The following is a 55,883-nucleotide window of genomic DNA, read 5'->3' as shown; positions in this document are numbered from 1 at the left end:
ACCTTCAGCGACGAAATTCGCGAGCTGGCCAACAACCTGCTCAAAGACCCACAAAGCATCCAAGTCACGCCCAGCAACACCACAGTACAACGCATCACGCAAGTGGTTCACCCCGTGGGCCGTGGTAAGAAAAAGGCTTTGCTCGCCCACATCATCAATGAGCACAACTGGAGCCAGGTGCTGGTGTTCACACGCACCAAATTTGGCGCCAACAACGTGGCCGAGTTCTTGACCAAGAACGGCATCAGCGCCATGGCGCTGCATGGCAACAAGAGCCAAACGGCTCGTACCCAAGCCTTGTCGGGCTTCAAGACCGGCGAAATCCGTGCCTTGGTGGCCACTGACATTGCGGCACGCGGTATTGACATTGACGAGTTGCCACACGTGGTCAACTACGAAATCCCCAACATCAGCGAAGACTATGTGCACCGCATTGGCCGTACAGGCCGCGCTGGTTCAAGCGGCGAAGCTGTGAGCTTGGTGTCGTTGGACGAACAAGGTTTCATGCGCGACATCGAAATCTTCACCAAACAACAAGTGCCTGTGGTCGCCGTTGAAGGCTTTGGCCCAGACGCTGACGAAAAAGCCGAACCCATCGCCATGGGCCGTCAAACCCTGTGGGGTGGTTTGGGCAAGCCCCCAGGCCGTGACGTGATGGCTGCTGCAGCCAAAGCCGCACGCGGTGAAATGATGCAACGCATTCGCGACACCAAAGCCACTGGCGGCGGTCGCAATGGCGGAGGCGGTCGTGGTGGCCAAGGTGGTAACGCCGAAGGCCGCGCACCTCGCCCCAGTGGCCATGTGAGCCGTGACCGTGTGGGTGATCGCCCTGCACGCGATGGCGAACGCGCCCAGTTGGGTGACCGTCCCCCACGCAGCGGCGAGCGTCCAGCCCGTGACGGCAATCGCCCACAAAACCAAGGCGCTCGTCCACCCCGCCAGTTCGACAACCGCGGCCCCCGCAACGATGCACCACGCCCACCGCGTGATTTCGATGCGCCCCGCGCCCCACGTCGCGACGACGACGAGTTCCAACCACGTGCCAACGCGCACTTGGGCACCCAAAGCGGCGTGAACGCCTTTGGCCACAAAACACAAGGTAGCGGTCAACGCCAGCCTGACCCTACACGCACCAGCGTGGACCTCATGACCGAACGCAAACGCGGCGGTGGTGGTGGCGGTGGCTACGGCCGCCGTTCAGGTGGTGGTGGCGGTGGTGGCAATCGCTCTGGCGGTGGTGGCCGTTCAGGCGGTGGCTTTGGTGGTGGTGGCGGCGGTTACGCACGCTAAGCGCACATGGCCCCTCTCGCCTTAGATGGCGAGAAGCACAAAAAAGCCCGCTCATCAGCGGGCTTTTTTGTGGTCATTGAATGGCATCAACCTTGACACTCGGGCACAGGCGTTGGCAAAGCCTTCTTCTCGTAAAAGGCACGCAAGTTGTCCATCGTCAAGGCGGCCATGGCGCGGCGCGTCTCCTCGGTTGAGCTAGCCATGTGCGGGGTAAGCACCACGTTGTGCATGCGGCGCAACTCAGGGTCTACCACCGGCTCGTCCCAAAACACATCCAAAGCGGCTCCTGCCAAATTTTTCTCTTTCAAAGCCTGCACCAACGCGGGTTGATCGACCACCGAGCCGCGCGCAATGTTGATCAAATAACCTTTGGCGCCCAAGGCTTGCAGTACCGCTGCGCTGATCAAATTTTTGGTTTTGTCGCCACCGGGCACCGCCACCACCAAATAGTCCACCTCAGCGGCCAAGGCCGTCACGGTTTTGTAAAAGGTGTAGGGCACATCGGCTTTGGCTTCACGGCCGGTGTACGAGATGCGCATGTCAAACCCAGCAGCACGCTTGGCAATGGCACGGCCAATACGCCCCATGCCCACGATCCCTAAGCGCGCGCCCGTCACTTTGCGGGTCAGGGGAAAGGTGTCGCTCACCCAATCGCCATTGCGCACAAAGCGATCCGCCTGCGGAATGCGACGACCAATTGACAGCATCAAGCCCAGCGCCAAATCCGCCACGTCGTCAGTTAACACCCCCGGTGTGTGCGTGACCATGATGCCTTTTTCTTTCGCAGCGGCCACATCCACCCCGTCGTAGCCCACGCCACAAATGGCAATCAGCTTCACATTGGGCAACATGGCCAACAGCTTTTTGTCCACCATCGCAGCACCCGTGCCCACCAATGCAGTCACCTTGCTCAAAGCACCTGGGTCTTTGATGTGGGTGTGGTCGTGCACGATGTAATTTTCTTCTTGCAACGCGTTCATCATGAACGGCGGCAAGGGTGACACTTGCATGATTTCTTGAGCCATGGCGGGATCCTCCAGCTTGTTCTTTGTTATCAACCGTACTCTACTCGCTGATTGGCTAACATGACAGGCTATGACTGAAGGCTCCCCCACACTCACGATCGAAGGCGCAACCGCCACCCTCACCCTGCGCCGTCCCTCGTTACGCAACAGCTTGACCGACGACGACCTCAAGGCGTTGCTGGCCCACGTTGAAACACTCAACCGCAACATGGCCGTGCAAGTGGTGGTCTTGCGCGCAGAGACCACAGGGCAAAAACAAGCGGTGTTCAGCGCGGGCTACAACGTGGGCGGGTTTGACAACGACCCCATGGCCCCTTTGTTCTTTGAAAAAATCCCTGAGGCTTTGGAACGTCTGCGCCCAGTGACGATTTGCGCGTTAAATGGCAGCGTTTACGGCGGCGCGACAGACTTGGTGTTGGCCTGTGATTTCATTGTGGCGCAACGCGGTTTGTCTTGGCGCATGCCGGCTTGCGCGCTGGGCTTGCACTACTACCCCAGCGGCCTGCGACGCTATGTGAGCCGCTTGGGTCTACAAGCCACCAAGCGGGCTTTCTTGCTGGGGCAATCTATGGCGTTTGAAGACTTAGAAACGCTAGGGCTGTTTGAAGCACTTGTTGAAGCCGAGGCGTTTGAGGCCTCACTTGAAACAACGGTGCGCACTTTGTGTGGCATGGCACCTTTGGCGCTACAGGCCACAAAAAAAAGCTTGAACGACATTGCAGCTGGTTTGTACAACGAACCCGCGCTCAAAGAACGCTCACGCCAATCGGTGTACAGCCAAGACTTTGCAGAAGGCCGCGCTGCGTTTGCTGAGCGACGTGCCCCCAAGTTCACGGGCATTTAAAAGTTGGTACCAGGCATGAAAAAAGGGAGCCCAAAGGCTCCCATTTTGTTTTGGCCCCTGACAAGGAGCCCAGGCTGAAATTAAGCCTTCTTGGCGTAAGCCGAGCACCAGCCCTTGCCAGCGACTTGCTTGCCTGCAAACAAGGGGCAGCCACCTGCGGCGTCTGCGGCTTTACCTTGGAACAACGCGCAGTTGCTGCACTGTTGACCCGCGGCGTATTTGGGTTGCTTGGCTTTGTCCACTTTGGTGGCGTCGGCTTTGTAGCCCAAGCCAGCAGCTTGTGGGTCTTTCTCATCCACCATCGCTGCTTGTGCAGCAGTTGTTGCAAAGGCGGCAACGCCAGCAACAGAAATGGTTTGCATCATGAATACGCGACGGTTGGTAGGTTTGGTCATCAATGTCCCCTTGGGAAAGTTTGAAATTGGGCCAGAAGATACTGGCAGCGCATATCTTAACGAGTGTTGCCCAAGTTCAATTGACAGACATCAATGCCCACCTACATACATGCGTTTTTCTTGGAGACGCAGTTCAGCAAGCACCAAGACATCCACCGTATCCACATCCAGCACGCAGCCGTCGTCATCCACCGCGACGCGATAAACCTCATGGTGCGCCAGAACCGAACGCGCACCTTGGTCACCCCTCAGTTGTGACAAAGCAGCTCTGCAACCAAGTCCAAAGCCGACTGGATGGCCTTGCTGTCCTTGGTAACAAGGTGTCACGACCTCATGTTCTGACAGTGCCATCGCGACCTTCAACAAAGTGCTGACTTGAATCAACGGTAGATCCGCGGGCAAGATGAGCCAGCCTTGGGCATCAGGCGTTGCAGCCACACCGCAGGCGATGCTGTCCCCCATGCCCGGGTTTGTTAGATGCGCCGTGTGTGTTCGCTCCACCAAATGCCACGGTAAGCCGCTGGCGCGCACCGCTGCCAACACGTGTTCGCGCACAGGTTGGCCACACAACAAAGATTGGAGTTTGTCTTGCGTCCCACCCGAAGCCTTGAACCGTTCGCCCTTGCCAGCCGCTAAGACGATGACCGTCGGCAGCGCTGTCACGCTTTGACGCAGGAAGATTCGGTCGCCACGGGCGCAGCCGCTGCCGCGTTTTTGACTTGCACGATTTGCGCAATGATGGACACAGCGATTTCTGCAGGCGTTTTGGCACCAATGTTCAAGCCTACGGGTCCATGCAGCCGCTCCAAGGCTTCAACGCTCAAATCAAAGTGTTCCATCAAACGTTGCTTGCGCGTGGCTTGGTTGCGGCGAGAACCCAAAGCGCCCACATAGAACGCATCTGAATTCAAGGCCTCCATCAAAGCCATGTCGTCCAATTTGGAATCATGCGTCAAGGCCACGATGGCGGTGTGCGCGTCGGGCTTGAGTTCGAGCACCACATCATCAGGCATGCCCATGACACGGGTCACGCCATCGAGTCCAAGCATGGCTGCGTATTCTTCGCGTGGGTCGCACACCAACACTTCAAAATCCAACAGCTTGGCCATGTGCGCTACGGCTTGGCTGAGTTGGCCAGCGCCAATCAACAACAAGCGCCAGCGCGGGCCGAACAAAGTGGTGAGCGTGATGCCATCAAACTGCAAGGCATCGGTACGTGCAGCTTCGCGCAAGGTCACCTCACCCGTTGACAGCTTGACCGTACGCGCCACCAATTGATGTGACGAGGTGCGTTGCAACACCTCTTCAATCCAAGTCACATCTTTGACTGGCTCTTGCACCAAACGCAAGGTACCGCCGCAAGGCAAGCCAAAGCGTGCGGCCTCTTCTTTGCTCACGCCATAGGCCACCATGGATGGGTGCGCGAGCGCGTCGTATTCGCCAGCTTTGATGCGGGCAATCAAGTCGTCTTCGACACAACCACCCGACACCGAGCCACTGACCACGCCGTCTTCACGCACAGCGAGCAAAGCCCCGGGTGGGCGTGGCGCACTGCCCCACGTTTCCACCACCGTGACCAAGGTGACGCGCCGTCCCGCTTGACGCCAAGCCAGCACATCGCCCAACACACGCAGGTCTAAGCTCTCCATGTCGTACCTTTAAGCAACGGCAGTTTGCTTGAGCGCCTCAGCCGTGATGGGCAAGCGACGCACGCGTTTGCCTGTCAGCTTAGCCACCGCGTTGGCAATGGCGGGTGCCACCACCGCCGTGGCTGGCTCGCCAATGCCACCAGGCTTCTCGGTGCTCTTGACCAACACGATGTCAATCTTGGGCGTCTCGTTCATGCGCACAGGCTGGAAGTTGTGATAGTTGGTCTCTTGCACGCGGCCAGCGGTCATGGTGATTTGGTGCTTGAGCGCCGCGCCCATGCCAAAGATGATGCTGGATTGCAACTGCGCTTCCACCGTATCGGGGTTGACCATGTGACCCATATCTGCCGCCACCGTCACGCGATGCACTTGCACCTCGCCGCTGTCGTTCAAGCTCACCTCAGCCACTTGGGCCATGTAGGTGTCATAGCCCTCCATCAGCGCGATACCCAAGGCACGGCCTTTGGCCAATGGCTTGCCCCAGCCGGCTTTGTCAGCCGCGAGTTTGAGCACATGGGCAAAGCGTGGTTTACCCGCGAGCAGGCTCATGCGGTACTCGTAAGGGTCTTTGCCTGCGGCTTTGGCCAGCTCGTCCATGAAGCTTTCGTTCGCAAACGCATTCATGTTGTGGCTCACGGCACGCCAGTAGCCCACGCGAACGCCAGTGTCGTGAATCACCAAGTCGTGCTGGGTATTGGCAATGTTGTAACCCGCCACAGCGGCTTCGGCCATGAACGGGTCCATCGTGTCTTTGGGCAAGCCAAAGGCGCGTTGCGTGACCGACTGCGACGCCACTTTGAAATGCAAAGCCACGGGCTTGCCTGACGCATCCAAACCGGCTTTGAGTTGGTTCACACCCACAGGGCGATAGAAGTCATGCGTCATGTCGTCTTCGCGGGTCCACAGCAATTTGACGGGCTTGTTCACGGCCTTTGAAATTTGCGCAGCTTGCACGATGAAGTCGAGTTCCAGGCGACGGCCAAAGCCACCACCCAAGAAGGTGGTTTGCAGCGTGACGTCTTCAGGCTTCAAGCCCAAAGCGCCCGCCACGGCACCTTGCGCACCTTGTTGGAACTGCGTGGGGCCAATCAGCAACGCCTTGTTGCCTTGCACATGGGCCGTGAAGTTCATCGGCTCCAATGGCGCGTGCGCCTGCATAGGGATGACGTACTCGGCTTCCACCACTTTGGCAGCCCCTTTGAGGGCGGCAGCCACATCGCCTTGCGGCTTGGTGATTTCCAACACCTTGCCAGTTTTCAAGGCTTGACGTGTGCCGTCAATCACGCTGGCATCGCTCAAGGCGGCACCTGCGCCCTCGTCCCATTGGATAGTCAGCAAGTCGCGGGCCTTTTTGGCTTGCCACCAGCTGTTGGCGACCACCGCCACGCCGTCGTTGATTTGCACCACGTCGATCACGCCAGCCGAAGCTTTGGCCTTTGCGCCATCAAAGCTCTTGACCTTGCCGCCAATCACGGGGCATTGCGCCAGCGAGGCGTACACCATGCCGGGCAACTTGACGTCAATGCCGAACTCTGCCGTGCCATTGACCTTAGCCGGTGTGTCCACACGCTTGGTGCGCTTGCCCACGATTTTGAAATCTTTGGGGTCTTTCATCGGTGGCTTCTCGGGCACGGGCATGCGCGCTGCAGCTTCGGCCAATTCACCATAAGTGGACTTCAAGCCCTTCGGGCCATAAACCATACCTTTGTCGGCACGGATCAAATCGCGGTCCACCGCCCAACGTGCAGCAGCTGCGGTGATCAGCATTTCGCGCACTTGCGCGCCTGCGACGCGGAGCTTGAGCCAGCCATCGCGCACCGAAGTGGAACCGCCTGTGATTTGCGCACCCAACAAGGCATTGACATACACCGCATCAGGCGGTGCTGCAGCCACTTTGATTTGGCTGATGTCCACATGCAGCTCTTCGGCAATCAACATGGGCATGGACGTGTACACGCCTTGGCCCATTTCAGAGCGGGCAGACAGCAAGGTGATGACGTTGTTGTCGGCAATGTGTACCCACGCATTGGGCGTGTGCACCGTGCCTGCGGCCATGGCTTGGCCAAGTGTGCCGGGCAAGTTAAAGCCGAGCATCAAACCGCCCGTGACGGCAGCAGATGTTTTGAGGAATGAACGGCGAGAGGTTGGTGTGTGTGTCATGGTGTGTCTCCGGCGGTTCAGGCTTTGCGCATCATGGCGGCGGCATCTTTGATGGCGGCACGCACACGGGTGTAGGTGCCACAGCGGCAGAGATTGGCGCTCATGGCTTGGTCAATTTCGGCGTCACTGGGGTTCTTGTTTTTGGCAAGCAACGCAGCCGCACTCATCAGCTGGCCCGATTGGCAGTAACCGCACTGAGGCACGTCGTGCTTGATCCACGCCACTTGCAGTGGGTGGCTGTTGTCTTTGGAGAGGCTCTCAACGGTGGCGACTTTTTTACCAGAGACGCTGGAGAGTGGGGTTTGGCAAGAGCGTACAGGCTGGCCATCCACATGCACGGTACAAGCGCCGCACAAGGCTGCACCACAACCAAACTTGGTACCCGTCAGGCCCAGCTCATCGCGAATCACCCACAACAAGGGTGTATCTGTCTCGGCGTTGGCCTTGGCGGCTTTGCCGTTGATTTGGAAATCGACACTCATCAACGTCTCCTCAATAAAAGTACAGTCGAGTATCAATGAAAAGTATTTACGATGTGTGAACCCGCTTCTCGGGTTTTCCCTTTATTTGTCACAGACGACACACAAAACCACCATGAGTCATATTTCCAACCTTCGCAAAAGTTACGAACGCGCCGAACTCAACGAGTCGGCCTCTGCGGCCAACCCCATGCAGCAGTTCGACCAATGGCTCAAAGAAGCGATTGATTCAGAAGTGCCCGAGCCCAATGCCATGACCGTGGCCACCGTCAGCAGCGACTTACGTCCCAGCACGCGCGTGGTGCTTATCAAGGGTTATGACGCGCGCGGCATTGTGTGGTTCACCAACTACAACAGCCGCAAGGGGCAGCAATTGGCGGGCAACCCGTTTGCGGCATTGCAATTCCATTGGGTCGAACTCGAGCGCGTGGTGCGCATCGAGGGACGCGTAGAAAAAGTGAGCGACGCGGAAAGTGACGAGTATTTCAACAGCCGTCCCCTCGACTCACGCATAGGCGCATGGGCCAGCCCACAAAGCCAAGTGATTGAGGGACGCGGCACGCTGGTGGCCAATGCGGCCAAATACGGCGCGCAGTTTTTGTTGCAACCACCACGCCCGCCGCACTGGGGCGGTTACCGTTTGGTACCCGAGCAGTGGGAGTTTTGGCAAGGCCGCAAGAGCCGTTTGCATGACCGCTTGCGCTACCGCCTTGATGGTGAAGCAGCTTGGGTCCGAGAGCGACTGGCGCCTTAGAAGCTCACTTGCGCACCAACCTTCAAACTACGCCCTGCCAAGGGCGGCGCATTGCTGCCCATGGTTTGCGTGAGCACTGATGTAGACGAATAAGCCAACTTGTTGGTGATGTTGTCTAACTTCGCAAACAGCAGCCAATGTGTGGGGCCGCTGTGCGTGTGAAAGTTCAACGCCGCGTTCCATAGGGTGTTGGCTGCCGTGGTGACGCCAGGGCTCGCGCCGTTGTCTGGCACTCTGTTTTGTGCGGCGGCGTGCATGAAGCCCAAACGAGCGCCCCATGCATTGCGCGACCACACCGCATCTGCGCCTAGGCGCATGGGCGCGATGCGTGGCAAGGGGCTGTTGTGCGTCAAGTCTTGGGCGTGCACCACATCGGCACGCAGCTCAAGATCCATGTTTCCGTGCGCAGCGTTGCGTGTTAGCACAGCGTCTTGCCCCCCCGCCATGCGTACTTTGGCGGTGGACTCGATGCCGTAGAAGCGAGCACGCACGCCTTCAAAGTTGTAGACGGGTAAGTCTGCCGTCGTGCCTGGACTGCCATCGGCCAAGCGATATGCACCTGTGGGCTGCTGCGAAATGTAGTTGGCAAAGTGCGAGCTGAAAGCGGTCACACCAAATTTATGCCCGCCTTGTTGCCACTCGCCGCCCACATCGAATTGGGTGGCTTTTTCTAAACCGATGCTGGCATTACCCACCTCATACGCAGCCGTGGCCACATGAGGGCCGTGGGCAAACAGCTCGTAATCCTTGGGCGCACGCTGGTTGGCGCTGAAGTGGCTGCTGATTTGCCAACCGTTTTGCGATTCACCTCCGCGCAAATTGCGCATCACACCCAAGCCCACGCTGAAGGGGTTGAACTTTTGGGTTTGCGCCACGTTGCCACCGAAATCTTCACGCAGCGCCACGCTGACCGCTTCGGTGCGCGCACCGGCACTGAACTGACCCCAACTGGTTTTGAGCGCTTGGTAGGTAAACAACGCGGCACTTTGCGTGCGACTTGGGCCTACAAACTTCTCGGCACCTTCGGCCTGCAAGTCATTGCTTTCACGCTGAAGGCCAATCGTGCCGTCCAGTTGCATGCCATTGGTCAAGCGCAACGCCTGTTGGCGGCCTTCTAAGCGAAAGTCCCGCCCTTGGTTGTCAAAGCGCGTACCAGCCGCTGCGCCTTCGTATTCGGTGTGTGTGTAGTTGGTGTGGCCCAGCTGAAACTTCAGGTTTTCAAATGCACCCACGTCGCGTAGCAGGCCTTCCATCACCTGATGGCGGCGCAACATGCCAATGCTCACCGTGGGCTCAGCCACCGTGCCATACGTGCTGCGGTACTCGCTGGCCGACAGGCCGAGGTAACCACGGTCAAACAGCAAGGTGCCGCCCACCGCACCGCCTTGGCTGTCACTGGCCGAGTTACACACGCGGCGGCCATTGGGTGTGGTCGCCATGCCACTGATGCAGCTCATGTCCTTGGGCACACGCAGGTGTTGGGTGCTACGGTCAAACGCATCCACATGCAAGGCCAGTTGGTCGTTGCCGGCTTCCACCATCGCGCCGGTGCTGCGTTCGTTCGCTGCACCGCCCGCACGCACCTCGGCTTTGCCCATCACACCGCCTGGCGCATCAAACGCGCGTTCACGTGCAATGCGGTTGTCAATCACATTCACCACACCGCCCATCGCACCGCCGCTGTATAACAAGGCTGCAGGGCCGCGCAGCACTTCAATGCGCTCGGTGGTGAGCGGGTCAATCGGCACGGCGTGGTCTGAACTCAAACCCGACACATCTAGGTTGGCCCCGCTGTTTTGCAGGATGCGCACACGGTCGCCCTCCATGCCGCGAATCACCGGGCGGCCCACATTGGGTCCAAACGAGCTGTTGGCAATGCCGGGCAAGTTGTCGAGTGTTTCGCCCAAGGTACTGCCTTGGCGCTGTGTGAGTGCCGCGCCCGAGAGCTGTTGTGCGGGCACTAGAAGCGCGGCATTGCCTAAGGCTCGCGAGGTGATGGTGACGTCGTCAAGCTGCGTAGATGCTTGCGCATGGGCCTGGGAAACGTGGTGACCGAACAGAGTAAAAACTGCAGCGGCTGCAGCGCTGCGCGTGAAGAAATGGGGCATAAAAACCTGCTCACAAAGAAATGACAGCGTCTTGGCATTCAGCACAAGACGCGAGAAGGGGTCAGTTCAAAGCAAAGCAGGCGGGCCGCGGGCCGCATAAAAGCGCTCGAACAGCGCGAAGCGTTCTTGCAAGGCGACGACGCACCACACCTGCGGTGTGGCCACGGTCACGGCGTCCAGCACCACGTGATGCAACACATCGGGGCAGGCTTGGTCAAACAGTTGGCAATCGACCCAGCTGCTGTGCTCACCCCACAAACGGGTCAACACGTTGGTTTTGTCCGTGGGGGATGCGGCCTCGTGCGGCACCTCCACCGCCATGGACAGCAGGCTATGTGCGCTGCCCGTGGCATGTGCCACGCGGTGCAACATGCCCACGGTTTGCACCAACACCAGCGTGGTGAGCAGCGCCAGCAAAGCCCAACGCAACGTGCGCAGGCTCAAAGCAATGGGCGTCCAGCGCAGCATTTCAGCCATGCTTCACCTTGTCGGCAAAGGTTTGCACAAACTTCTGCACCTTGGGGGCCACCACAAAGGCGCAATACCCTTGGTGTGGGTTGTGTTCGAAATAATCTTGGTGATAAGCCTCGGCCGCCCAGTAATTGCGCAAAGGTTGCAGCTCAGTCACCACGCGACCAGACAAAGCAGCATTGACTTCGTCCAACACCTGCTGCGCAACCGTTCGGTCCGCCTCGTCACTCAGGTAAATACCGCTGCGGTATTGCGTGCCTGCGTCATTGCCTTGGCGGTTCAACGTGGTGGGGTCGTGGATGACAAAGAAAACTTCCAACAGCTCACGCAAGCTGATGGCTTTTGGGTCGTACACCAAGCGCACCACCTCGTTGTGGCCAGTGTCGCCCTCGCACACTTGTGCGTAGGTGGGATTGTTTGTGCGGCCATTGCAATAACCGGACTCAACGTCCAGCACGCCATGGACGCGCACAAACACCGCTTCTGTGCACCAAAAACAGCCACCACCCAAGGTGATGACCTTGGTTTGAGTGGATGGCGTCAGCGGGGTTGTCATAGGGCTTGATTCTATGATTGCGAACCACCGCGCGAAAAGTCAGCGCCTGCGCGAGTAGCTTGGCCTTTTGATTGTTGAAGTGCACCAAAAGGATTGAGCTGGTACATTAATAACCAATCAGTCATTAACAACACATCGTGCCCTTCATTGCCCCCTCCTCCGCAGAAACCTCGCCCAAAAGAGAGCGTCGCAAAGAAGCGCGCCCGGGTGAGCTGGTCAAGGCTGCGCTGGACTTGTTTGTGGAAAAAGGCTTTGCGGCCACGCGTGTCGACGAAGTGGCGGCACGCGCAGGTGTGTCCAAGGGCACTTTGTTTTTGTATTTCGAAAGCAAAGAAGACCTGTTCAAAGCGGTGATTCGCGACAACATCGCCAACTTGTTTCCGGCTTGGAACGAAGAATTCAAAACGTTTGGAGGCAGCAGCGCAGAAATGCTGCACTACGCCATGGACTTGTGGTGGCTCAATGTGGGCAACACGCCTGCGAGCGGCATTGTCAAACTGGTCATCAGCGAGGCGCAAAACTTTCCTGAAATTGCAGCGTTCTATCAAAAAGAAGTGGTCGAGCCAGGCACGGGTTTGCTGCAAAGCATCTTGCAACGTGGCGTAGAGCGCGGCGAGTTTCAGCACATGGACACGAGCAAAAGTGTGTTCAGCATCATCGCGCCCATGATCTTTTTGATGATGTGGAAACACTCCATGGGTGCTTGCGCAGCATCAGCCAACATCATCGACCCCAAAGAATTCATCCACATGCACGTGGATCTATTGCTCAATGGCATGAGCGCAAAGAAGACCCAATGAAAAACATCAAACCCCGTTGGATCGTGATCGGCATCATCGTTTTGGCCCTGGTGGCTGGCGTGTGGCGTGCCATGAGCGACAAGAGTGCACAACAGGCCGCAGCTTCTGCGCCTGTGGCCGTGCAAACACAAGTTGAATTGGCCAGTAGCGATGTGATGAAAGCCGAGCTGCGTGACATCACCCAGGGCTTAGCGGTGTCTGGCACGGTCAAGGCCGTGAACTATGCCGTCATCAAAGCCCGCGTGGCGGGTGAACTGAAAGAAGTTGTGGCGCGTGAAGGCGATGCTGTCAAAGCGGGCGACGTGTTGGCTCGCATTGACCCCACCGAATACCAACGCCGTTGGCAACAAGCCGCAGAAACTGCCAGCGCCGCCAAATCGCAAATGGAGATCGCGCAGCGTCAATGGGGCATCAACAAATCCTTGGTTGACCGCGGCTTCATCTCCAAAATGGCCATGGACAACTCAGACGCGTCCTACCAAGGTGCCGTGGCAAGCCACAAAGCCGCCATCGCGGGTGCCGACGTGGCTCGCAAAGCTTTGGACGACGCCACCTTGCGAGCGCCTTTTGCAGGCATCGTCTCAGGCCGTGCCGCCCAAGTGGGCGAACGTGTCGCCATTGACGCCAAGATCATGGAGTTGGTCGACCTAAGCCAACTCGAAGTGGAAGTGCCCTTGAGCCCCAACGAATCGATGGACGTGCGCGTGGGTCAGTTGGCCTCGCTGCAAGTCGAAGACCGCAAAGAAACCGTAGGCGCCAAGGTCAAACGCATCAGCCCCAGCGCCCAAACCGGCAGCCGCAGCGTGCTGATTTATTTGGCACTCGACAAAGCCGAAGGTTTGCGCCACGGCTTGTTTGCCAAAGGCATTTTGGGCATGGGCAAGAGTCAAGTGTTGGCTGTTCCTTTGTCTGCCGTACGCACCGACCGCGCGCAACCTTATGTGCAAGTGGTGGAGCCATTGGGCGACCAACTGCAAGTGGTTCACAAAACTGTCACCCTTGGCGTGCGCGGTATGGACTTGGCGCAGCCCGAATCTGAAACCATGGTGGGCGTGACGGGCTTGACCGAGGGCAGCACCCTGCTCAAAGGTCAAGTGGGTGCTTTGCGTGAGGGCATGGTGGTGAAGTACACCGCCAAAGCCGCCAATGCTGCGGCTTCTGCGGCCAGCGCTGCGAATTAAGGCGACACACCCAGCATGTGGTTCACCAAAGTCAGTTTAAAAAATCCGGTCTTCGCGACCATGGTGATGCTCGCCTTTGTGGTGCTGGGCTTGTTCTCGTACCAGCGCCTGAAGATTGACCAGTTCCCCAACATCGACTTTCCGGTGGTGGTGATCACCACCGAATACCCAGGCGCCTCGCCTGAGATTGTGGAGAGCGAAGTCAGCAAGAAGATTGAAGAAGGCGTCAACTCGATTGCCGGCATCAGCGCCCTGACCTCACGCAGCTACGAAGGCATGTCGGTGGTGGTCATCGAGTTTCAGCTGCACATTGATGGCCGCAAAGGCGCTGACGACGTGCGCGAAAAAGTGGCCGCCCTGCGCCCCACACTGCGCGATGACGTGAAAGAGCCCAAGGTCTTGCGCTTTGATCCATCGAGCCGTGCCATTTGGTCACTGGCCGTGGTGCCTGAAACACCACAAGGTGGCAAATCGCTCTCAGCCGTAGAGATGACCAACTGGGCTGATCAAGTTCTGAAGAAACGTCTTGAGAACGTGCGCGGCGTGGGCTCGGTGTCGTTGGTGGGCGGCACCAAACGCGAAATCAATTTGTACCTCAACCCGCAAGCCATGGAGTCGCTGGGTATCAGCGCCGACCAAGTGGTCAACGCCGTCAAAACCGAAACCCAAGACTTGCCCGTGGGCAGCTTGCGCTCATTGCAGCAAGACCGCGTGATTCAAATTCAAGGCCGCATGTTGCGCCCCGAAGACTTTGGCCAAATCATCGTGGCGCGCAAAAACACCACGCCGATTCGACTCAACCAAGTGGCCTCCGTGAATGACGGCGCCCAAGAAGTGGAGAGCTTGGCGCTGTACAACGGCCAGCGCACCTTGCTGATGACGGTGCAAAAAGCACAAGACGAAAACACCATCGACGTGATTGACGGTCTCAACAAAACCGTGGCCGAAATGAAAGCCCAGTTGCCCGCAGGCGTGCGCCTGGAGCAAGTGCAAGACGGTTCGCGCCCCATTCGCGTGGGCGTGGCCAACGTGCGCCAAACCTTGATTGAAGGCGCGCTGCTGACCGTGCTCATCGTGTTCTTGTTTTTGAACTCGTGGCGCTCCACCGTCATCACCGGACTCACACTGCCCATTGCCATCATCGGCACGTTTTTGTTCATGTACATGTTTGGCTTCACCATCAACATGATCACGCTCATGGCTTTGTCTCTGTGTGTGGGTTTGTTGATTGACGACGCCATCGTGGTGCGCGAAAACATCGTGCGCCATGTGCAAATGGGCAAAGCGCCTTACCAAGCGGCGATGGATGGCACGCAAGAAATTGGCTTGGCCGTGCTGGCCACCACGCTGTCGATCGTGGCGGTTTTTTTGCCCATTGGCTTCATGGGCGGCATCATCGGCAAGTTCTTCCATGAGTTCGGCATCACCATCGTGGCGGCGGTGATGATTTCGATGTTTGTCAGCTTCACGCTGGACCCCATGCTGTCGTCCATCTGGCACGACCCCACCATCCATGCGCACGGCGAACACGGCCACTCGAATGCGTTTTACGACCGCACCATCGGCCCCATCACCACTTGGTTTGAGACCACCACCGACAAGTTAGTGGCCTTGTACCAACGCATCTTGAAATGGGCCTTGGCGCACAAACGCGCCACGGTGGGCTTGGCCATCGGCACCTTTGTGTTGAGCATCTTCATGGTGCCGCTGCTGGGCACCGAGTTTGTGCCCAAGGCAGATTTTTCTGAAACCACGGTCAACTTCTACACCCCCGTGGGTTCATCACTTGAAGTGACTGAAGCCAAAGCCCAACAGGTTGAAGCCATCATCCGCGAGTTCCCCGAGGTGCGCTACACCTTGTCGACCATCAACACGGGTGCTGCGAACGGAAAAATTTACGCCAGCATTTACATCCGCTTGGTCGATCGCAAAGACCGCAAACGCAATGTGGACCAAATGTCGGCCACTCTGCGCGAGCGCCTGCGCCAAGTGCCGGGCATCACCGTCACGCACGCGGGTTTGCTGGACACGGTGGGCGGCAACAAACAAGTGGAGTTTTCGCTGCAAGGCAGCGACTTGCGTGAGCTGGAACGACTGACCACGCAAGCCATGGACAAGCTGCGCACCATTCCAGGCTTGGTCGATTTGGACTCCAGCGTCAAACCCAACAAACCCACCATCGAAGTCAATGTGCAGCGCGAAGCCGCCAACGACCTCGGCTTGTCGCTTGGCGCCATCGGCAACCAGCTGCGCATTTTGATCGCTGGCAACACGGTCACCAACTGGCGCGCCGCCGATGACCAAACCTACGACGTCAATGTGCGCTTGGCCCCCAACGCACGCAACGCCATGCAAGACCTAGAGCGCTTGCCTTTCACCATTGGCACCAACGCCGACGGCAGCCCACGCGTAGCCCGCTTGAACCAAGTGGCCCAAGTTATTGAGGGCACAGGCCCCAACCAAATCAACCGCCGCGACCTGATGCGCGAAGTGGCCATCAACGCCAACGTGTACAACCGCTCTGCAGGCGAAGTGTCTGCCGACATTCGCAAGGTGATGGACGGCATTCAAATGCCACCCGGCTACCGCTACCAATTTGGCGGCTCGACCAAAAACATGGCCGAATCGTTTGGCTACGCCATCTCGGCACTCTTGTTGGCCGTGGTGTTCATCTACATGATTTTGGCAAGCCAGTTCAAGAGCTTTTTGCAGCCCATGGCCCTGATGACCGCCCTGCCCCTCACCCTGATTGGTGTGGTGCTGGCTTTGCTGTTGTTTGGCTCTAGCTTGTCGATGTTCTCCGTCATTGGTGTCATCATGCTGATGGGTTTGGTCACCAAAAATGCGATCTTGTTGGTCGATTTCGCCATCCGCGCCCGAGAACCCCAAGAACTCGCCGATGGCACGATCAAACCGGGCCTGAGCCGCCATGACGCCCTGTTGCTGGCCGCCGAAGTGCGTTTGCGCCCTATTTTGATGACCACCTTGGCCATGATTTTTGGCATGGTGCCGCTGGCTTTTGCCATGTCTGAGGGCTCAGAACAACGCGCCCCGATGGGTCAAGCCGTGATTGGCGGGGTGATTACCTCGTCTCTGCTTACTTTGGTAGTCGTCCCCGTGGTGTACTGCTATTTGGACGATTTAGCCCAATGGATGAAACGCAAATGGTCGTCAGGCTCTGACAGCCCCGCCCGTTAAAATTTTGCCTAGCTATAACTGAACGCAACTGAACAATTCCGGAGTTTTGAGATGAATACCCAACAAGCCCGCTTCAACATGGTCGAACAACAAATCCGCCCTTGGCAGGTACTCGACCCCCAAGTGCTGACCGTGTTGTCTAACGTGCCACGCGAATTGTTTGTGCCACAGGCCTATCAAGCCTTGGCCTACGCCGACACCGAAATCCCTTTGGGCCATGGCGAAACCATGGTGCCTCCACGCGTCGATGCACGCTTGATGCACGACCTGCAACTCACAGGCACTGAGAAAGTTTTGGAAATCGGCACTGGCAGCGGCTACTTGGCTGCCCTCTTGGCTGGCCGCGCCCAACGCGTGGTGAGCTTGGAAATCAACCCCGAATTGGCCAGCAACGCCCGCAACAACCTGCAACGCGCTGGCATCACCAATGTGGATGTGCGCGTGGCCGACGGCAGCACCGGCGCTTCGGGCGATGCCCCATTTGACGCCATCGTGCTCGGCGGCTCGGTGGCCGAAGTGCCGCAAGCCCTGTTGCAACAACTCAAAGTCGGTGGTCACCTGTTGGCCATCGTGGGACAAGAACCGATGATGGTTGCCACCTTGTACACACGCACCGCTGACGCCGCGTGGAGCAGCAAAGCTTTGTGGGACCACACTGCGCCACGTTTACAAGGCTTTACAGAGCCCACTCGCTTCAAGTTCTAAAAGCGCGGCATGATTGACCAAGTCCAACCCGCCCAGTTGCAAGACTGGATTGCATCGCAAGCCCCCAACGGCACCACCGTGGTGCTGGATGTCCGCGAACCTTGGGAAGTGCAAACCGCCAGCGTCCAACCACAAGGGTTTGAGCTGGTCGCAATGGTGATGCACACCATCCCCGCCCGTTTGCAAGACCTGAACCGCGACCAACCCATTGCCTGCTTGTGCCACCATGGTGCGCGCAGCATGCAAGTGGCGGCGTTTTTGGCACAACAAGGCTTTAGCCATGTGGCCAACATCACGGGCGGCATTCACGCTTGGTCGTCGCAAGTAGACGCATCTGTACCCACGTATTGATTTTTGAAAGAACTGCATGTCGCTCTCTCGCTCACTGTTTCGTACCCTGCCCTTGACTGCTGCGCTGGCATTGGCTTTTGCATCTGGCGCACAGGCCCAAAGCTTGGTGGAGATGTACGACGCAGCGCGCGGTTACGACGCTGGTTTCATTTCAGCCAAAGCCCAGTTTGAAGCGAACTTGGCCAAAGCCAATCAAACGCTGGGCGGCATCTTGCCGAACATTGCGTTGTCGGCGAGTGCGACGCGAACTTACGCTGACGTCCGCTATGACAACCCGGCACAACAACCCAACCCTTTTGTCAATCCTCGCCTTTATGGCACAGGCTCTGGTGCGGTCACTCTGAGTCAACCCATTTACCGCCCTGCGGCTTGGGCGGCGTACCGTCAAGGCGGGCATTTGTTGCAACAAGCAGCAGCTCAGTATGAGGCGGCTGAACAAGACTTATTGGTTCGCGTGTCACAAGCCTACTTTGATGTACTCACCAGCGAAGACAACTTTCAGTTGTTACAAGCCCAAAAGAAGGCTGTGGATGAGCAGTTGGCCTCTGCCAAACGTAACTTCGAAGTCGGCACAGCCACCATCACGGGTGTGCGTGATGCACAAGCGCGTTTTGACTTGGCCAATGCTCAAGAAATTGCAGCTGAAAACGATTTACGTATCAAACGCCTTGCCCTCAATTTGGCCGTGGGTTTGAACAATGCTCAACCCAAGCGCTTAGCAACGAACACCAAACTCATTGCGCCCCCTACTGACGATGTGATGACATGGGTGACACAGTCGGAAACCACCAGCCCTGCCGTGCGTCAAGCTCAACTCGGGTTAGAAATTGCATCACTTGAGGTCAACAAAGCCAACGCGGGCCATAAACCAACGATTGATGCGCAGGTGTCTTACGCTGGCGTACGAAATGATGGCGGCAACTCGGTATCTGGAACCAGCACACATGTGTTCGCACCATCTGCTGCCGTCGTTTTAAACGTGCCACTCTTCGCCGGCTTCAGCACGATGTACCGAGTGAAAGAAACCGTAGCGTTAGAAGACAAAGCCCGCTCCGACTACGAAAATGCACGTCGTGCTACAGCACAGGCCACACGCACAGCCTACTTTGGCTTGGTCGCAGGTCTTAGCCAAGTCAAAGCCTACGAAGCCGCTGAAGCCTCCAGCCAAAGCGCCTTGGATGCCAACAAGCTGGGTTACTCGGTGGGCGTGAACATCAACATCGACGTGCTGAACTCGCAAAGCCAGCTCTACCAAACCAAGCGTGATTTAGCCAAAGCGCGTTACGACGTGTTGGTGACCAATCTGAAATTGCGCCAAGCGGCGGGTACGTTGACACCTGCAGACTTGCAGCCCATCAACGATTTGCTCACGCCTTAATTCGTTGTCAAGTACGGCAGCAATGCCTGCGCGGTGCGTTGCGCCGCGCCACGGTGGGCTTGTGAAAACACCATGCACGCTTGCACGTGTGCATTCTCATCAGGACCAAATCTGACCATTTGCAAAGCCGTGGTCACGGCTTGCGCCATGTCTTCGACGCGCAAAGCGGCTCCTGCCTCTTCGGCCAACTGCGCAGCTTCGGCAAAGTTGAAGGTGTGCGGGCCCATCACCACAGGGCAACCGCAAGCAGTGGCCTCAATCAAGTTTTGGCCGCCCAAGGGTGCAAAACTACCGCCCAACAAAGCAGCGTCTGATAGGCCGTAATACAAAGCCATTTCGCCCAGCGAGTCGCCCAGCCAAATGGCGTCAGCATCGTCTTGGGCATCCAGGTTGGGGCCATCCGTCCATTGGCTGCGGCGAGACACTTTCCAGCCTCGCTCGGCAATCAAAGCGGCCACTTCATCAAAACGTTGTGGGTGACGTGGCACGACCAGCCAGTGCACGGCATGGATGTGGTCTTGGTGGTCCAGCGGGGCATCTTTCAGGGCTTGCAGCGTGTCAAGCCACATGACTTCTTCGCCTTCCCGCGAACTGGTGAACAGCAGCACAGGACGTTTGAATTTTTCTTTCCAAACCAAAGCTTGCGCAAGTTGCAAGGCATCAGGCTTGGCATCGAATTTCAAGTTGCCCAGCACCGCGTCGACCTTGGCGCCCAAGTTTTGCAAGCGCTCGGCATCGGCTTGCGTTTGTGCCAGCACGGCTGACAAGCCTTGGTAAGCGGGACGCGACAGCCACGCTAGGCGCTGCGCTTGGTGCATGCTTTTCTCGCTCATGCGTGCATTCACCAGTACCAGCGGCACATGGGCCTTGTTGCATTCCGCCACCCAGTTGGGCCACAGCTCGGTTTCTAAGATGATGCCCACACACGGTTTGAAGTGCGTCAAAAAACGTTGCACGGCGGCAGGCGTGTCCCAGGGCTGCCACACTTGCACATCGCCTTCTTGTAGCAGGCTCACGCCTTGCGCACGCCCCGTGGCGGTGCCATGGGTGAGCAAGATGCGAATGCCGGGCTGCGCGGCGCGCAAGGCTTGCAGTAATACAGCGGCTGCGCGTGTTTCGCCCAAAGACACGGCATGCACCCACACGTAGCCACCATCAGTGGGGGCTTGCGTGTAGTAGCCAAAGCGTTCTTCGATGGCCTGCAAATAGCCCGCCTCTTCACGCCCACGGCGTTGCAGCTTGCGGCGCAACAAAGGCTGCAAAGCCCACATAGCCGCGCTGTAAATTTGCAGCATCACGGTGCTGAGCCCTCGGCGTTCAAGCAGGCTTGCCACGCATGCCACACGGCATCGACGCTGGGCGTGGGGCAATCGACCACACTGCGTTGACGCGTCAAACCTTCGGGGCCGGTGCGCCATGCGGTGTCGAAGTTGTAAATCTGAACATGGGGCAAATCCAGCGCCACAGCGATGTGGCTCAAACCGCTGTCCACCCCAATCACGCCCGTGCATTGCGCCATCTCGGTGGTGAGCTGGTCCAGCGACAAGCGAGGCCAGACCACAGCACCAGGCAGCATCTCGGCCATGGCGACGCTACGCAAGCGTTCAGCCTCACTGCCATGAGGCAAGGCCACATCGAAGCCTTGTTGTTTCAAACGCGTGCCAATTTCAAACCAATGAGACAAGGGCCATTCTTTGTCGGCACGCGAGGTGCCATGCACCAAAGCCACCACGGGCTTGCGCTGCGCTGCCGCAAGGCCCAAGCCATAGTTCAAATGTGCGGGCACGTCATAGCCCAAAGCTTTGGCGCACAACACGCGGCCACGCGCAACGGCGTGGATGTGCGGCGTGATGGGCACCGCCACATCGGCCACCCAACGTGTGGGGCGTTCGTAGCCCGAACCATCGGTGCGATTGGCCAAGGCATAGCGTTTGCCGCCTTTGGCTTTGCGCGCCAGCCAAGCGACCCAAGCCGACTTGGTCAGACCTTGCAAATCGAGGATGACGTCATACGCCTCTTGCTGCAAATCGGCTTTGAAGGCATGCCACTCGGCACGCGTTTGCGCACGGGTATCGGCTTTGAAAAACCCTTTGCGCCAGCGGCGTAGGTCGCACGGAATCACACGGTGCACCGCCGCGCAACGCGCAGCCAAGGGTGCAAAGCCACGTTCCACCACCCAATCAATTTGGGCATTGGGAAACGCGGCTTGAATGTCCATCACCGCGGGCATGGCATGCACCACATCGCCCAGTGACGAAAGCTTGACGATGAGCACCTTCAAGGGTGCTTGTCGATCGCGCAACACTGGCACGCTCAATGCGCGGCCTCTTGAAATTTCGCATCGGGCTTGACGCGACGCAACAACGCCAGCATGTCGTGTTCAATGCGGTCTAGCGCGGCTTGGGTTTGGCCTTCAAAGCGCAACACCAAAACGGGCGTGGTGTTAGACGCGCGAATCAAACCAAAGCCATCGGCCCAGTCGATGCGCAGGCCGTCAATCACACACGCATCGGGTTTGAACTCGGGCGAAGGCAGTTCGCCCGACGACACCAACTGCTGCAACTCTGCGCTCAAACGGTGTGGCTCGCCTTCGGCGCAACCCACGTTCAATTCAGGCGTGGAGAAGCTGGTGGGCAAGGCATTCAGCACGGCGTTGGCATCGGGGCTGCGGCTGACAATTTCGAGCAAGCGGCAACCGGCATAAGTGCCGTCGTCAAAACCAAACCAACGCTCTTTGAAGAAGATGTGGCCGCTCATCTCGCCACCCAAAGGTGAATCGACTTCTTTCATCTTGGCTTTGATGAGGGAGTGGCCTGTTTTGAACATCAACGCTTGGCCGCCCGCTTCGCGAATGGCGGGCGCCAAACGCTGCGAGCACTTCACGTCAAACACAATCACGCCACCAGGCACGCGTGACAACACGTCTTGTGCAAACAAGGTCATTTGGCGGTCAGGGTAAATGGTTTCACCGTCTTTGGTGACGATGCCTAAGCGGTCGCCATCGCCGTCAAACGCCAAGCCCAGTTCAGCGCCTGTGGTCTTCAACGCAGCAATGACGTCTTTCAAATTCTCTGGTTTGCTGGGGTCTGGGTGATGGTTAGGGAAGTTGCCGTCCACCTCGCTGAACAGCTCAATCACCTCGCAGCCCAAGGCGCGGAAGATGCCGGGAGCGGTGGCACCTGCAATGCCGTTGCCGCAATCAACCACCACTTTCATAGGACGGCTCAAGCGCACATCGCCCACGATGCGGGCCACATAGTCATCGGTCACATCAAGCTGCTTGACGCTGCCGCCCGCTTTGAGCGTCCAACTTTCGGCTTCCATGATGTGGCGCAGGCCTTGAATTTCGTCGCCATAAATGGCACGGCCACCGAGGACCATCTTGAAACCGTTGTAGTCCTTAGGGTTGTGGCTGCCCGTGACTTGAATGCCGCTCTTGCACAGCGTGCTGGCCGCGAAGTACAGCATCGGTGTCGTCACCGCGCCCACATCAATCACCTGCACACCCGCAGCCACCAAGCCGCGAATCAGTGCTTCCACCAAAGAAGGGCCACTCAAACGACCATCGCGCCCCACTGCCACCGTGCTTTCGCCAGAGGCTGCGGCGTGTGTGCCAAAGGCACGGCCCAAGGCTTCGGCCACGTCGACATTGAGGGTGGAGGGAACGACACCGCGGATGTCGTAGGCTTTGAAGATGGAGGCGTTAACTTGCATAGTGATGAGATTGTAGAGAGCCAAGCGCCTCCTTTGACTGGCCCACTATGATCGGTAAAACCTAGCCTCACCGCCGATTTCAACGTGTCCTCCAAGCCCGCAAGCCCCATTTATCAAAGCCATGTCAACTCACCTTTGGGTGATGTGATGCTGGCAGCGACTGAACAGGGCTTGGCAGGTGTGTGGTTTGTGCACCAACAAGAGCATCTGCCTGACTGCAGCCGATGGGTCACTGATGACACGCACGCTACTTTGCTGGCTGCAGCACTGCAACTGAGCGAGTACTTTCAAGGCCAACGTCAAACCTTTGAAATTCAGCTTCACCCCGCTTGGGGCACACCATTTCAACGTGCCGTGTGGCAGGCCTTGCAACGCATCCCCTACGGCCACACCAGCACTTATGGCGACATTGCCCGCGACATTGCGAATCCAAAAGCAGTTCGCGCTGTGGGCGCCGCGATTGGCCAGAACCCACACAGCATCATCGTGCCGTGCCACCGGGTGTTGGGCACGAACGGTTCACTCACAGGTTTTGCGGGCGGCTTAGACCGCAAAAAATATTTGCTCGCACTTGAGGCCGCGCACGCATGACCGAAACGCACCTGCCTTGGCGTGAATGGGTGCCTGAGTTTGTGCTGCTGGCACTGCTATGGGGCTCTTCGTTTTTGTTCATGCGTGAAGGTGCGCATGCCTTTGGCGCATTCCCGACAGCTTGGGTGCGCATCACGCTGGCGGCTCTCATGCTCACGCCGGTACTGATATGGCGCCGAGAAGTCACCGTGCTGCAACAGCATTGGCGCCCCACGTTGTCATCGGGCTTGCTCAATGCGGGCATTCCCTTTGCGTGCTACGCCTATGCGTTGATGCACATCAACACGGGCCTGACCTCCATCTTGAACGCCACCACCCCGCTGTTTGGCGCGCTCATCGCGTGGGTTTGGCTAGGCGACACACTCAACGCCACGCGCGCTGCAGGTTTGGCTTTGGGTTTCACGGGGGTGGTGTTACTGGCCAGCGATGTGCCGGGTGGCATTTCATTCAAATCTGGCGGCTCGGGGCTGGCTGTGGTGGCGTGCTTGGTTGCCACGTTTTGCTACGGTATTGCAGGCAGCTTCACCAAGCGCTATTTGCAGAATGTGCCTTCGCTCGTCACCACCACAGGCAGTCTGTGGGGTGCAAGCATTGGCCTGACCATTCCAGCCTTACTGACGTGGCCCAGCGAAGCGCCGTCGCTGCATGCGTGGGGGGCGCTGGGGATTGCAGGTCTGCTGTGCACGGCCTTGGCCTACGTGCTGTATTTCCGCTTGATGACGCGCACCGGCCCTGCGCGCGCCATGACCGTCACGTATTTGATTCCGGTGTTCGCCAACCTGTTTGGTGTGATGTTTTTAGACGAAGTGGTCACGCACTGGATGATGGGCTGCGCTTTGGTGATCGTGTTGGGCACTGCACTGGCCTCGGGCTTGGTGGGGCGTCGACACACCGGCTAAACCCTAGTCATACAGATGACAGGTGGCGCTTCTCAAGCGCCGCCTCACGCCTTAGCATGCGCCCCAGATTCAACATTCATCTGGGAGCTCTCTGTGCGCATTGCCACTTACCGCCATCACAACCAACGTCACGTCGGCCAAGTGTCTGCCGATGGCCTGCACATCACCGCATTTGATGTGACACCTGATGTGGCCCACCACGGCGCACTGCGCCTAATTGAAGCCGTCATGGCTGGTGGCACATTGCCCGCCTTGAGCAGCCACACCGTCGCCGTGGCAGATGTGCATTTAGAAGCCCCTATTCCAGTACCTCGTCGCAACATTTGGTGCGTGGGTCGCAACTACCATGAACACGCCAAAGAGCTGTCAACTTCAGTGTTCAAAGACAGCAATACCAACACGCAAGCGTGGCCCATCGTTTTCACCAAAGTGCCCGAATGTGTGGTCGGCCCGTTTGACGATGTGCAATTGCCGGGTGCTGCCATCTCCGATCAAATCGATTACGAATCAGAGTTGGCCGTCATCATTGGCCACGGTGGCAAAAACATCAAAGCCGCAGATGCCATGAAACACATTTATGGCTACACCATCGTCAACGATGTGACCGCCCGCGATGTGCAAATGCGCCACCAGCAATGGGACATGGGTAAATCGTTCGACACCTTCTGCCCCATGGGTCCATGGCTGGTGACTGCAGATGAGATGGATGGCACACACACCCGTGTGCGCGGTGTCGTCAACGGCGAACAACGCCAAGACGGCCCCACTGAGAACATGATTTTTGATATTCCCACGCTGATCGAAACCATCTCACGCGGCATCACGCTGTACCCAGGCGACATCATCGCCACTGGAACGCCCGCGGGTGTTGGCATGGGGCTGAAGCCACCTCGCTATTTGCAAAAAGGCGATGTGGTGCGTGTCGAGATTGATGGCATTGGCCACATCGAAAACAAGTTCGTTTAAGTTTTCACCAAGGGGTTTTTATGACACGACGCATCGCCCTCCTCAAAACATGGGCCTTGGTGGCTGCAACCTCCGCACTCACCGCATTTGCACAAGAGGACTACCCCACACGCCCCATCACCATGCTGGTGCCGTTTCCACCGGGCGGTGTGGCCGATGCGGTCGGTCGCCCTGTGGCAGAGGCCATGGGCCGCTACCTCAAGCAATCTGTGGTGGTAGAAAACAAAGGCGGTGCGGGCGGAGGCATTGGTATGGCACAAGTGGCCAAATCCAAACCTGATGGCTACACGATGCTCATGGCGTTGTCGTCCCTGGTGGTGCTACCAGAAGCGGACAAAGTGCTCAAACGTGCGCCCATGTTTCAGCTAGACCAACTCAAACCCATTGCCCGCTTCAGCGCAGACCCTACGGTGCTCGTGGTCAACGCGGACAGCCCATGGAAAACCTACGCCGAATTCATGGCGTATGTGAAAAGCAATCCAGCCAAAGTGTCATTTGGTTCGTCCGGCAACTACGGCACCATGCACGTGCCCATGGAGCAGCTCAAGGTTGCCACCTCGAGTCACATGCTGCATGTGCCCTACACGGGCGCAGGGCCCGCGGTCATGGCCTTGCTCTCAGGACAAATTGAAGCGCTCTCTACAGGCCCAGCCAGTGTGGCGCAGCAAATCAAAGCGGGAAAACTACGCGCATTGGCACATTGGGGAGAAGGCCGTTTAGCGGCATTGCCAGATGTTCCGAGTTTGAAAGAGCTGGGCGTGTCCATCACTTACGCACAATGGTCTGGCTTGTTTGTACCGGCCAACACGCCCACCGCAGTGGTTGACAAGTTACGCCAAGCCGCCAAATTTGCCGCATCGGATGCACGTGCCAACCAAGCCATGGTTGCAGCAGGCACCTCGTTTATGTTCCAAGACATGCCCGAGTTCGAACGCTATGTACAAACCGATGCCAAAGACATGGCGGGGCTGGTACAGCGCATTGGCAAAGTCGACTAAATACTGGTGTTCAGCACGAAAGTGCTAAACCTGTTACATTCACGTATCGCTTTAGTCGACTTCTAGCACGCACCTCTACATTGCCGTGCAGCCCCTCAGCAGAGGGGCGTTTAAGTAAATTCCCACTTCTTCGCGTATTTCAACAAGCCCTTTCAGGGCTCTGTTTTGTCGTTTTATTTTTCTAAGATTTTTCATGATTCCCGCTATTCATATTCAAGACAATGCCATCACCCTTGGCAAATACCGCATTGCCGCCTGCCCACGCGCACTGCCCAGCGGCCGCTTTGCAGCACACGTTTCTGTGGCCAGTGGTCGTGGCAGCGCAAGCACCGCCCGAGTGATGAGCTTTATCGACGACTTCGCCACCCACGATGACGCCGCCAACTACGCCCTCGCGCAAGGCCTAGACTGGGTACACGAAGCTACGCAAGCTCAGTAAACCGCGCTTACTTATCAAAAAATAACCATAGTCTTTACAGAACTTCATCGAAAAATCACACACTGAAAATGTGTGAGACTTAAAATTTTTCGAACTTGAAATTTAATCAAGTCGAAAGATATGCCAATGCGCAACTTCCACGCAGGCCAGCCGTTGATCACCGATGAGGAGCTCAATGCCCTCATGGGTCAAGATGTGCCTGCAAACAATGACACCGATGTGTGGTTCAAATACCGCAACTTGTTTTTGTTGGCGGTGGTCATTTCGCAAGTGGTCAAGCTCTTATTTTTCTCACATTTGGCCATTGGAAACTTTGAACTTGGTGCGCTAGACCCTCAAGCTTTTGAGCGTTATCTCGTATTTCGCGCTTGCTTTGTGATCGCAATCAGCGCGTTCTATCTCTTCAGTTATTTGAAAAACTGGTACTTCGAAAAAGTTTCTTTGCTCTATGTGGGCATCGCCATGACCGCTTTGGTGATGGATTATTTCAACGCTTACGTTTACCTTAGTGAAAATCCACTCCAATGGATGACTGGCTTAATTGTGTTGAGATTTCTCGCTGTCTGTTGCCTGCTCATCAATGCGCTGTCGGCACACCGAGCACCTGCGATGCCACGTAGCTTGCTGTCTTAAATTAATAAATAGTATTAATTTCCACCAAAAAGTAAACCAAAACAAATCATCAAGCGTTTCTTTCTTTCTAGTCACTTTAGAAAGAAAGCACACCATGCAGTTCAAGGCTAAGCAGCCCCTGATGATTTTGGGTTTCGTCTCCGTCCTATCTTTAGCTTGTGTCGCCCAGGCGGCCAACCCGCTTGAGCAAATCAACCAAGAAATTGACAAGCATCAGCAACGCGGCAAAGAGCATGCAAATGAGCATCGCAACCGCCATGAACAAGGCCATAAAACCGAGCATCACGGTGAATCAAACGGCTCAAGCACATGCAATGACGAACGCAACCTGCGCTCCTTACAGGGCAATGTGCACACCAGCATGAAGTTCTTGAACAACAGCAACCAAGAAGTTCGCACCTATTGGTTAGATTACAGCGGTCGACGAGTTTTCTATAAAGCCATTCCGCCACACGGCCAATACACACAACCGACCTTCCAGACCCATCCTTGGGTCGTGACGGACCAACGCGATAAATGTCTCAACATTTATGTCTCGAATCAACCATCAGGCATTGCTGAGATTCGTTAATGAAAATATGAAAAAGGGGACCTAGCGTCCCCTTTTTTGATTTAAACGAACTCGCAAAAATTGAATTAAAAGCAGAAAAGAAAAAAGCCTAAGTAGCGAACTACTTAGGCTTTTTATTTGGCGGAGTGGACGGGACTCGAACCCGCGACCCCCGGCGTGACAGGCCGGTATTCTAACCAACTGAACTACCACTCCTGGTAGCTGTAACTTTTGCTTAATTGCCTGAGCAATCAAAGCCAAGTGCTACAAAACTTGGCGACCCTACGGGGATTCGAACCCCGGTACTCACCGTGAAAGGGTGATGTCCTAGGCCTCTAGACGATAGGGTCATAACCTGGACTGGCTCTTTCGAACCTTCTCGACATTTTTGGTGGAGGTAAGCGGGATCGAACCGCTGACCTCTTGCATGCCATGCAAGCGCTCTCCCAGCTGAGCTATACCCCCGTTGGGTGTCGAGAGCGATAGTATAGCAAGCTTTTCAGCGTTTGGTCAAACGAGCCAAAACTTTTTCTTTGCCGCAAAGGAAAAGAACAGCATCGACCGATGGCGTTTGAGGCGTCCCCATCACCAGCACGCGAACGGGCATGGCCAGTTGGGGCATCTTCAGGCCTTGTTCAGTCAACACTTCTTTGAATGCTGCGCTGACGTTAGCTGTACTCCACTCAACGATGGCATTGAGCTTGGCAGCCAAGGCGTCCAAAGCTGGCAACACAGCAGGTGTGATGTGCTTGGCCACATCATCGGCTTGCGGGGTGACGTCGTTGTAAAACGCAGCAGACCAATCGGCCAAAACCAACAAGGTGTCGCAGCGGTCTTTGAACAAACCGCAAATGGCGGGCAAGCGGTCATCAGCCACAATGCCGCGCTTGGCCAACTCGGCACTGATCAAGGGTGCCAGCGCATCATCGGCCATTGCTTTCAAGTGCTGTGCGTTCACCCACTTAAGTTTGGCTTCGTCAAACTGTGCAGCGCTGCGGCCCAAATGGTCGAGGTTGAACCATTCTAAAAACTGAGCGCGGCTGAAAATCTCATCATCGCCGTGGCTCCAGCCCAAACGGGCCAAATAGTTCACCATCGCATCAGGCAAATAGCCTTCGTCGCGGTATTGCGTGACGGCCTTCGCACCATTGCGCTTGCTCATCTTCTCGCCTTGCTCGTTGAGCACGGTGGGCAAGTGGGCGTAAACCGGAATCTCCTTGCCCAGGGCTTTGAAGATGTTGATTTGGCGCGGTGTGTTGTTCACATGGTCGTCACCACGGATGACGTGGGTGATGGCCATGTCGATGTCGTCCACCACCACGCAGAAGTTGTAAGTGGGTGTGCCGTCGGGACGCGCTATGACCAAATCGTCCAACTCGTCGTTGCTGATTTCGATGCGACCTTTGACTTTGTCTTCCCACACGACCGAACCGCCTTGTGGGTTTTTAAAGCGCAACACAGGCTTCACGCCTTCAGGAATGGCTGGCAAGGTCTTGCCTGGCTCGGGGCGCCATGTGCCGTTGTAGCGTGGCTTTTCTTTGTTCGCCATTTGCTGTTCGCGCAGGGCATCGAGCTCTTCCATGCTCATGTAGCAGGGGTACACATGGCCACCGGCTTTGAGCACTTCCAACACGGCCTTGTAGCGGTCCATACGCTGCATTTGGTAGAACGGGCCTTCGTCGTGGTCGAGGCCCAACCACTTCATGCCCTCAATGATGACGTCCACCGAGGCTTGGTTCGAACGCTCAAGGTCGGTGTCTTCAATGCGCAGAATAAAGTCGCCCCCCGTGGCGCGTGCAAACGCCCATGGGTACAAGGCCGAACGGATGTTGCCGAGGTGGATAAAGCCAGTGGGAGATGGCGCGAAACGGGTACGAATTTTGGTCATGCGGAAAGAAAAATCAAAGGGTGTCGAGGCCGCGCAATAGATCGACCTTCATGTCGTCTAAGTGCTCAAGACCCGCGGCCAAGCGAATCATGCCTTGGCCAATGCCTGCGGCTTGGCGTTGGTCTTCCGACAGCTTGCCGTGTGACGTGCTGGCGGGGTGTGTGAGCAAAGTTTTGGTGTCGCCCAAGTTGGTGCAAAGGGACAGGACGCGCAAGCTATCGAGCACATGAAAGGCGCGTGTGCGAGCTTGCTGCGGGTCAGCCGCCTTCACATCAAACGACAACACCGCACCGCCCATGCCCGACATTTGTTTCATCGACAAGGCATGCTGCGGGTGCGATGCCAAGCCTGGGTAGTACACGCGCGACACCGCAGGATGCTGCTCCAACCACTGGGCCAACTCGTGTGCGCGTGCGCTTTGCGCGCGCATGCGAATGTCGAGTGTCTCCAAACCTTTGAGCACCACCCATGCATTGAAGGGCGACAACACCATGCCGCTGTTTTTCATGACAGGCAGCAATTTTTCTTTGATGAGCTTTTCGCTGGCACACAAAGCGCCCGCCATCACGCGGCCTTGGCCATCCAAATACTTGGTGCCCGAGTGCATGACGATGTCTGCGCCCATGCCCATGGGGCGCTGCAACACAGGCGTGGCAAAACAGTTGTCGACCGCCAGCAAAGCGCCCGCGTTGTGCGCCATGTCGGCCAAGGCAGCGATGTCGCACACCTCGGTCAAGGGGTTGGTGGGCGTCTCGGCAAACAAAATTTTCGTATTGGGACGAATGGCGGCTTTCCAAGCGGCCAAATCGGTTTGCGGCACCACGGTCGACTCCACGCCAAAGCGTGCGAACTCGGAGCCAATCAGCTTCAAGGTCGAGCCAAACATCGACTGCGAATACACCACATGGTCACCCGCTTTGAGCAAGCTGAACAACATCAGCATCACGGCAGACATGCCGGACGACGTGGCCAAGCAAGCCTCGCTGCCTTCCAAGGCAGCCAAGCGCATTTCAAAACTGCTCACCGTGGGGTTGCCCGAGCGGCCATAGGTGTAACCGTCTTCGTCGCCCGCAAAGCGGCGAGCCGAGGCTTCGGCCGAGGGCTGCACATAACCGCTGGTCAGGTACAGGGCTTCTGAGTTTTCACCATACTGGCTGCGATCAGCGGCCAAACGCACGGCCAAAGTTTCCAAATGCAGGTCATGGGGCAAAGGATGCTGGCTCATACCGAAGTCACTCCGATGGGTTGGGCAAAGCGAGGCGCGAGTTGTCTTCGGCGCCCTCTTCTGTGCCCACACGTTTTTCATTCAAGCGCACGATGTCGCCCGCAGACACATCGCCGGTCACATACACGCCGTCAAAGCACGACGCATCAAAGCCGTCAAGCGCAGGCGCATCGCTGGCCATGGCCGCACGCACGGCTTGCTTCATGGCGTCGACGTCTTGGTAAATCAAGGCGTCGCAGCCAATGAGGTCACGCACTTCGTCGATGGTGCGGTTGTGCGCCACCAACTCTTCGGGCGTGGGCATGTCGATGCCGTAGACGTTAGGAAAGCGCACAGGCGGCGCCGCACTGGCCAAGTACACCTTACGTGCACCGGCATCACGGGCCATTTGCACAATCTCTTTGCTGGTGGTGCCGCGCACGATGGAGTCATCCACCAACAGCACGTTGCGGCCTTTGAATTCGCTGGCAATCACGTTGAGCTTTTGGCGCACGGACTTTTTACGCACGCCTTGGCCCGGCATGATGAAGGTGCGGCCCACGTAACGGTTTTTCACAAACCCTTCGCGGTAAGGCACACCCAACAAATGCGCCAGCTGTGTGGCGCTGGGGCGGCTGGATTCAGGGATCGGAATGATCACGTCAATGTCGGTTGGCGGCACCATGGACACCACGCGCTTGGCCAAGGTCTCACCCAAGTTCAAACGCGCTTGGTAGACAGAGATGCCATCCATCGTGGAGTCAGGACGGGCCAAGTACACGTATTCAAAAATACAGGGCTTGAGCTGTGGTGCATCGGCACATTGCATGAAATGCGCTTTGCCTGCCAAGTCAATGAACACCGCTTCGCCCGGCGCGATGTCGCGCTCAAACACATGACCCGTGCCATCCAAAGCCACCGATTCGCTGGCCACCATGTAAGTGCCATCCGCGCCACGGCCAATGCACAAAGGGCGAATGCCAAAGGGGTCGCGGAAAGCCAACAAGCCGTGGCCTGCAATCATCGAAATGACCGCATACGAACCTTGGATGCGGCGGTGCACACGGCGCACCGACTCAAACACATCGTCAGGCTTGAGCGGCAAGCCACGCGTGGCTTTGTCAATCTCGTGGGCGAGCACGTTGAGCAAGACTTCAGAGTCGCTCTCGGTGTTGATGTGGCGGTGGTCTTCAGAGAACAACTCCGCCTTCAGCGCATGCGCGTTGGTCAAGTTGCCGTTGTGCACCAACACCAAACCAAACGGTGCGTTCACATAAAAAGGCTGGGCCTCTTCTTCGCTGAACGCATTGCCTGCGGTGGGGTAACGCACTTGGCCCAAACCGTTGTTGCCAGGCAAGGCGCGCATGTTGCGGGTGCGAAACACATCACGCACCATGCCTTTGGCTTTGTGCATGAAGAATTTACGGTCCAGCTGGGTGACGATGCCAGCGGCATCTTGGCCTCGGTGCTGCAAGAGCAACAAGGCGTCATAAATCAACTGGTTCACAGGTGCGTTGCTTGCAACGCCGACGATGCCACACATTAGGGGAGGTACTTTCCAAAATCAGCCGGTAACACCGGCTTCAACACATGCAAAAACTGTTGCAACCATTGCGTGCCCTGCGCTTGCTTCCAAGCTTCGGTGTCACGCATGGGCGTCATGCCCACCAGCACGGTCACGGCCAACAAAATGACCACACCGCGCATCAATCCAAACAAGCTGCCAAGCAATCGGTCTAAAGGCCCAAGGCCCACCGCTGACACCAGCTTTTTCACAACCCAGCTGACCAACACCGTGGCCACCAATACTGCAATGAACACCACCACAAAGCCCGCGGCATAGCGCAACATCTGGCTGCTGCCCGCCATGGGTAGCCAAGCGGCGGCAAGTGGTGCGTACATCTGCGACACATAAAACGCGGCCACCCAACCCAGCAGTGACAACACCTCTTGCACAATGCCACGCCAAAGGCCAAGCAGAAACGACAGGCCCAAAACGGCCAGCAGAATCCAATCTACGGCCGAAAACGTCTGCATCTGGGGCTTAGAGTGTCAAGACTTGCGGTTGCAATTGCAACTGCTTGATCTTGCGAGCCACTTTGTCGGCTTCATCGCGGCTGGTGAATGGTCCGACGCGCACGCGCACCCGACGACCTTCTTTGCTCTCAATGACTTGGGTGTAAGTGCTGATGCCTGCTTTTTCAAGCTTACTGCGCACTTCGCGCAACTTGTTCTCGTCTGAAAACGTACCCGCTTGCACCACAAAGCGAGACCCTGCGTCCTTGCTATCGCTGGGCTTGGCGTCTGGTTTAACTTCCGGCTTGGCAGCTGGCTTTGTGTCGACCTTGGCAGGCTCGGGCTTGGTTTCAGCTTTGGGCACCACAGCAGCCACCGCAGCGGCAGCCGCCACAGCTGCTTCTGGCTTCGGCTTTGCTTCTGCCTTGGGTTCGGGTTTGGTGTCAGGCACCACTTCCTCTTTGGCATCTAAACCCGCCGCAGCCGACAAAGGTTTGGGCGTCGATGTATCCACCAAAGGCTTGGCGGTCGCGCGGTCTGGAATATCGACCGCAATGTCCACCGACACAGGGCGCGGCTGGGTGTCAAACAGCAAGGGGAAACCGACTACACCCAACACGACCAACACCGAAGCGCCAATCAAACGGTGGCGGGCGCGGCGACGCATGGCATCTACGCTCTCGGCGGGAGAATTGCTGGTGTTGCCTTGGGGCTCACTGGTAGCTTGACCAGGCAATCGAAACTTGAAAAAAGCCATGTGAATGGGGTCTCAGGAGCTCAAATGTGGGGCGTCTAAACGGGGGATGCCATTCGCCAAAATCCCCCCGACCGTGAAGAACGATCCGAAGACCACGATTCTATCAGCGGGGTCTGCCGCAGCCACGGCCGCGTCCAGCGCGGCTTGGGGGTTGGCGTGGGTGCTGGATTGAACATCTTTGCGTGCGTTGCCCGCTTGCCAAACGTCTTGCAACTGAGTGGCTTTGGCAGCACGCTCAGTGGGCAAATCGCAAAAGTACCAACGGTCCACCAAGGGGCCCACACGCGCCAGCATGGGTGCCACGTCTTTGTCTGCCATCGCACCAAATACGACGTGGGTGGTGGGATAAAAGCCCATGGCATCGAGGTTTTCAGTGAGTGCCGCCACGGCGTGGGCGTTGTGCGCCACGTCAAACACCAAGGCCGGCTGGCCCGGCACGATTTGAAAACGTCCAGGCAGCTCGACCATGGCCAAACCATTGCGAATCGCTTGCGCCGTCACGGGCATCTCGCTACGCAAGGCCTCGAGTGCGGCCAACACACCGCTGGCATTGACCAACTGGTTGGCACCACGCAGCGCGGGATACGCCAAGCCGCTGTAACGACGGCCACGCCCTGCCCAGCCCCACTGCTGCTTATCGCCCGTGAAGTTGAAGTCACGGCCAAACAGCCACAGGTCTGCGCCAATTTCGGTGGCGTGGTCAATCACGCTTTGCGGCGGCACGGGGTCGCTCACGATGACGGGGCGGCCCGTGCGCATGATGCCCGCCTTCTCGCGGCCAATGGTTTCGCGGTCATGACCCAAAAAATCCATGTGGTCCAAGTCGACGCTGGTGATGATGGAACATGTGGGCTCAATCACATTGACTGCGTCTAAACGACCACCCAAGCCCACTTCGAGGATGGCCACGTCAATGGGTGATGAGGCCATCAAACTCAAAATCGCCAAGGTGGTGAACTCGAAGTAAGTGAGCGACACCTCACCGCCTTGGGTGCGAGCGGCTTCTACTTTTTCAAAATGTGGCAGCAAGTCGTCAGGCTGCACGGTTTCGCCATGCACGCGGCAGCGTTCTTGGAAATGCACCAAATGCGGCGAGGTGTACACGCTGGGGCGATAACCCGCTTCAAGCAAACAGGCTTCCAACATCGCACAGGTCGAGCCCTTGCCGTTGGTGCCCGCCACGGTGATGACGGGGCAATCAAACTTGAGCGCCATGCGCTCGGCCACAGTGCGCACGCGCTCTAGGCCCATGTCGATGTTTTTGGGGTGCAAACGCTCGCAATGCGCGAGCCAGCTATCGAGTGAATTCATCGTTCGATTGTCGCCCACCGCTGCAGGCCATTGGGTTTGCGGCATGATTCACCCTATGAGCAAAACAACCATCACCGTTTATGGCATTCCCAACTGCGACAGTGTCAAAAAAGCCCGTGTGTGGCTGACCGACCATGGCGTGGACTATGTGTTTCACGATTTCAAAAAACAAGGCGTACCGCCCGAAGCCGTAGACCTGTGGCTCCAACACGTGAGCTGGGACGTGTTGGTCAACCGCAAAGGCACGACTTGGCGCAAGCTGGACCCTGCACTCCAAGCCAGCGTGGTGGACAACGCATCAGCCCGCGCCTTGATGCTGGAACACGCCAGCGTCATCAAGCGCCCCGTGGTGGTCAAAGGTGCAACCGTCATCGTGGGCGTCAACCCTGAGGCTTGGGCGCGCGTTGTAGGCTAAGTCCATTCAGCGCAGGTTTTACCCACGCTTTACAGATAAAAACAAACCAAGCACTACACTTCTGCCAAGTTAAAAAAGGGATTTCCCATGAAAAAGATCACGATTCAAACCACATTGCTCGCCGGGCTGATGGCTGTGTTGGCCTCTGCCTCTGTGCAAGCCCAAGAAGTTGGCAAAGTTATCTCCAGCACGCCCATCATTCAACAAGTAGCTGTGCCACGCCAAGTGTGTAACAACCAACAAGTGGTCACCGGTGGTCAAAAGTCTGGCGCAGGTGCTGCGATGGGTGCCATCGCCGGTGGCGCAATTGGTAACCAAATCGGCAACGGCTCTGGCCGCGCTTTGGCCACCATGGCGGGCCTCTTTGGCGGCGCTATTTTGGGTGACAACATCGAAGGCCCAGGTACACCTGAAGTGAAAAACGTTCAAAACTGCAGCCAGCAAATGTTTTACGAGAACCGCACCATGGCTTACAACGTGATTTATGAGTTTGCCGGCAAACAATACACCGTGCAAATGCCACAAGACCCAGGCCCTACCGTGCGCTTGCAAATCACCCCGATGGCCCCCACAACGCCCGCCAACACTAGCTATGGTGTGCCACCAGCAGGCTCTGCACCTCGCTACTAAACCCGTCCATGCGTCACTTCGGGCGCTGATTGCAAGCAAAAGCCGCGCTCCGCGGCTTTTGTCGTTTTGGGTCACCTAAAATCTATGGTTTTGCAATTCCTACTGATACGCACACCATGACCACAGAAAAAATCGACAGCGCCAGCGTCACCACCAAAGCGAATGTTTACTTTGACGGCAAATGCGTCAGCCACGGCCTGACGTTGGCTGATGGCACCAAGCTGTCGGTGGGCGTCATCCTGCCCGCCACGTTGACCTTCAACACCGGCGCCCCTGAGATCATGGAATGTGTCGGCGGCTTTTGTGAATACAAACTCGACGGCAGCCAAGACTGGGTCAAGTCCAGCGCAGGCGAAAAGTTCAACGTGCCCGGCAACTCGAAGTTCGACATTCGCGTGACCGAGCCCTACCACTACATCTGCCACTTCGGTTAATCCACGGCTGACACACCACACCATGAGCACCATCCTCCAACACCTCCCCAAAGGCCAAAAAGTCGGCATCGCCTTCTCCGGCGGCCTCGACACCTCTGCGGCCCTCTTGTGGATGAAGCAAAAGGGCGCCGTGCCCTACGCTTACACCGCCAACCTCGGCCAACCCGACGAGTCGGACTACAACGAAATCCCACGCAAAGCGATGGAGTACGGCGCTGAAAAAGCCCGCCTCATCGACTGCCGCAAACAACTCGCTCACGAAGGCATTGCAGCCATTCAGTGCGGTGCGTTCCACATCAGCACCGGTGGCATCACTTACTTCAACACCACGCCTTTGGGCCGTGCCGTCACCGGCACCATGCTAGTGGCCGCGATGAAAGAAGACGACGTCAACATCTGGGGCGATGGCTCAACCTTCAAAGGCAACGACATCGAGCGCTTCTACCGCTACGGTTTGTTGACCAACCCCAGCTTGAAAATCTACAAGCCTTGGTTGGACCAACTGTTCATCGACGAACTCGGTGGCCGCGCTGAAATGTCGGCCTTCATGACCGCCAACGGCTTTGGCTACAAGATGAGCGCCGAAAAAGCCTACAGCACCGACAGCAACATGCTGGGCGCCACCCACGAAGCCAAAGACCTCGAGAGCTTGGCCAGCGGCATGAAGATCGTCAACCCCATCATGGGTGTGCCCTTCTGGCGCGACGACTGCGTGGTGAAAACCGAAGAAATCAGCATCCGTTTTGAAGAAGGCCAACCCGTCGCCTTGAACGGTGTGGAATACGCTGACCCCGTTGAACTGTTCCTTAAAGCCAACGAAATCGGTGGCCGCCACGGTTTGGGCATGAGCGACCAGATCGAAAACCGCATCATCGAAGCCAAGAGCCGCGGCATCTACGAAGCCCCGGGCATGGCGCTGTTGCACATCGCTTACGAGCGTTTGGTGACGGGCATTCACAACGAAGACACCATCGAGCAGTACCGCATCAACGGCCTGCGCTTGGGCCGCTTGTTGTACCAAGGCCGCTGGTTTGACCCACAGTCCATCATGTTGCGCGAAACCGCCCAACGCTGGGTGGCACGCGCCATCACCGGCACCGTGACCTTAGAGCTGCGCCGTGGCAACGACTACAGCATCTTGAACACCGAAAGCCCCAACCTGACCTACGCCCCCGAGCGTTTGAGCATGGAAAAGGTGGAGGACGCACCATTCAGCCCACTCGACCGCATTGGCCAATTGACCATGCGCAACTTGGACATCGTGGACACACGCGCCAAGCTGGGCATCTACGCACACACCGGCTTGCTGTCGTTGGGTGAAGGTGCGGACATGATCAAGTTGGAAGGCGGGTCTAAGAAGTAAAGCCTTCTTTGCGCCAATAAAAAAGCGACCTTCGGGTCGCTTTTTTATTGCACTTCTCTCGCTGAAGGCACATGACGGCATACGCTGCGCCTTCGGTTGGTATTTTTGTGACTTAAACCACGACGGGTTCTGGTTCTAGGCGAATGCCAAAACGCTCGTACACGCTGGTTTGAATGGCTTTTGCCAAGGTCATTACCTCGCCGCCTGTACAGGGGTGCTCTTTGCCACCGACGTTGACCAACACCAAGGCTTGTTTGTCGTACACGCCGGCATTGCCCACGGTTTTGCCTTTCCACCCGCAAGCGTCGATCAGCCAGCCTGCCGCCAGTTTGATCCGGCCATCGTCTAACAGGTAGTGAACCACCTTGGGCTCGCGCGCGATGATGTCGTCGCACTGGTCCTGCGTGACGGTGGGGTTTTTGAAGAAGCTGCCGGCGTTGCCAATGATCGCTGGGTCTGGCAGCTTGGCTTGGCGAATGGCACAGACCCATTCAAAGATTTGCTGGGCCGTGGGTTGGCTGATGCCGGTCTCGGCCATTTTGCGTTCGAGGTCGAGGTAGCCCAGCACGGGCTTCCAATCTTTGCGCAGCAAAAAACGCACGCGGGTGATGAGCGCTTTGCCTGCCAAGCCCAGGCCATTCTGTCCACTGCTCTCGTGCTTGAACACCGAGTCACGGTAGCCAAACGCGCATTGCGCAGCATCAAGGCTGAAAGTTTGGCCGGTGGTCAGGTCAATGGCGTCCAACGAATGAAACCGGTCTTGCAGCTCTACGCCATACGCGCCAATGTTTTGCACGGGTGATGCGCCCACGCTGCCGGGGATGAGCGCCATGTTTTCTAGACCGGGCCAGCCGTTGTCCAGTGTCCAAGCCACCAAGTCATGCCACTTTTCGCCAGCGGCGGCTTCGACCACCCAAGCCTTGTCGGTCTCTTCGACCAAGCGCATGCCTTTGATTTCCACCTTCAGCACCAAGGGCTTCACATCGCCCGTCAGCACAATGTTGCTGCCGCCGCCCAGCACAAACTTAGGCACATCGCGCAAGGCTGCATCGGCCAGCACGGCTTGCACATCGGCCTCGGTGCGCACGCGCACCAGTTGCAGGGCTTTGGCTGAAATGCCAAAGCTGTTGTGCGCTTGAAGGGGGGTGTTGGGTTCCACTAACATAGGACAATTGTCTCATTCTGAATTTGAAAGCCGACTGCCATGCCTTCTTTTGACACCGTCCTCGAACCCAATTTGGTCGAAGTTAAAAACGCCGTTGAAAACACGGCCAAAGAAATCGCCACACGCTTTGACTTCAAAGGCACGTCTGCTGCCGTTGAACTCAAAGACAAAGAGATCACCATGTTTGGCGATGCCGACTTTCAGTTGGTGCAAGTCGAAGACGTGTTGCGCAACAAACTGACCAAGCGCGAAGTGGACGTGCGCTTCCTCGACAAAGGCGATGTGCAAAAAGTGGGCGGCGACAAGGTCAAGCAAGTCATCAAAATCCGCAACGGCATCGAAACCGAAGTGTCCAAGAAAATTCAGCGCTTGCTCAAAGACAGCAAGATCAAGGTGCAAGCCGCCATTCAGGGCGACGCCGTGCGCGTCAGCGGCACCAAGCGCGACGACCTGCAAGCCGCCATGGCCTTGATTCGCAAAGACATGACCGACTTGCCTTTGTCGTTCAACAACTTCCGCGACTAAGACGCGTCTTTTTTCGCGCCAATCTTGGTCTCTTGACCAGACACCAAGCGAGCGATGTTGTCTTTGTGACGCATCAGTAGCAAAGCGCTCATCACCGCCACGGCCAACAACTCTGCGTCGCTGGTCTGCCATGCAATTTGATTGCCAAACAAATAGTAGGCCGGTGCAAACAGCGATGCCGCCAAAGCGGCCAGTGACGAGTAACGAAAGAAAAACGCCACGATCAGCCATGTGCCCATCACCGCAGCGCCGAGCAAGGGCTCTACACCAAACAAAATACCAGCGGCTGTGGCCACGCCCTTGCCACCTTTGAAGGCAAAGAACACAGGCCACAAGTGGCCAATGAATGCCGAGATGGCCACCAAAGCCACCGCCCGGTCGTCCAAGCCAAAAGTTGGGCCATACAACTTGACCAGCAACACAGGGAAGTAGCCCTTGAGCGCATCAAACAACAAAGTGGCCACGGCCGCTTGTTTGTTGCCCGAACGCAGCACGTTGGTGGCGCCTGGGTTTTGACTGCCATAGGTGCGTGGATCGTCCAAGCCCATCAGGCGGCTCACGATGACCGCGAAGGACAAGGAGCCCACCAAATACGCGCCCAAGGTGAGCAACACCACCACAGAAGAATCAGCAAACATCTATCTTTCCTTTTATTGCGCAGGGTCGCGCATTTCCCAACGAATCGCATCGATCGCGGCCAACACTTCGGGCGACAAAGTGGTGCCCCATGCGTCCAAATCGGCATCGAGTTGCGCGAGCGACGTCACACCAATGATGGTGCTGGCCACTTGCCACTTGGTGTAACAAAACGCCAGCGCCATTTGCGTGGGCGTCATGCCATTTTCTTGCGCCAATGCGTTGTAGCGGCGTGCCGCCACCAACGACTCAGGACGACCCCAGCGTTGCTTGCGCACGCTTTCATAGCCAGAGATGCGTGCGCCTTTGGGTGCGTCTGGGCCAGTGATGCCGCTGGCGTCGTACTTGCCAGTCAGCAAACCAAAGCCCAGCGGCGAATAGGCCAGCAACGACACATTCAAGCGGTGGCAGGTTTCATCCAAACCGTTTTCATACGTGCGGTTGATCAGGCAATACGGATTTTGTGTGGTGGCCACGCGTGGCAAGCCGTGCTGCTCGGCCAAGCGCACAAACTCATGCACGCCATACGGCGTTTCGTTGGACAAGCCCACGTGGCGCACTTTGCCCGCCTTCACCAACTGCGCCAGCGCTTCGAGCTGGGCATGAATGGACGTCTCAGACGTTTCTTTTTGGGGGTCGTAATACACACCGCCAAAAGCAGGCACATGGCGCTCGGGCCAGTGAATTTGGTAGAGGTCAATCACATCGGTTTGCAAGCGGCGCAAGCTGCCTTCGCACGAAGTGACGAAATCTTTCACGGTCAAACCCATGTGGTCGCGAATCCAAGGCATCCCGCGTGACGGGCCTGCCACTTTGGTGGCCACCACCAGTTTTTGACGCGCGCCTGGGTTCTTGGCAAACCAGTTGCCAATGATGGTTTCGGTGTGGCCACAGGTCTCGGCCTTAGGCGGCACCGAATACATCTCGGCGGTGTCGATGAAATTCACACCACGCGCCAGCGAGTGGTCGAGGATGGCATGTGAATCGGCTTCGTTGACTTGCTCACCAAAGGTCATGGTGCCCAAGCAAATGGGTGTGACGTGCAAATCGCTGGTGCCCAGCTGAACGAGAGGAAAAGTCATCCGAATTACTCCAGCCGTCAAGGCTTGTCAAAACCTGACAAGTCTAAAGCCTCCCCAGCCGTCGTTTAACTTTGCCGTGTCACGCCTCCTTATGATCCAAGCCATGTACCCCATCCAACACCCTTCGCGCAGCGAATTTATCCCCATCCGCCACCTGCGTTATCACGTGCGGCAGTGGGGCACGCCATCACCCGACAAAACGCCACTGGTCATGCTGCACGGTTGGATGGATGTGGCCGCCTCATTTCAGTTTGTCATCGACGCACTGCAAGACGATCACTGGGTCATCGCCCCCGACTGGCGTGGTTTTGGCCTGACCGAAACACCCCACACCGACAACTTCTGGTTCCCCGACTATCTGGCTGACTTGGACCAACTGCTTGACCATTACGTGGGAGAACGCCCAATCCACCTGCTGGGCCACAGCATGGGTGGTCATGTAGCGACGATGTATGCGGGCATTCGCCCTGAACGCATCCACAAGCTCATCAACCTCGAAGGCTTTGGCATGCCCGCCACTCGCCCAGCCCAAGCACCAAGCCGCTTGGCCAAGTGGATGGACGAGCTCAAAGCTTTGCAACGCGACGAGATGGCCCTTAAACCTTACGCCAGCCTTGAAGCCGTGGCGCAGCGCCTCATCAAAACCAACCCGCGCTTGGGCTCAGACAAAGCCCATTGGCTGGCTCAGCATTGGGCGCGCGCCAACGACCAAGGTGAATGGCGCATCCTGGGTCATGCGGCACACAAGGTCGTCAACGCCCAGTTGTTCAAAACCGATGAGACCCAAGCCATTTACGAACGCATCACCGCGCCCATGCTCTGCGTGGTGGCCAGCACCGACAGCATGGGCCAGTGGTGGAAAGACAGCTATACCTTGGCCGAATTCATGCAACGCATTGCCGCCGTGCCCAACATCACCCACGCCGTCATCGACAATGCGGGCCACATGCTGCACCACGACCAACCCGAACAACTGGCGCAATTCATAGAAGATTTTTTGAAAACGTGATGGTTTGCTAAAGAAGATAAAATTCGATTTTTAGAAATTAAGCCAAACGAATGCATTTTCCATATAACTTACGCGCCCTGCTGCTCTCCACTGTGTTGGCAGGCGCTTTGGGAGCCACGTCGGCCCAAGCCGCAGACAACGATCTCTACGACTGGCAGCCTTGCCCCGACAGCTTGGCAGTTGAGGGCGGCGCACAGCCCACCAAAAAATGGGACCTCACCATTTCCCCTTACACCCACCACTGGTCCAACAACCCAGAGCACAAGCAAGTCATTCTGGTAGCGCTTGACAGCCACGTCAGCGGTGGCCGTTTCTGCGGCTTGGCCTTGTTCACCAACTCCTTTGGCCAGGGCTCGGCTTACGCTTATGTGGGCAAACAGTGGGATGGCATTTTGGGCAACCCCAAGCTGTTCACCAAAGTCTCTGCGGGTTTGCTCTACGGCTACCGCGGCGCATACAAAGAAAAAATCCCATTCAACAACTACGGCATTGCGCCGGCCATCATTCCCTCGCTGGGCTACGCCTTCACACCTAAAGACTCAGCGCAGGTCTTTTTGCTCGGCAACGCTGGCGTTTTGTTTGCCTACGCTCGCAGCTTCTAAGAACCGGTCTGAACGTGAGAAAATCTGCGGTTTCCCCCAGACACATAAAGAAGACCGCATCATGGAAGCAGAACGCATCAACCTCATTGGATCCACACTTGCCGGCCTGAGCGTCCGCACGGTGGATCTCCGGAGGTATCTTTGACTACGATGCCAAATCTGAACGCCTGCGCACCGTCAACGCCTCGCTAGAAGACCCCACCATTTGGAACGACCCCAAAAAAGCGCAAGAGCTGGGTCGTGAAAAGAAAGCCCTTGACGGCGTGGTCGTCACCCTCACCCGCTTGACCCAAGAGTTGGCAGACAACGCCGAGTTGTTTGAAATGAGCAAAGCCGACAACGACGAAGACGGCTTGCTCACCATCGAAGCCGACACCCAAGGCTTGGTCAAAACCATCGAAGAGCTCGAATTCCGCCGCATGTTCAGCAACGAAGCGGACCCGCTCAATTGCTTCCTCGACATCCAAGCCGGTGCCGGTGGCACCGAAGCCTGCGATTGGGCCAGCATGTTGCTGCGCCAGTACCTCAAGTACGCCGAACGCAAAGGCTTCAAAACCACGGTGGAAGACGAATCTGCGGGCGACGTGGCTGGCATCAAAGGCGCCACCATCAAGATCGAAGGCGAATATGCCTTTGGCTTGTTGCGCACCGAAACTGGCGTGCACCGCTTGGTGCGCAAGTCACCGTTCGACAGCTCGGGCGGCCGCCACACCTCGTTCGCCTCGGTGTTTGTGTACCCCGAAATTGACGATTCGATCGAAATCGACATCAACCCCTCGGACGTGCGCACCGACACCTACCGCGCCTCGGGCGCGGGTGGTCAGCACATCAACAAAACCGACTCTGCCGTGCGCTTGACCCACATGCCCACCGGCATCGTGGTGCAGTGTCAAGACGGCCGTAGCCAGCACAGCAACCGTGACGTGGCTTGGAAACGCCTGCGCTCGCGCTTGTATGACCACGAGATGCGCAAGCGCCAAGAAGAACAGCAAAAGCTCGAAGACACCAAAACCGATGTGGGCTGGGGTCACCAAATTCGCAGCTACGTGTTGGACAACAGCCGCATCAAAGATTTGCGTACCAACGTTGAGATCTCGGCCACACAAAAAGTCTTGGATGGCGACCTCGATGCTTTCATCGAAGCGTCACTCAAGCAAGGTATTTAAGGAACATCATGTACCGTGAAGGCACAGCCCAACTAATCCAACGCGCCGACTACACAGCGCCCGCGTTTTGGATTGACACCGTCGATCTGACGTTTGACTTGGACCCCGCCAAGACCCGCGTGCTCAACCAAATGCGCGTGCGCCGCAACCCCGACGTGGCGGCTCAGCCTTTGCGTTTGGACGGCGACGAGCTCAACCTCGCGCGTGTGTTGGTCAACGGCCAAGGCACCTCGTTCAAGATGGACGGCAGCCAGTTGGTGCTGGAGAACTTGCCTGAAGGCCACGAGGCTTTTGACCTGGAAATCTTCACCACCTGCAACCCTGCGAAGAACACCAAGCTCATGGGCTTGTATGTGAGCAACGACTCGTTCTTCACGCAGTGCGAGGCTGAAGGCTTTCGCCGCATCACCTATTTCTTAGACCGCCCCGATGTGATGTCGAACTACAGCGTCACGCTGCGCGCCGACAAAAAGGCCTTCCCCGTGCTGCTGAGCAACGGCAATTTGGTGGACGAAGGCACGCTGGAAGACGGTCGTCACTTCGCCCGTTGGGTCGACCCACACAAAAAGCCTTGCTACTTGTTTGCCTTGGTGGCGGGCCAATTTGTATGCCGCGAACAGCGCGTCAAGGCACCGTCGGGCAAAGAGCATTTGCTGCAGGTGTTTGTGCGCTCCGGCGATTTGGACAAAACCGAACACGCCATGAACTCACTCATGGCCAGCATCAAGTGGGACGAGCAGCGTTTCAACTTGAGCCTCGACTTAGAGCGCTTCATGATCGTCGCCACCAGCGACTTCAACATGGGCGCGATGGAGAACAAGGGCCTCAACATCTTCAACACCAAGTTTGTGTTGGCCAACTCCGCCACCGCCACCGACATGGACTACGCCAACATCGAAAGCGTGGTCGGCCATGAATACTTCCACAACTGGACGGGCAACCGCGTGACTTGCCGCGACTGGTTCCAACTCTCACTCAAAGAAGGCCTGACGGTTTTCCGCGACCAAGAGTTCAGCCAAGACTTGGCTGCTGAAGCGTTGAAAGACAACCCAACAGCTGCCGCCTCAGCCAAAGCCGTCAAGCGCATCGAAGACGTGCGCTTGTTGCGCACCGCGCAGTTCCCAGAAGACGCAGGCCCCATGGCCCACCCAGTGCGTCCTGACAGCTATGTAGAGATCAACAACTTCTACACCGTCACGATTTACGAAAAAGGCTCTGAGGTCGTGCGCATGATGCAGACCCTGGCGGCAACGCCAGCTTCCAATATTTCAGGTCGTGAAGGCTTCGCCAAAGGCATGTCGCTCTACTTCGAGCGCCACGATGGCCAAGCGGTGACGTGTGACGATTTCGCACAAGCCATTGCTGATGCCAACCCAGGCTCAGCACTCGCCACACACTTGACGCAGTTCAAGCGCTGGTACGCACAGGCGGGCACACCCCGCGTGCAAGCCTCTGGCAGCTACAACGCCGACACTCGCACGTACACACTGAGCATGAGCCAAAGCTGCCCACCCAGCCCCGGCCAAGACCACAAAGAACCGTTTGTCATTCCGGTGCAATTTGGTTTGCTGGGTGCCGATGGCCGCGAGGTGCTGTCCACGCAACTCTTGGTATTGACCGAAGCCACGCAAAGCTTCGAGTTCAAGGACTTGTCACTGCAAGCAGGCGAAGAGCCTGTACCTTCTATCCTCCGAGGCTTCAGCGCCCCTGTGGTGCTGGAAAAAGACTTCACAGCCACCCAACTGCTCACGCTGTTGGCGCACGACACCGACCCGTTCAACCAATGGGAAGCAGCGCAACGCCTGTGCCTGAACGCCGCACTCACCGCCGTGGCGGCCAGCGACGCACCCACGCACGTGTTGGATGCCGCCTTGGTGCAAGCCCTGCGCACCGTGCTGCGCAACCCTGCTTTAGATGCCGCGTTCAAAGACTTGGTGCTCACCTTGCCTTCTGAAACCTACATCGCTGAACAGCTCGAAGTGGTGGACCCTCAGCGCATCCACGCCGTGCGTGAATCTATGCGTGCGCAACTGGCTCGCGAGTTGCACGACGATTGGGCTTGGGCTTTTGAAGCTCACAGCGAAAACGGCGCTTTCAGCCCCGACCCCGTGTCGAGTGGCCGCCGCGCATTGAGCGGCATGGCCCTCACCATGTTGTGTCTGGATGCACGCACCACGGGCGATGAAGTTTGGCCAGGCCGCACCTACCAGTGTTTCAAAGACGCGCACAACATGACCGACCGCTTCAATGCTTTGAGCGCTTTGGTGGGCTCGGGTCTTGAATTGGCAGGCGATGCGCTGCAACGCTTCTACAACCTGTTCCACAACGAAGCCTTGGTGATGGACAAATGGTTTGCCTTGCAAGCCGGCAGCACCGACCGTGGTGGCAACATCTTGTCGCTGGTGCGCAACCTCATGCTGCACCCCGATTTCCACATCAAAAATCCCAACCGCGCACGCAGCCTGATCTTCAGTTTCTGCAGTGCCAACCCCGGCGCATTCCACCGCAGCGATGCGGCGGGCTATGTGTTCTGGAGCGAACGCGTGTTGGAGCTCGACGCCATCAACCCCCAAGTCGCCGCCCGTTTGGCACGCGCCTTGGACCGTTGGAGCAAACTGGCCGAGCCCTACCGCACCGCTGCGCACGAAGCCATCAAACGCATCGCTGCCAAAACTGATTTAAGCAACGACGTGCGTGAGGTGGTCTCACGCGCGCTCTCCAACTAAGGACTCGCCATGTCTGTATCTCTTACCCGCTATCTGGTCGAACAACAACGCGCCAAAGGCCTCATCCCTTCTGAACTGCGCTTGTTGCTCGAAGTCGTGGCACGTGCTTGTAAAAGCATCAGCCATGCTGTGAACAAAGGCGCCTTGGGCAGCGAACTGGGCGATGTCATGGGTTCCGCCGGCAGCGAAAACGTGCAAGGCGAAGTGCAAAAGAAACTCGACATCATCGCCAACGATGTGTTGATTGAAGCCAACGAATGGGGCGGCCATTTGGCTGCCATGGCGTCCGAAGAAATGGACAGCATCCACGTCGTGCCCAACCGTTACCCCCAAGGCGAATACCTGTTGATGTTTGACCCACTCGATGGCTCGAGCAACATCGAAGTCAACGTGAGCATTGGCACCATCTTCAGCGTGCTCAAAAAAGTAGACCCCAGCAAAGGCGTGAGCGAAGACGACTTCTTGCAACCCGGCACCCAACAAGTGGCCGCTGGCTACTGCGTGTACGGCCCACAAACCACCTTGGTGCTGACCGTGGGTGATGGCGTGGCCATGTTCACCTTGGACCGCGAGCAAGGCTCGTTTGTGTTGACCCAAGAGAACGTGCGCATCCCTGCCGACACCAAAGAGTTCGCCATCAACATGAGCAACATGCGCCACTGGGACGAGCCCGTGAAGCGCTACATCGACGAGTGCTTGCAAGGTGAAGAAGGCCCACGCGGCAAGAACTTCAACATGCGTTGGATTGCCTCCATGGTGGCCGACGTGCACCGTATCTTGACCCGTGGCGGCGTGTTCATGTACCCCTGGGACAAGCGCGAGCCAGGCAAAGCCGGCAAGCTACGCCTGATGTACGAAGCCAACCCCATGAGCTGGTTGGTCGAGCAAGCCGGTGGCGCCGCCACCAACGGTCAGCAACGCATCTTGGACATCCAGCCCACACAACTACACCAACGTGTGAGCGTGGTCTTGGGTTCTAAGAACGAAGTGGAACGTGTGACGAGCTATCACGCACAAAAGTAATCTTTTACGATTCACAAACAAAGGCCCGCCTCTTGAATTCAAGGGGCGGGCCTTTGTCGTTTCAGCTGCTTGTGTAATCTACGGAAATAAAACACACAGAGGCAGCCATTGAAGAGACCTAGCACAAGCTTGGCGACTGAGCCATTTATTCAAAAACTCGCACAATTTGAAATTACAACTTGTAGCGCTATACACTACACAGTACAATAATTCGGAATGATCAAAAGTTTCCGACACAAAGGTTTGCAACGGTTTTTTGAAACAGGCAGCAAAGCTGGAATTCAAGCAACCCATGCCACCAAGCTTCGCCTTCAGTTAGCAGCACTTGATCAGGCAACAAGTCCAGAAGACCTGTCTGCACCGTCATGGGCCCTACACCCGTTGAAGGGCGACCTGAAAAAGCATTGGGCCGTGACAGTGAATGGCAATTGGCGCATGGTGTTCACGTTTGAAGGTACGGATGCTGTGCTGGTTGACTACATGGATTACCACTGAGGTAGATATGACAAGAATGCATAACCCGCCCCACCCAGGCGAAGTCCTTCGGGAATATTTGGGTGACATCACTGTGACTGAAGCAGCATCAAAACTGAACGTCAATCGCGTCACGCTGTCACGCGTGATCTCTGGCAGCTCTGGCATATCCGCTGATATGGCGTACCGTCTAGGCAGCGCATTTGGCACAAGCCCTGAACTGTGGGCAGGTATGCAACTTCAGTACGACTTGTACATGGCCAGCAAAATGAAGCGCCCTAAGATTCAAAGGTTGGCACTGGCCGCTTAAACGTGTGGGGTTTGAATCAAACCCCGATGTAGCGATGCCACAAACTGTGGTCCGCCTCTAGCGCAGCAGACGCGCCCTGCCACACCACCTGCCCACGTTCGATGATGGTGTGCTGGTCGGCCAGCTTGACCAGCTTTTGCACATACTTGTCGATCACCAAAATGCTTTGGCCTTGACCGCGCAAGGTGTGCAGGCAGCGCCAAATGTCTTCACGCACCAGCGGAGCTAAACCTTCTGTGGCTTCGTCCAATACCAACAAGTGTGGATTGGTCATCAGGGCGCGGCCAATGGCCAGCATTTGTTGTTCACCGCCCGAAAGCTGGTTGCCCATGTGGCGATGGCGTTCAGCCAAACGTGGGAACAAGGCATACACACGCTCTAGCGCCCACGGGTGGGTGCTGCTGTTGCGGTTGGCCGCAAAGGCCAACAGGTTTTCTTGCACGGAGAGCGTCGGGAAAATTTGTCGACCTTCGGGCACCACCGCCAGCCCCATACGTGCAATACGGTCTGGGCTGTAGCCTTCGACACGTTCGCCACAAAAACGCACCGTGCCAGACAACGCAGGCGTGAGGCCCAAGATGGAACGCACCGTCGTGGTTTTACCCATGCCATTGCGGCCCAGCAAAGTAGACACGCCACCCACTTCAATGCTGAGGCTGATGCCAAACAACACTTGGCTGCTGCCGTAGCCGCTGTGCAAGTCGTGAACTTCTAACAAGGCGCTCATGGTTTATTCGTCGCCTAGGTAAGCGCGCTTCACAGCCGCATCGTTTTTAATTTTCTCTGCCGTGCCACACGCAATGACTTGGCCCGACACCAACACCGAGATGGTGTCGGCCAAGCGAAACACCGCATCCATGTCATGCTCGACCAGCAGCAGCGTGGTGTCACCACGCAAGCTTTGCAGCAGTTGCACCATGCGCTCAGATTCATCAGGGCCCATGCCAGCCATAGGCTCGTCGAGCAGCATCAACTTAGGACTTGTGGCCAAAGCCAAGCCCACTTCCAACTGGCGTTGCTCGCCGTGCGACAGCGCACCTGCGGACTGCATGAGCTGCGCTTGCAATCCCACACGCTCGGCCACCTCGGCGGCGCGTGCATAACGCGCATGCTCGCTGCGTGCGGCACGCCAAAACTTGAAGCTAGTTTCCACAGCTTGCGAATTGCCCGCTTGGATAGCCAACGCCAAGTTGTCCTGCACAGTGAGGCGCGTGAACACACTGGTAATTTGATAAGACCGCACCAAGCCCAAATGCGCACGCTGGTGCATGGCCGTGTGTGTGAGGTCTGCCCCATCAAACACAATGCGACCTTCATCGGGCGCTAACGCACCCGAGATTTGATGAATGAGCGTGGTCTTACCCGCGCCGTTGGGGCCAATGAGCGCATGAATTTCACCGCGCTGCACTTGCAGCGTGGCGTGGTCGGTTGCGGCCAAACCGCCAAAGCGTTTGACCAAGTTATCTACGTGCAGCAAAGGCGCGCTCATGGCGTGTCCTTTCGCTGCAGGCGTTGCAACACACTGGTCAAACCGTTGGGGGCCAGCAGCACAACCAGTAGCAACAAAGCACCTAAGCCCAGTTGCCAATGGATGGTGAAGTGGCTCAAGGTTTCTTCCAGCAGCAAGAACACCACTGCGCCCCACACACCGCCATACAAATGACCCACGCCACCCAAGATGACCATCATCATCAACAAGCCCGATTGGCTCCACTGCATGAGCGCGGGGCTGACAAAGCCACCTTGGTTGGCCAGCAGCGCACCGGCCAAACCAGCCAACGCACCCGCCATCACAAACGCCGCCAGCTTGTAGCGGTACACCGCATAGCCCAGCGCTTGCATGCGCACTTCGTTTTCACGAATGGCTTGCAGCACGTGGCCAAAGCGTGCGTTCAACACACGGGCCACGGCGTAGATGGAAGCCACACACACAGCGAGCACCACGTAATAAAACGAGGTCTCGTCATTGATGTCCACCAACGGAATTTGCGAACGAGTGGCCAACGACAACCCATCGTCACCGCCATAGGCTTTGATGGAAATGGTGAGGTAGTAAATCATCTGGGCAAACGCCAGCGTGATCATGATGAAGTACACGCCTTGCGTGCGTAGGCTGATCGCGCCAATCAGCAAAGCAAACAAAGCACTCACCACCATCGCCGCTGGCCACAACACCCACGCGTCGGTGATGCCCATTTGTGTGAGCATGGCGACGCTGTACGCGCCCACGCCCACAAACGCGGCATGGCCAAAGCTGACCATGCCACCAAAACCCAAAATGAAATTGAGGCTGGTCGCGGCCAACGCAAAAATCAAAATGCGACTGGCCAAGGCAATGTAAAAACCTTCGCCCACTGCATTGGCAATGAATGGCAAAGCCAATAGCAGCAGCAACGCAGGCACGCTCCAGCGCCACTGCAAAGAGTGGTCTAAAGATGTGGAGCGAGGTGAATGGGCCATGGGAAATTTGTTGTGCTGTGTATTGCTAAGTCGTGCGTTGCTTAACCGTGTGTCGGAAACAACCCGCGCGGCTTGAAGAACAACACCGTGGCCATGAGCATGTAAATCAAGATAGATGCCACAGCGGGGCCTGCACTGGATGCAGCCTCGGCACTGAGCAGCGAGTCAAACACCATGGGCACCAAGGTGCGCCCTGCGGTGTCGACCACGCCCACCAACATCGCGCCCAAGAACGCGCCGCGTATCGAGCCAATGCCACCGATGACGATGACCACAAACGCCAAAATCAAAATGCTCTCCCCCATGCCCACTTGCACGGCCAACAGCGGGCCCAGCATGCCACCTGCAATGGCGCACAGCGCAGCACCCACACCAAACACCGCTGTGAACAAACGCGTCACGTTGCTGCCCATGGCCAAGGCCATTTCGCGGTTGGCCGCGCCTGCACGCACTTGCATGCCCACGCGTGTGCGCGTGATGAGCACATACAAAAACAAAGCCACGGCCAAACCCACGCCGATGATGAACAAGCGATACGCGGGATAGAAAAATCCGCTCACCAACTCCACAGGGCCGCTGAGCGCCGCCGGAGGGTTGAGCGTGATGGGCTGTGCGCCCCAAATCAAGCGCACGGTTTCGTTGCACATCAAGAGAATGGCAAACGTGCCCAGCACTTGTGAGAGGTGGTCGCGCTCATACAGGCGACGCAGGATAGTCACTTCAAGTAACACACCAAACAGCGCAGCACCGGCCACACCTGCGCCCAGCCCCAGCCAAAAAGAATCGGTGGCCGCAGCCACCGTGGCAATCAGGTAGGCGCCCACCATGTAGAGCGAGCCATGCGCGAGGTTGATCATGTCCATGATGCCGAACACGAGCGTCAAGCCCGCGGCCAGCAAGAACAACATCAACCCAAACTGCAAGCCGTTGAGCGATTGCTCGAACAGCAAAATACCATCCATCAAAACGCCTTAGCTGGGCATCTTGCAGCTGGCTGCATACGCATCCGCATGGGCTTTGAACACGGGGCTCAAGGTGCGGTTGGTCACGCGGCCTTTGGCGTCTTTGGTGATGACGCGCAAGTAGTAGTCTTGAATCGGGAAATGGTTCTTGTTGAACTTGAAGGCACCACGCACCGAATCAAACTTGGCAGCCTCCAACGCTTTGCGCACGGCTGCTTTGTCTTCCAAGTTGCCTTTGCTGTCACGCACGGCGGCTTCGATCAAGCGTGCAGCGTCGTAGCCTTGGGCTGCGTACAGCGTGGGCAAGCGGCCATAGGCCTTTTCAAACTCGGCCACAAACTTTTTGTTGGCCGCGTTGTCCATGTCGTGACCCCACTGCGAGGTGTTGAACATGCCGAGCATGGGTTCACCCACCGCTTTGATCACGTCTTCATCGCCTGAGAAGCCGGGGCCAAACAAGGTGATGTCTTTCGACAAACCAGCGCCCACAAACTGCTTGATGAAGTTGATACCCATGCCGCCGGGCAAGAAGATGTACACCGCATCAGGCTTGGTGGCGCGCAACTTGGAAAGCTCGGTGCCGTAATCGAGTTGGTTCAAAGCGGTGTAGGTCTCTGACGCCACTTCGCCTTTGAAGAAACGCTTGAAGCCAGCAATCGCGTCTTTGCCTGCAGGGTAGTTAGGCGCAATCAATGCGACCTTCTTAAACCCCTTGTCTGTCACCACTTTGCCCACGGCTTCGTGCATGTTGTCGTTTTGGTAGGACGCGCTGAAGAAGTAGGGGTTGCACTGCTCGCCCGCGTATTGCGAGGGGCCAGCGTTGGCGCTGATGTAAAAGGTTTTCGATTGAAAGGTGGGCGCACCCACCGCCAGCATGACGTTGGAGAACACGATGCCGGTCATGAAGTCGACTTTGTCGCGCTTGACCAAACGATCTGCGGTTTGGCGACCCACATCGGGGCTGGCTTGGTCATCGGCCACGATGACGTCCACGGCCTTACCGCTGAACTTGCCACCCGAGAGCTTGACCGCGAGCTGGAAGCCGTCACGGATGTCCACGCCCAAACCCGCGCCGGGGCCTGACAAGGTGCTGAGCAAACCGACCTTCACAGTCGCGTCGTTTTGCGCAAAACCAGATGCGCAAGCCAAGCCCAAACTCAGGGCAATCAAAGAACGGCGAAAAGCGTGCATGAACAAGTCTCCAAAAATGAGGGTTAGATTTTAAAACCAGCGGGGTGCGCTAACTGACCGCCCGCTGTCACGGACACAGCGCAGTATTTGAGCTCGGGAATCTTGCCAAAGGGGTCCAGCGCGGGATTGGTCAGCAAGTTGGCCGCGGCTTCTTGGTAGGCGAAGGGGATGAACACCGCGCCTTGTGGCGTACCCTCGTCCAAACGCACACGCAGGCTCACTTGGCCGCGCCGCGATGCCACGGTCATGACATCACCCGCTTGCACACCCAAGGCTTGCAAGTCGGCGCTGCACATCGAGGCCGTGGCTGTGGGTTCAATCGCATCCAGAACCGCGGCGCGACGCGTCATGCTGCCGGTGTGCCAATGCTCGAGTTGACGACCGGTGATGAGGACAAACGGGTACTGCGCGTCGGGTTGTTCGTTGGCCGAGATCAACCCTGCAGGCACCAAGTGCACGCGGCCATCGTCGGTGGCGAAGTGATGTTTGAACACCGTGGGCTCGCCCGGGTCGTCCTCGGAGTGGCAGGGGTAGGTCACGCTGCTTTCGCGTTGCAAGCGTTCCCATGTGATGCCGCCGATGGCCGCATGCATGGCTTGACGCATTTCGTCATACACCTCGGCCACCCCATGGTGCTCGCCTGCGTAGTGCCAACTCAGGCCCATGCGTTGTGCGATTTGCTGAATGATCCACAAGTCAGCACGCGCATCACCCGGTGGGTCAATGGCTTGCAAGCCGAGCTGGACCATGCGGTCGGTGTTGCTGACCGTGCCTGTTTTTTCGGGCCATGCCGTGGCGGGCAGCACCACATCGGCCAGCCACGCGGTTTCGGTCATGAAGATGTCTTGCACCACCAAGTGCTCTAGCGACGCCAGCGCATGACGCGCATGGTTGAGGTTGGGGTCGCTCATGGCGGGGTTCTCGCCCATGATGTACATGCCGCGGATCTTGTGTGGGTCGGTCTCGTCGGCCAATATCTTGCCCATGATTTCCACCACGGTGTAGCCGGGCTTGTCGTCAAGCGGTGTGTCCCAAAACTTTTCAAACCACGCATGCGCATCGGCGTTGATCACGCGTTGGTAGTTGGGAAACATCATGGGAATGAGGCCCGCGTCACTCGCGCCCTGCACGTTGTTTTGGCCGCGCAGGGGGTGCAGGCCCGAGCCGGGCTTGCCCACTTGGCCGGTGATGGACGACAAGGCAATCAGGCAGCGCACGTTGTCGGTGCCGTGCACGTGTTGGCTCACGCCCATGCCCCACAAAATCATGGCACTTTTGGCGGTGGCGTAGGCACGCGCCACGTCGCGCAAGGTGTGTGCGTCAATGCCGCAAATCGGGGCCATGGCCTCGGGGCTGAAGTTTTTGACGTTGGCTTTGAGCGCGTCGTAGTTGTTGGCACGGTCACGAATGAACGCCTCATCCACCAAGCCTTCTTCAATGATGACGTGCAGCATGGCGTTGAGCATGGCCACATCGGTGTCGGCCTTGAAGTGCAAGGTACGCCACGCGTGTTTGCCAAGGTCTGTGCCGCGCGGGTCGGCCACCACAATCTTGGCGCCACGCTTGGCTGCGTTCTTCATCCACGTGGCCGCCACAGGATGGTTGGATGTGGGGTTAGAGCCGATGACGAAGATGAAGTCTGAGTGCTCGACATCGTTCACTTGGTTGGTCACCGAGCCCGAGCCCACGCCCTCTAACAACCCCGCCACGCTAGACGCATGGCACAAGCGTGTGCAGTGGTCCACGTTGTTAGACCCAAAACCTGTGCGCACCAATTTTTGGAACAAATACGCTTCTTCGTTGCTGCCTTTGGCCGAGCCAAAACCGGCCAGCGCTTTTTTGCCATGCGTGTCGCGCACGTGTTTGAGTTGGAATGCGGCCAGGTCTAGGGCTTCTACCCACGTGGCTTCACGAAACACCTGCGACCAATCGGAGGCGTTGATGTTGAGCGCGTTCAACGCGTCTGGGTCTTTGGGCACGCTCGCTTTGCGAATCAGCGGCACCGTCAGCCGTTGTGGGTTGTGGATGTAGTCAAACCCGAAACGGCCTTTGACGCACAAACGGCTGTGGTTGGCCGGGCCGTCGCGCCCGTCGACGCTGACGATGTGGTTGTCCTTCACGTTGTAGGTCAGCAAGCAACCCACACCGCAAAACGGACACACCGAATCCACTTTTTGATCGACCACTTGCGAGCCAATTTGTGTTTTGGGCATCAACGCGCCCGTCGGGCACGCCTGCACGCACTCGCCGCAAGCCACGCAGCTGCTCAACCCCATCGGGTCGTTCAAATCAAACACGATTTGCGCCTGCGCGCCACGGTGCGCGTAGCCAATCACATCGTTGACCTGCTCTTCACGGCAGGCACGCACACAGCGGTTGCACTGAATACAAGCATCCAAA

At 57.3% G+C, this 55,883-nt stretch carries 55 protein-coding genes and 3 tRNA genes (2 of these 58 only partly in view); 28 read left to right on the top strand and 30 right to left on the bottom strand.

Annotated elements, in window-relative coordinates; genetic code table 11:
* On the top strand, positions 1 to 1,290 hold the 3' portion of the coding sequence (locus B9Z44_RS10990; RefSeq protein ID WP_108402460.1) for a DEAD/DEAH box helicase. Its footprint begins 570 nt before the window's first position; only the last 1,290 of its 1,860 coding nucleotides appear in the window; its start codon lies beyond the left edge, outside the window; its stop codon occupies positions 1,288 to 1,290.
* An 86-nt stretch (positions 1,291 to 1,376) separates the two neighbouring features.
* On the opposite strand, the gene B9Z44_RS10985 is transcribed toward B9Z44_RS10990, so the two are convergent.
* On the bottom strand, positions 1,377 to 2,315 hold the full coding sequence (locus tag B9Z44_RS10985) for a 2-hydroxyacid dehydrogenase (RefSeq protein WP_108359159.1): 939 nt from the start codon (positions 2,313 to 2,315) through the stop codon (positions 1,377 to 1,379).
* 70 nt (positions 2,316 to 2,385) lie between these two features.
* Between B9Z44_RS10985 and B9Z44_RS10980 the strand changes: the two genes are divergently transcribed.
* A complete protein-coding gene (locus B9Z44_RS10980; RefSeq protein WP_108359160.1) occupies positions 2,386 to 3,159 on the top strand; it encodes an enoyl-CoA hydratase-related protein in 774 nt (257 codons plus the stop codon).
* A gap of 80 nt (positions 3,160 to 3,239) precedes the next feature.
* Here B9Z44_RS10980 and B9Z44_RS10975 read toward each other — a convergent pair whose 3' ends face one another.
* The 5 genes from B9Z44_RS10975 to B9Z44_RS10955 all read right to left on the bottom strand — a co-directional run bounded on the left by B9Z44_RS10975 (position 3,240) and on the right by B9Z44_RS10955 (position 7,845).
* Positions 3,240 to 3,524, bottom strand: coding sequence for a high-potential iron-sulfur protein (locus tag B9Z44_RS10975; protein WP_370444587.1), 285 nt, complete (start codon positions 3,522 to 3,524; stop codon positions 3,240 to 3,242).
* A 120-nt stretch (positions 3,525 to 3,644) separates the two neighbouring features.
* The gene (locus tag B9Z44_RS10970; protein ID WP_233246888.1) at positions 3,645 to 4,217 is read right to left on the bottom strand and encodes a nucleotidyltransferase family protein; all 573 of its coding nucleotides are present in this window, start codon (positions 4,215 to 4,217) and stop codon (positions 3,645 to 3,647) included.
* The gene (locus B9Z44_RS10965) at positions 4,214 to 5,203 is read right to left on the bottom strand and encodes an XdhC family protein (RefSeq protein ID WP_108359163.1); all 990 of its coding nucleotides are present in this window, start codon (positions 5,201 to 5,203) and stop codon (positions 4,214 to 4,216) included. Before B9Z44_RS10965 ends, B9Z44_RS10970 begins: the two co-directional genes overlap by 4 nt.
* Before the next feature lie 9 nt (positions 5,204 to 5,212).
* Entirely contained in the window at positions 5,213 to 7,363 is a 2,151-nt protein-coding gene (locus tag B9Z44_RS10960; protein ID WP_108359164.1) for a xanthine dehydrogenase family protein molybdopterin-binding subunit, read from the bottom strand.
* A gap of 17 nt (positions 7,364 to 7,380) precedes the next feature.
* On the bottom strand, positions 7,381 to 7,845 hold the full coding sequence (locus B9Z44_RS10955; protein ID WP_108359165.1) for a (2Fe-2S)-binding protein: 465 nt from the start codon (positions 7,843 to 7,845) through the stop codon (positions 7,381 to 7,383).
* A gap of 112 nt (positions 7,846 to 7,957) precedes the next feature.
* Between B9Z44_RS10955 and pdxH the strand changes: the two genes are divergently transcribed.
* On the top strand, positions 7,958 to 8,596 hold the full coding sequence (gene pdxH, locus B9Z44_RS10950) for a pyridoxamine 5'-phosphate oxidase (RefSeq protein ID WP_108359347.1): 639 nt from the start codon (positions 7,958 to 7,960) through the stop codon (positions 8,594 to 8,596).
* On the opposite strand, the gene B9Z44_RS10945 is transcribed toward pdxH, so the two are convergent.
* The 3 genes from B9Z44_RS10945 to msrA all read right to left on the bottom strand — a co-directional run bounded on the left by B9Z44_RS10945 (position 8,593) and on the right by msrA (position 11,731).
* The gene (locus B9Z44_RS10945; RefSeq protein WP_108359166.1) at positions 8,593 to 10,704 is read right to left on the bottom strand and encodes a TonB-dependent receptor; all 2,112 of its coding nucleotides are present in this window, start codon (positions 10,702 to 10,704) and stop codon (positions 8,593 to 8,595) included. The genes pdxH and B9Z44_RS10945 overlap by 4 nt on opposite strands.
* A gap of 66 nt (positions 10,705 to 10,770) precedes the next feature.
* The gene (locus B9Z44_RS10940) at positions 10,771 to 11,181 is read right to left on the bottom strand and encodes a hypothetical protein (protein WP_108359167.1); all 411 of its coding nucleotides are present in this window, start codon (positions 11,179 to 11,181) and stop codon (positions 10,771 to 10,773) included.
* On the bottom strand, positions 11,174 to 11,731 hold the full coding sequence (gene msrA, locus B9Z44_RS10935; protein WP_108359168.1) for a peptide-methionine (S)-S-oxide reductase MsrA: 558 nt from the start codon (positions 11,729 to 11,731) through the stop codon (positions 11,174 to 11,176). Before msrA ends, B9Z44_RS10940 begins: the two co-directional genes overlap by 8 nt.
* Before the next feature lie 137 nt (positions 11,732 to 11,868).
* On the opposite strand from msrA, the gene B9Z44_RS10930 reads away from it, so the two are divergent.
* Genes B9Z44_RS10930 through B9Z44_RS10905 form a run of 6 tightly spaced genes read left to right on the top strand, consistent with a single transcriptional unit; the run spans position 11,869 to position 19,344 of the window.
* Complete coding sequence (locus B9Z44_RS10930) at positions 11,869 to 12,531, top strand: TetR/AcrR family transcriptional regulator (RefSeq protein WP_108402459.1); 663 nt, start codon at positions 11,869 to 11,871, stop codon at positions 12,529 to 12,531.
* Complete coding sequence (locus B9Z44_RS10925) at positions 12,528 to 13,712, top strand: efflux RND transporter periplasmic adaptor subunit (RefSeq protein WP_108402458.1); 1,185 nt, start codon at positions 12,528 to 12,530, stop codon at positions 13,710 to 13,712. Before B9Z44_RS10930 ends, B9Z44_RS10925 begins: the two co-directional genes overlap by 4 nt.
* Before the next feature lie 15 nt (positions 13,713 to 13,727).
* On the top strand, positions 13,728 to 16,910 hold the full coding sequence (locus tag B9Z44_RS10920; protein ID WP_108402457.1) for an efflux RND transporter permease subunit: 3,183 nt from the start codon (positions 13,728 to 13,730) through the stop codon (positions 16,908 to 16,910).
* Between the two features lie 51 nt (positions 16,911 to 16,961).
* Positions 16,962 to 17,615 (top strand): protein-L-isoaspartate O-methyltransferase family protein, encoded by a 654-nt coding sequence (locus tag B9Z44_RS10915; protein WP_108359172.1) that lies wholly within the window; start codon positions 16,962 to 16,964, stop codon positions 17,613 to 17,615.
* A gap of 9 nt (positions 17,616 to 17,624) precedes the next feature.
* A complete protein-coding gene (locus tag B9Z44_RS10910; RefSeq protein ID WP_108359173.1) occupies positions 17,625 to 17,966 on the top strand; it encodes a rhodanese-like domain-containing protein in 342 nt (113 codons plus the stop codon).
* Positions 17,967 to 17,982: 16 nt separating this feature from the next.
* Positions 17,983 to 19,344, top strand: a complete 1,362-nt coding sequence (locus B9Z44_RS10905; RefSeq protein WP_108402456.1) for a TolC family outer membrane protein — start codon at positions 17,983 to 17,985, stop codon at positions 19,342 to 19,344.
* Here the strand turns inward: B9Z44_RS10905 and B9Z44_RS10900 are convergent.
* The 3 genes from B9Z44_RS10900 to B9Z44_RS10890 are packed head-to-tail and all read right to left on the bottom strand — an operon-like array spanning position 19,341 to position 23,058.
* Positions 19,341 to 20,615: a 3-deoxy-D-manno-octulosonic acid transferase gene (locus tag B9Z44_RS10900; protein ID WP_108402897.1), complete on the bottom strand. Its 1,275-nt coding sequence runs from the start codon at positions 20,613 to 20,615 to the stop codon at positions 19,341 to 19,343. The two genes, B9Z44_RS10905 and B9Z44_RS10900, sit on opposite strands and share 4 nt — an antisense overlap.
* Before the next feature lie 23 nt (positions 20,616 to 20,638).
* Entirely contained in the window at positions 20,639 to 21,655 is a 1,017-nt protein-coding gene (gene waaC, locus B9Z44_RS10895; RefSeq protein WP_245912840.1) for a lipopolysaccharide heptosyltransferase I, read from the bottom strand.
* Positions 21,656 to 21,657: 2 nt separating this feature from the next.
* Positions 21,658 to 23,058 (bottom strand): phosphomannomutase/phosphoglucomutase, encoded by a 1,401-nt coding sequence (locus B9Z44_RS10890; protein WP_108402455.1) that lies wholly within the window; start codon positions 23,056 to 23,058, stop codon positions 21,658 to 21,660.
* A gap of 84 nt (positions 23,059 to 23,142) precedes the next feature.
* Between B9Z44_RS10890 and B9Z44_RS10885 the strand changes: the two genes are divergently transcribed.
* From B9Z44_RS10885 to B9Z44_RS10855, 7 genes are all read left to right on the top strand, one after another.
* Positions 23,143 to 23,649 carry a methylated-DNA--[protein]-cysteine S-methyltransferase gene (locus tag B9Z44_RS10885; protein WP_255416731.1) on the top strand — a complete coding sequence of 169 codons (507 nt, stop codon included), beginning with the start codon at positions 23,143 to 23,145 and terminating at the stop codon, positions 23,647 to 23,649.
* Positions 23,646 to 24,548 (top strand): DMT family transporter, encoded by a 903-nt coding sequence (locus B9Z44_RS10880; protein ID WP_108359176.1) that lies wholly within the window; start codon positions 23,646 to 23,648, stop codon positions 24,546 to 24,548. Before B9Z44_RS10885 ends, B9Z44_RS10880 begins: the two co-directional genes overlap by 4 nt.
* 93 nt (positions 24,549 to 24,641) lie before the next feature.
* The gene (locus tag B9Z44_RS10875; protein WP_108402454.1) at positions 24,642 to 25,514 is read left to right on the top strand and encodes a fumarylacetoacetate hydrolase family protein; all 873 of its coding nucleotides are present in this window, start codon (positions 24,642 to 24,644) and stop codon (positions 25,512 to 25,514) included.
* Between the two features lie 20 nt (positions 25,515 to 25,534).
* Positions 25,535 to 26,512: a Bug family tripartite tricarboxylate transporter substrate binding protein gene (locus B9Z44_RS10870; protein ID WP_108402453.1), complete on the top strand. Its 978-nt coding sequence runs from the start codon at positions 25,535 to 25,537 to the stop codon at positions 26,510 to 26,512.
* 193 nt (positions 26,513 to 26,705) lie between these two features.
* Complete coding sequence (locus B9Z44_RS10865; RefSeq protein WP_108359179.1) at positions 26,706 to 26,951, top strand: hypothetical protein; 246 nt, start codon at positions 26,706 to 26,708, stop codon at positions 26,949 to 26,951.
* 126 nt (positions 26,952 to 27,077) lie between these two features.
* Positions 27,078 to 27,584 carry a hypothetical protein gene (locus B9Z44_RS10860; RefSeq protein WP_108402452.1) on the top strand — a complete coding sequence of 169 codons (507 nt, stop codon included), beginning with the start codon at positions 27,078 to 27,080 and terminating at the stop codon, positions 27,582 to 27,584.
* A 94-nt stretch (positions 27,585 to 27,678) separates the two neighbouring features.
* The gene (locus B9Z44_RS10855) at positions 27,679 to 28,155 is read left to right on the top strand and encodes a VHL beta domain-containing protein (RefSeq protein WP_158268549.1); all 477 of its coding nucleotides are present in this window, start codon (positions 27,679 to 27,681) and stop codon (positions 28,153 to 28,155) included.
* A 118-nt stretch (positions 28,156 to 28,273) separates the two neighbouring features.
* Here the strand turns inward: B9Z44_RS10855 and B9Z44_RS10850 are convergent.
* The 9 genes from B9Z44_RS10850 to folC all read right to left on the bottom strand — a co-directional run bounded on the left by B9Z44_RS10850 (position 28,274) and on the right by folC (position 35,355).
* Positions 28,274 to 28,350, bottom strand: a tRNA-Asp gene (locus tag B9Z44_RS10850).
* Between the two features lie 58 nt (positions 28,351 to 28,408).
* Positions 28,409 to 28,484: transfer RNA gene (locus tag B9Z44_RS10845), tRNA-Glu, on the bottom strand.
* A gap of 39 nt (positions 28,485 to 28,523) precedes the next feature.
* Positions 28,524 to 28,599, bottom strand: a tRNA-Ala gene (locus B9Z44_RS10840).
* A gap of 34 nt (positions 28,600 to 28,633) precedes the next feature.
* Positions 28,634 to 30,022 (bottom strand): glutamate--tRNA ligase, encoded by a 1,389-nt coding sequence (gltX, locus tag B9Z44_RS10835; RefSeq protein WP_108359182.1) that lies wholly within the window; start codon positions 30,020 to 30,022, stop codon positions 28,634 to 28,636.
* A 13-nt stretch (positions 30,023 to 30,035) separates the two neighbouring features.
* Positions 30,036 to 31,247 (bottom strand): O-succinylhomoserine sulfhydrylase, encoded by a 1,212-nt coding sequence (locus B9Z44_RS10830; protein ID WP_108402450.1) that lies wholly within the window; start codon positions 31,245 to 31,247, stop codon positions 30,036 to 30,038.
* Positions 31,248 to 31,254: 7 nt separating this feature from the next.
* Positions 31,255 to 32,769, bottom strand: coding sequence for an amidophosphoribosyltransferase (gene purF, locus B9Z44_RS10825; RefSeq protein WP_108402449.1), 1,515 nt, complete (start codon positions 32,767 to 32,769; stop codon positions 31,255 to 31,257).
* Complete coding sequence (locus B9Z44_RS10820) at positions 32,769 to 33,263, bottom strand: CvpA family protein (RefSeq protein ID WP_108359185.1); 495 nt, start codon at positions 33,261 to 33,263, stop codon at positions 32,769 to 32,771. Before B9Z44_RS10820 ends, purF begins: the two co-directional genes overlap by 1 nt.
* Before the next feature lie 7 nt (positions 33,264 to 33,270).
* On the bottom strand, positions 33,271 to 33,999 hold the full coding sequence (locus tag B9Z44_RS10815) for an SPOR domain-containing protein (RefSeq protein WP_108359186.1): 729 nt from the start codon (positions 33,997 to 33,999) through the stop codon (positions 33,271 to 33,273).
* A gap of 12 nt (positions 34,000 to 34,011) precedes the next feature.
* Positions 34,012 to 35,355 (bottom strand): bifunctional tetrahydrofolate synthase/dihydrofolate synthase, encoded by a 1,344-nt coding sequence (gene folC / locus B9Z44_RS10810; protein WP_245912810.1) that lies wholly within the window; start codon positions 35,353 to 35,355, stop codon positions 34,012 to 34,014.
* 10 nt (positions 35,356 to 35,365) lie between these two features.
* On the opposite strand from folC, the gene B9Z44_RS10805 reads away from it, so the two are divergent.
* The 4 genes from B9Z44_RS10805 (at position 35,366) to argG (ending at position 38,152) form a co-directional block, all read left to right on the top strand.
* Positions 35,366 to 35,725 (top strand): arsenate reductase, encoded by a 360-nt coding sequence (locus tag B9Z44_RS10805; RefSeq protein WP_108402895.1) that lies wholly within the window; start codon positions 35,366 to 35,368, stop codon positions 35,723 to 35,725.
* An 87-nt stretch (positions 35,726 to 35,812) separates the two neighbouring features.
* Positions 35,813 to 36,355 (top strand): glycine zipper 2TM domain-containing protein, encoded by a 543-nt coding sequence (locus tag B9Z44_RS10800; protein ID WP_108402448.1) that lies wholly within the window; start codon positions 35,813 to 35,815, stop codon positions 36,353 to 36,355.
* A 116-nt stretch (positions 36,356 to 36,471) separates the two neighbouring features.
* Complete coding sequence (ppnP, locus tag B9Z44_RS10795) at positions 36,472 to 36,789, top strand: pyrimidine/purine nucleoside phosphorylase (RefSeq protein ID WP_108402447.1); 318 nt, start codon at positions 36,472 to 36,474, stop codon at positions 36,787 to 36,789.
* A gap of 22 nt (positions 36,790 to 36,811) precedes the next feature.
* Positions 36,812 to 38,152, top strand: a complete 1,341-nt coding sequence (gene argG, locus B9Z44_RS10790; protein WP_108402446.1) for an argininosuccinate synthase — start codon at positions 36,812 to 36,814, stop codon at positions 38,150 to 38,152.
* Between the two features lie 112 nt (positions 38,153 to 38,264).
* Here argG and murB read toward each other — a convergent pair whose 3' ends face one another.
* A complete protein-coding gene (gene murB, locus B9Z44_RS10785; RefSeq protein WP_108402445.1) occupies positions 38,265 to 39,317 on the bottom strand; it encodes a UDP-N-acetylmuramate dehydrogenase in 1,053 nt (350 codons plus the stop codon).
* Positions 39,318 to 39,356: 39 nt separating this feature from the next.
* On the opposite strand from murB, the gene B9Z44_RS10780 reads away from it, so the two are divergent.
* Positions 39,357 to 39,842: a YajQ family cyclic di-GMP-binding protein gene (locus tag B9Z44_RS10780; protein WP_108359191.1), complete on the top strand. Its 486-nt coding sequence runs from the start codon at positions 39,357 to 39,359 to the stop codon at positions 39,840 to 39,842.
* Here the strand turns inward: B9Z44_RS10780 and plsY are convergent.
* Positions 39,839 to 40,480 (bottom strand): glycerol-3-phosphate 1-O-acyltransferase PlsY, encoded by a 642-nt coding sequence (gene plsY, locus B9Z44_RS10775; protein WP_108359192.1) that lies wholly within the window; start codon positions 40,478 to 40,480, stop codon positions 39,839 to 39,841. The genes B9Z44_RS10780 and plsY overlap by 4 nt on opposite strands.
* A gap of 12 nt (positions 40,481 to 40,492) precedes the next feature.
* Entirely contained in the window at positions 40,493 to 41,560 is a 1,068-nt protein-coding gene (locus tag B9Z44_RS10770; RefSeq protein ID WP_108359193.1) for an aldo/keto reductase, read from the bottom strand.
* A 103-nt stretch (positions 41,561 to 41,663) separates the two neighbouring features.
* Here B9Z44_RS10770 and B9Z44_RS10765 point away from each other — a divergent pair, with 103 nt between their 5' ends.
* The 7 genes from B9Z44_RS10765 (at position 41,664) to B9Z44_RS10735 (ending at position 48,870) form a co-directional block, all read left to right on the top strand.
* Positions 41,664 to 42,569 (top strand): alpha/beta fold hydrolase, encoded by a 906-nt coding sequence (locus B9Z44_RS10765; protein WP_108359353.1) that lies wholly within the window; start codon positions 41,664 to 41,666, stop codon positions 42,567 to 42,569.
* Positions 42,570 to 42,619: 50 nt separating this feature from the next.
* Positions 42,620 to 43,171 carry a hypothetical protein gene (locus B9Z44_RS10760; RefSeq protein WP_108359194.1) on the top strand — a complete coding sequence of 184 codons (552 nt, stop codon included), beginning with the start codon at positions 42,620 to 42,622 and terminating at the stop codon, positions 43,169 to 43,171.
* A gap of 61 nt (positions 43,172 to 43,232) precedes the next feature.
* Positions 43,233 to 44,337 (top strand): peptide chain release factor 2 gene (gene prfB, locus B9Z44_RS10755; protein ID WP_108402444.1). Its coding sequence is split into 2 segments (ribosomal slippage): positions 43,233 to 43,313 and positions 43,315 to 44,337, totalling 1,104 coding nucleotides; the frame shifts between segments, so codons are not numbered across the junction.
* Between the two features lie 8 nt (positions 44,338 to 44,345).
* Complete coding sequence (pepN, locus tag B9Z44_RS10750; protein WP_108402443.1) at positions 44,346 to 47,063, top strand: aminopeptidase N; 2,718 nt, start codon at positions 44,346 to 44,348, stop codon at positions 47,061 to 47,063.
* Positions 47,064 to 47,072: 9 nt separating this feature from the next.
* A complete protein-coding gene (locus B9Z44_RS10745) occupies positions 47,073 to 48,086 on the top strand; it encodes a class 1 fructose-bisphosphatase (protein ID WP_108402442.1) in 1,014 nt (337 codons plus the stop codon).
* Positions 48,087 to 48,302: 216 nt separating this feature from the next.
* Positions 48,303 to 48,581, top strand: coding sequence for a type II toxin-antitoxin system RelE/ParE family toxin (locus B9Z44_RS10740; RefSeq protein ID WP_108359198.1), 279 nt, complete (start codon positions 48,303 to 48,305; stop codon positions 48,579 to 48,581).
* A gap of 7 nt (positions 48,582 to 48,588) precedes the next feature.
* On the top strand, positions 48,589 to 48,870 hold the full coding sequence (locus B9Z44_RS10735; protein ID WP_108359199.1) for a HigA family addiction module antitoxin: 282 nt from the start codon (positions 48,589 to 48,591) through the stop codon (positions 48,868 to 48,870).
* A gap of 16 nt (positions 48,871 to 48,886) precedes the next feature.
* Here the strand turns inward: B9Z44_RS10735 and B9Z44_RS10730 are convergent, their stop codons facing one another.
* The 6 genes in view from B9Z44_RS10730 to fdhF are tightly spaced (at most 41 nt apart) and all read right to left on the bottom strand, a layout consistent with a single transcriptional unit that may run on beyond the window.
* Complete coding sequence (locus tag B9Z44_RS10730) at positions 48,887 to 49,597, bottom strand: ABC transporter ATP-binding protein (protein WP_108402441.1); 711 nt, start codon at positions 49,595 to 49,597, stop codon at positions 48,887 to 48,889.
* A 3-nt stretch (positions 49,598 to 49,600) separates the two neighbouring features.
* The gene (locus tag B9Z44_RS10725) at positions 49,601 to 50,359 is read right to left on the bottom strand and encodes an ABC transporter ATP-binding protein (protein WP_108402440.1); all 759 of its coding nucleotides are present in this window, start codon (positions 50,357 to 50,359) and stop codon (positions 49,601 to 49,603) included.
* On the bottom strand, positions 50,356 to 51,330 hold the full coding sequence (locus B9Z44_RS10720; protein ID WP_108402439.1) for a branched-chain amino acid ABC transporter permease: 975 nt from the start codon (positions 51,328 to 51,330) through the stop codon (positions 50,356 to 50,358). The genes B9Z44_RS10725 and B9Z44_RS10720 overlap by 4 nt, the downstream gene beginning before the upstream one ends.
* A gap of 41 nt (positions 51,331 to 51,371) precedes the next feature.
* Positions 51,372 to 52,292 carry a branched-chain amino acid ABC transporter permease gene (locus B9Z44_RS10715; protein ID WP_108402438.1) on the bottom strand — a complete coding sequence of 307 codons (921 nt, stop codon included), beginning with the start codon at positions 52,290 to 52,292 and terminating at the stop codon, positions 51,372 to 51,374.
* 9 nt (positions 52,293 to 52,301) lie between these two features.
* Positions 52,302 to 53,483: an ABC transporter substrate-binding protein gene (locus B9Z44_RS10710; protein WP_108402437.1), complete on the bottom strand. Its 1,182-nt coding sequence runs from the start codon at positions 53,481 to 53,483 to the stop codon at positions 52,302 to 52,304.
* Positions 53,484 to 53,506: 23 nt separating this feature from the next.
* On the bottom strand, positions 53,507 to 55,883 hold the 3' portion of the coding sequence (fdhF, locus tag B9Z44_RS10705) for a formate dehydrogenase subunit alpha (RefSeq protein WP_108402436.1). 542 nt of this gene lie beyond the right edge of the window; the window shows 2,377 of its 2,919 coding nt (coding positions 543–2,919); its start codon lies off the right edge, out of view — the gene reads right to left on this strand; the stop codon is at positions 53,507 to 53,509.

This window comes from Limnohabitans curvus, from assembly GCF_003063475.1.
GTDB classification, from domain to species: domain Bacteria; phylum Pseudomonadota; class Gammaproteobacteria; order Burkholderiales; family Burkholderiaceae_C; genus Limnohabitans; species Limnohabitans curvus.
This window is presented reverse-complemented; position numbering and strand designations above follow the sequence as displayed.

What these genes read in the sequence shown, in the direction of transcription:
- gltX (WP_108359182.1), bottom strand. Translation starts at nt 30,022, where the DNA reads ATGACCAAAATTCGTACCCGTTTCGCGCCATCTCCCACTGGCTTTATC.
- B9Z44_RS10725 (WP_108402440.1), bottom strand. Translation starts at nt 50,359, where the DNA reads ATGAGCGCGCCTTTGCTGCACGTAGATAACTTGGTCAAACGCTTTGGC.
- B9Z44_RS10940 (WP_108359167.1), bottom strand. Translation starts at nt 11,181, where the DNA reads ATGGCTGAAATGCTGCGCTGGACGCCCATTGCTTTGAGCCTGCGCACG.
- B9Z44_RS10910 (WP_108359173.1), top strand. Translation starts at nt 17,625, where the DNA reads ATGATTGACCAAGTCCAACCCGCCCAGTTGCAAGACTGGATTGCATCG.
- argG (WP_108402446.1), top strand. Translation starts at nt 36,812, where the DNA reads ATGAGCACCATCCTCCAACACCTCCCCAAAGGCCAAAAAGTCGGCATC.
- B9Z44_RS10955 (WP_108359165.1), bottom strand. Translation starts at nt 7,845, where the DNA reads ATGAGTGTCGATTTCCAAATCAACGGCAAAGCCGCCAAGGCCAACGCC.
- B9Z44_RS10925 (WP_108402458.1), top strand. Translation starts at nt 12,528, where the DNA reads ATGAAAAACATCAAACCCCGTTGGATCGTGATCGGCATCATCGTTTTG.
- B9Z44_RS10780 (WP_108359191.1), top strand. Translation starts at nt 39,357, where the DNA reads ATGCCTTCTTTTGACACCGTCCTCGAACCCAATTTGGTCGAAGTTAAA.
- B9Z44_RS10830 (WP_108402450.1), bottom strand. Translation starts at nt 31,247, where the DNA reads ATGAGCCAGCATCCTTTGCCCCATGACCTGCATTTGGAAACTTTGGCC.
- pdxH (WP_108359347.1), top strand. Translation starts at nt 7,958, where the DNA reads ATGAGTCATATTTCCAACCTTCGCAAAAGTTACGAACGCGCCGAACTC.
- B9Z44_RS10985 (WP_108359159.1), bottom strand. Translation starts at nt 2,315, where the DNA reads ATGGCTCAAGAAATCATGCAAGTGTCACCCTTGCCGCCGTTCATGATG.
- msrA (WP_108359168.1), bottom strand. Translation starts at nt 11,731, where the DNA reads ATGACAACCCCGCTGACGCCATCCACTCAAACCAAGGTCATCACCTTG.
- purF (WP_108402449.1), bottom strand. Translation starts at nt 32,769, where the DNA reads ATGTGTGGCATCGTCGGCGTTGCAAGCAACGCACCTGTGAACCAGTTG.
- B9Z44_RS10880 (WP_108359176.1), top strand. Translation starts at nt 23,646, where the DNA reads ATGACCGAAACGCACCTGCCTTGGCGTGAATGGGTGCCTGAGTTTGTG.
- B9Z44_RS10980 (WP_108359160.1), top strand. Translation starts at nt 2,386, where the DNA reads ATGACTGAAGGCTCCCCCACACTCACGATCGAAGGCGCAACCGCCACC.
- pepN (WP_108402443.1), top strand. Translation starts at nt 44,346, where the DNA reads ATGTACCGTGAAGGCACAGCCCAACTAATCCAACGCGCCGACTACACA.
- B9Z44_RS10765 (WP_108359353.1), top strand. Translation starts at nt 41,664, where the DNA reads ATGTACCCCATCCAACACCCTTCGCGCAGCGAATTTATCCCCATCCGC.
- B9Z44_RS10720 (WP_108402439.1), bottom strand. Translation starts at nt 51,330, where the DNA reads ATGGCCCATTCACCTCGCTCCACATCTTTAGACCACTCTTTGCAGTGG.
- B9Z44_RS10805 (WP_108402895.1), top strand. Translation starts at nt 35,366, where the DNA reads ATGAGCAAAACAACCATCACCGTTTATGGCATTCCCAACTGCGACAGT.
- B9Z44_RS10710 (WP_108402437.1), bottom strand. Translation starts at nt 53,483, where the DNA reads ATGCACGCTTTTCGCCGTTCTTTGATTGCCCTGAGTTTGGGCTTGGCT.
- B9Z44_RS10730 (WP_108402441.1), bottom strand. Translation starts at nt 49,597, where the DNA reads ATGAGCGCCTTGTTAGAAGTTCACGACTTGCACAGCGGCTACGGCAGC.
- B9Z44_RS10820 (WP_108359185.1), bottom strand. Translation starts at nt 33,263, where the DNA reads ATGCAGACGTTTTCGGCCGTAGATTGGATTCTGCTGGCCGTTTTGGGC.
- B9Z44_RS10965 (WP_108359163.1), bottom strand. Translation starts at nt 5,203, where the DNA reads ATGGAGAGCTTAGACCTGCGTGTGTTGGGCGATGTGCTGGCTTGGCGT.
- B9Z44_RS10870 (WP_108402453.1), top strand. Translation starts at nt 25,535, where the DNA reads ATGACACGACGCATCGCCCTCCTCAAAACATGGGCCTTGGTGGCTGCA.
- B9Z44_RS10855 (WP_158268549.1), top strand. Translation starts at nt 27,679, where the DNA reads ATGCAGTTCAAGGCTAAGCAGCCCCTGATGATTTTGGGTTTCGTCTCC.
- plsY (WP_108359192.1), bottom strand. Translation starts at nt 40,480, where the DNA reads ATGTTTGCTGATTCTTCTGTGGTGGTGTTGCTCACCTTGGGCGCGTAT.
- B9Z44_RS10865 (WP_108359179.1), top strand. Translation starts at nt 26,706, where the DNA reads ATGATTCCCGCTATTCATATTCAAGACAATGCCATCACCCTTGGCAAA.
- B9Z44_RS10915 (WP_108359172.1), top strand. Translation starts at nt 16,962, where the DNA reads ATGAATACCCAACAAGCCCGCTTCAACATGGTCGAACAACAAATCCGC.
- ppnP (WP_108402447.1), top strand. Translation starts at nt 36,472, where the DNA reads ATGACCACAGAAAAAATCGACAGCGCCAGCGTCACCACCAAAGCGAAT.
- B9Z44_RS10745 (WP_108402442.1), top strand. Translation starts at nt 47,073, where the DNA reads ATGTCTGTATCTCTTACCCGCTATCTGGTCGAACAACAACGCGCCAAA.
- B9Z44_RS10945 (WP_108359166.1), bottom strand. Translation starts at nt 10,704, where the DNA reads ATGCCCCATTTCTTCACGCGCAGCGCTGCAGCCGCTGCAGTTTTTACT.
- B9Z44_RS10920 (WP_108402457.1), top strand. Translation starts at nt 13,728, where the DNA reads ATGTGGTTCACCAAAGTCAGTTTAAAAAATCCGGTCTTCGCGACCATG.
- murB (WP_108402445.1), bottom strand. Translation starts at nt 39,317, where the DNA reads ATGTTAGTGGAACCCAACACCCCCCTTCAAGCGCACAACAGCTTTGGC.
- B9Z44_RS10715 (WP_108402438.1), bottom strand. Translation starts at nt 52,292, where the DNA reads ATGGATGGTATTTTGCTGTTCGAGCAATCGCTCAACGGCTTGCAGTTT.
- B9Z44_RS10800 (WP_108402448.1), top strand. Translation starts at nt 35,813, where the DNA reads ATGAAAAAGATCACGATTCAAACCACATTGCTCGCCGGGCTGATGGCT.
- B9Z44_RS10975 (WP_370444587.1), bottom strand. Translation starts at nt 3,524, where the DNA reads ATGATGCAAACCATTTCTGTTGCTGGCGTTGCCGCCTTTGCAACAACT.
- B9Z44_RS10770 (WP_108359193.1), bottom strand. Translation starts at nt 41,560, where the DNA reads ATGACTTTTCCTCTCGTTCAGCTGGGCACCAGCGATTTGCACGTCACA.
- B9Z44_RS10860 (WP_108402452.1), top strand. Translation starts at nt 27,078, where the DNA reads ATGCGCAACTTCCACGCAGGCCAGCCGTTGATCACCGATGAGGAGCTC.
- B9Z44_RS10760 (WP_108359194.1), top strand. Translation starts at nt 42,620, where the DNA reads ATGCATTTTCCATATAACTTACGCGCCCTGCTGCTCTCCACTGTGTTG.
- B9Z44_RS10960 (WP_108359164.1), bottom strand. Translation starts at nt 7,363, where the DNA reads ATGACACACACACCAACCTCTCGCCGTTCATTCCTCAAAACATCTGCT.
- folC (WP_245912810.1), bottom strand. Translation starts at nt 35,355, where the DNA reads ATGCCGCAAACCCAATGGCCTGCAGCGGTGGGCGACAATCGAACGATG.
- B9Z44_RS10815 (WP_108359186.1), bottom strand. Translation starts at nt 33,999, where the DNA reads ATGGCTTTTTTCAAGTTTCGATTGCCTGGTCAAGCTACCAGTGAGCCC.
- B9Z44_RS10900 (WP_108402897.1), bottom strand. Translation starts at nt 20,615, where the DNA reads ATGTGGGCTTTGCAGCCTTTGTTGCGCCGCAAGCTGCAACGCCGTGGG.
- B9Z44_RS10740 (WP_108359198.1), top strand. Translation starts at nt 48,303, where the DNA reads ATGATCAAAAGTTTCCGACACAAAGGTTTGCAACGGTTTTTTGAAACA.
- B9Z44_RS10890 (WP_108402455.1), bottom strand. Translation starts at nt 23,058, where the DNA reads ATGCAAGTTAACGCCTCCATCTTCAAAGCCTACGACATCCGCGGTGTC.
- B9Z44_RS10735 (WP_108359199.1), top strand. Translation starts at nt 48,589, where the DNA reads ATGACAAGAATGCATAACCCGCCCCACCCAGGCGAAGTCCTTCGGGAA.
- B9Z44_RS10905 (WP_108402456.1), top strand. Translation starts at nt 17,983, where the DNA reads ATGTCGCTCTCTCGCTCACTGTTTCGTACCCTGCCCTTGACTGCTGCG.